Annotated in this window: 43 protein-coding genes, 1 tRNA gene and 7 pseudogenes; 15 read left to right on the forward strand and 36 right to left on the reverse strand. The window is 69.6% G+C overall.

Features of this window, described 5'->3' with window-relative positions; translation table 11 throughout:
• Nucleotides 1–62: 62 nt before the first annotated feature.
• The 4 genes and pseudogenes from AOZ13_RS15630 to AOZ13_RS04675 all read right to left on the reverse strand — a co-directional run.
• Nucleotides 63–808 (reverse strand): annotated as a pseudogene (locus AOZ13_RS15630) (FAD-dependent oxidoreductase); the annotation flags it as partial.
• Nucleotides 805–1,917: a quinolinate synthase NadA gene (nadA, locus tag AOZ13_RS04665; RefSeq protein WP_021779952.1), complete on the reverse strand. Its 1,113-nt coding sequence runs from the start codon at nt 1,915–1,917 to the stop codon at nt 805–807. The pseudogene AOZ13_RS15630 and the gene nadA, both read right to left, overlap by 4 nt.
• Before the next feature lie 178 nt (nt 1,918–2,095).
• Entirely contained in the window at nt 2,096–3,154 is a 1,059-nt protein-coding gene (locus AOZ13_RS04670; RefSeq protein ID WP_021779953.1) for an amidohydrolase family protein, read from the reverse strand.
• Between the two features lie 50 nt (nt 3,155–3,204).
• Entirely contained in the window at nt 3,205–3,576 is a 372-nt protein-coding gene (locus AOZ13_RS04675; RefSeq protein ID WP_021779954.1) for a hypothetical protein, read from the reverse strand.
• Between the two features lie 72 nt (nt 3,577–3,648).
• On the opposite strand from AOZ13_RS04675, the gene hmgA reads away from it, so the two are divergent.
• A complete protein-coding gene (gene hmgA, locus AOZ13_RS04680; RefSeq protein WP_021779955.1) occupies nt 3,649–4,881 on the forward strand; it encodes a hydroxymethylglutaryl-CoA reductase (NADPH) in 1,233 nt (410 codons plus the stop codon).
• A gap of 11 nt (nt 4,882–4,892) precedes the next feature.
• Here hmgA and AOZ13_RS04685 read toward each other — a convergent pair whose 3' ends face one another.
• The 3 genes and pseudogenes from AOZ13_RS04685 to AOZ13_RS04695 form a co-directional block, all read right to left on the reverse strand.
• Complete coding sequence (locus tag AOZ13_RS04685) at nt 4,893–5,237, reverse strand: hypothetical protein (protein ID WP_020221639.1); 345 nt, start codon at nt 5,235–5,237, stop codon at nt 4,893–4,895.
• Between the two features lie 47 nt (nt 5,238–5,284).
• A complete protein-coding gene (locus tag AOZ13_RS04690; RefSeq protein WP_020221638.1) occupies nt 5,285–5,806 on the reverse strand; it encodes a DUF5817 domain-containing protein in 522 nt (173 codons plus the stop codon).
• A gap of 299 nt (nt 5,807–6,105) precedes the next feature.
• Nucleotides 6,106–6,758 (reverse strand): annotated as a pseudogene (locus AOZ13_RS04695) (bifunctional 4-hydroxy-2-oxoglutarate aldolase/2-dehydro-3-deoxy-phosphogluconate aldolase).
• 137 nt (nt 6,759–6,895) lie between these two features.
• On the opposite strand from AOZ13_RS04695, the gene AOZ13_RS04700 reads away from it, so the two are divergent.
• The gene (locus AOZ13_RS04700; RefSeq protein ID WP_020221636.1) at nt 6,896–7,924 is read left to right on the forward strand and encodes a phosphoribosylaminoimidazolesuccinocarboxamide synthase; all 1,029 of its coding nucleotides are present in this window, start codon (nt 6,896–6,898) and stop codon (nt 7,922–7,924) included.
• Here the strand turns inward: AOZ13_RS04700 and AOZ13_RS04705 are convergent.
• Nucleotides 7,921–8,151: a hypothetical protein gene (locus AOZ13_RS04705; protein ID WP_020221635.1), complete on the reverse strand. Its 231-nt coding sequence runs from the start codon at nt 8,149–8,151 to the stop codon at nt 7,921–7,923. The genes AOZ13_RS04700 and AOZ13_RS04705 overlap by 4 nt on opposite strands.
• Nucleotides 8,152–8,260: 109 nt before the next feature.
• Here AOZ13_RS04705 and AOZ13_RS04710 point away from each other — a divergent pair, with 109 nt between their 5' ends.
• A complete protein-coding gene (locus AOZ13_RS04710; RefSeq protein WP_020221634.1) occupies nt 8,261–9,079 on the forward strand; it encodes a DUF3891 family protein in 819 nt (272 codons plus the stop codon).
• 94 nt (nt 9,080–9,173) lie between these two features.
• Here AOZ13_RS04710 and AOZ13_RS04715 read toward each other — a convergent pair whose 3' ends face one another.
• Nucleotides 9,174–10,139: a formyltetrahydrofolate deformylase gene (locus tag AOZ13_RS04715; protein WP_049933849.1), complete on the reverse strand. Its 966-nt coding sequence runs from the start codon at nt 10,137–10,139 to the stop codon at nt 9,174–9,176.
• Between the two features lie 160 nt (nt 10,140–10,299).
• Here AOZ13_RS04715 and purS point away from each other — a divergent pair, with 160 nt between their 5' ends.
• The gene (purS, locus tag AOZ13_RS04720) at nt 10,300–10,554 is read left to right on the forward strand and encodes a phosphoribosylformylglycinamidine synthase subunit PurS (protein ID WP_020221632.1); all 255 of its coding nucleotides are present in this window, start codon (nt 10,300–10,302) and stop codon (nt 10,552–10,554) included.
• Nucleotides 10,551–11,222: a phosphoribosylformylglycinamidine synthase I gene (gene purQ, locus AOZ13_RS04725; protein ID WP_021779958.1), complete on the forward strand. Its 672-nt coding sequence runs from the start codon at nt 10,551–10,553 to the stop codon at nt 11,220–11,222. The genes purS and purQ overlap by 4 nt, the downstream gene beginning before the upstream one ends.
• 123 nt (nt 11,223–11,345) lie before the next feature.
• Here purQ and AOZ13_RS04730 read toward each other — a convergent pair whose 3' ends face one another.
• The 3 genes from AOZ13_RS04730 to AOZ13_RS04740 all read right to left on the reverse strand — a co-directional run bounded on the left by AOZ13_RS04730 (nt 11,346) and on the right by AOZ13_RS04740 (nt 15,183).
• Nucleotides 11,346–12,170 (reverse strand): hypothetical protein, encoded by an 825-nt coding sequence (locus AOZ13_RS04730; protein WP_021779959.1) that lies wholly within the window; start codon nt 12,168–12,170, stop codon nt 11,346–11,348.
• A 356-nt stretch (nt 12,171–12,526) separates the two neighbouring features.
• Nucleotides 12,527–13,777, reverse strand: coding sequence for an RNA-guided endonuclease InsQ/TnpB family protein (locus AOZ13_RS04735; protein WP_044957300.1), 1,251 nt, complete (start codon nt 13,775–13,777; stop codon nt 12,527–12,529).
• Nucleotides 13,778–14,103: 326 nt separating this feature from the next.
• Nucleotides 14,104–15,183: an archaeosine biosynthesis radical SAM protein RaSEA gene (locus AOZ13_RS04740; RefSeq protein ID WP_049933843.1), complete on the reverse strand. Its 1,080-nt coding sequence runs from the start codon at nt 15,181–15,183 to the stop codon at nt 14,104–14,106.
• Nucleotides 15,184–15,287: 104 nt separating this feature from the next.
• Here AOZ13_RS04740 and AOZ13_RS04745 point away from each other — a divergent pair, with 104 nt between their 5' ends.
• A complete protein-coding gene (locus AOZ13_RS04745; RefSeq protein ID WP_021779962.1) occupies nt 15,288–15,872 on the forward strand; it encodes a CoxG family protein in 585 nt (194 codons plus the stop codon).
• Here the strand turns inward: AOZ13_RS04745 and AOZ13_RS04750 are convergent.
• From AOZ13_RS04750 to AOZ13_RS04760, 3 genes and pseudogenes are all read right to left on the reverse strand, one after another.
• Nucleotides 15,850–16,194 (reverse strand): VanZ family protein, encoded by a 345-nt coding sequence (locus tag AOZ13_RS04750; RefSeq protein ID WP_021779963.1) that lies wholly within the window; start codon nt 16,192–16,194, stop codon nt 15,850–15,852. The two genes, AOZ13_RS04745 and AOZ13_RS04750, sit on opposite strands and share 23 nt — an antisense overlap.
• Nucleotides 16,191–16,538, reverse strand: coding sequence for an AzlD domain-containing protein (locus tag AOZ13_RS04755; protein WP_020222989.1), 348 nt, complete (start codon nt 16,536–16,538; stop codon nt 16,191–16,193). Before AOZ13_RS04755 ends, AOZ13_RS04750 begins: the two co-directional genes overlap by 4 nt.
• A pseudogene (locus AOZ13_RS04760) lies at nt 16,535–17,208 on the reverse strand (AzlC family ABC transporter permease). Before AOZ13_RS04760 ends, AOZ13_RS04755 begins: the two are co-directional and overlap by 4 nt.
• A gap of 64 nt (nt 17,209–17,272) precedes the next feature.
• Here AOZ13_RS04760 and AOZ13_RS13840 point away from each other — a divergent pair.
• On the forward strand, nt 17,273–17,461 hold the full coding sequence (locus tag AOZ13_RS13840) for a hypothetical protein (protein WP_148286752.1): 189 nt from the start codon (nt 17,273–17,275) through the stop codon (nt 17,459–17,461).
• On the opposite strand, the gene AOZ13_RS04765 is transcribed toward AOZ13_RS13840, so the two are convergent.
• The 11 genes and pseudogenes from AOZ13_RS04765 to AOZ13_RS04810 all read right to left on the reverse strand — a co-directional run bounded on the left by AOZ13_RS04765 (nt 17,462) and on the right by AOZ13_RS04810 (nt 27,363).
• Entirely contained in the window at nt 17,462–17,815 is a 354-nt protein-coding gene (locus tag AOZ13_RS04765) for a hypothetical protein (protein ID WP_020222131.1), read from the reverse strand.
• A complete protein-coding gene (gene arcS, locus AOZ13_RS04770; RefSeq protein ID WP_020222132.1) occupies nt 17,812–19,572 on the reverse strand; it encodes an archaeosine synthase subunit alpha in 1,761 nt (586 codons plus the stop codon). Before arcS ends, AOZ13_RS04765 begins: the two co-directional genes overlap by 4 nt.
• 166 nt (nt 19,573–19,738) lie before the next feature.
• On the reverse strand, nt 19,739–21,235 hold the full coding sequence (gene tgtA, locus AOZ13_RS04775; RefSeq protein ID WP_020222133.1) for a tRNA guanosine(15) transglycosylase TgtA: 1,497 nt from the start codon (nt 21,233–21,235) through the stop codon (nt 19,739–19,741).
• A 57-nt stretch (nt 21,236–21,292) separates the two neighbouring features.
• Nucleotides 21,293–22,692 (reverse strand): annotated as a pseudogene (locus AOZ13_RS15635) (GntP family permease).
• Between the two features lie 221 nt (nt 22,693–22,913).
• Nucleotides 22,914–23,495, reverse strand: coding sequence for an NUDIX hydrolase (locus AOZ13_RS04785; RefSeq protein WP_020222103.1), 582 nt, complete (start codon nt 23,493–23,495; stop codon nt 22,914–22,916).
• A gap of 46 nt (nt 23,496–23,541) precedes the next feature.
• Nucleotides 23,542–24,282, reverse strand: coding sequence for a hypothetical protein (locus AOZ13_RS04790; protein WP_020222102.1), 741 nt, complete (start codon nt 24,280–24,282; stop codon nt 23,542–23,544).
• A gap of 420 nt (nt 24,283–24,702) precedes the next feature.
• Complete coding sequence (locus AOZ13_RS14830; protein WP_021779968.1) at nt 24,703–25,077, reverse strand: type IV pilin; 375 nt, start codon at nt 25,075–25,077, stop codon at nt 24,703–24,705.
• A 344-nt stretch (nt 25,078–25,421) separates the two neighbouring features.
• Nucleotides 25,422–25,523 (reverse strand): annotated as a pseudogene (locus AOZ13_RS15640) (type II toxin-antitoxin system RelE family toxin); the annotation flags it as partial.
• 89 nt (nt 25,524–25,612) lie between these two features.
• Nucleotides 25,613–25,685, reverse strand: a tRNA-Pro gene (locus tag AOZ13_RS04800).
• 51 nt (nt 25,686–25,736) lie between these two features.
• Nucleotides 25,737–26,332, reverse strand: a pseudogene (gene trmY / locus AOZ13_RS04805) (tRNA (pseudouridine(54)-N(1))-methyltransferase TrmY).
• A gap of 47 nt (nt 26,333–26,379) precedes the next feature.
• Nucleotides 26,380–27,363, reverse strand: a complete 984-nt coding sequence (locus AOZ13_RS04810; RefSeq protein ID WP_021779970.1) for a DUF7544 domain-containing protein — start codon at nt 27,361–27,363, stop codon at nt 26,380–26,382.
• A gap of 83 nt (nt 27,364–27,446) precedes the next feature.
• On the opposite strand from AOZ13_RS04810, the gene AOZ13_RS04815 reads away from it, so the two are divergent.
• Genes AOZ13_RS04815 through nucS form a run of 3 tightly spaced genes read left to right on the forward strand, consistent with a single transcriptional unit; the run spans nt 27,447 to nt 30,180 of the window.
• Entirely contained in the window at nt 27,447–28,754 is a 1,308-nt protein-coding gene (locus AOZ13_RS04815; RefSeq protein WP_020220883.1) for a tRNA pseudouridine(54/55) synthase Pus10, read from the forward strand.
• Complete coding sequence (gene rnhB, locus AOZ13_RS04820; protein WP_021779971.1) at nt 28,751–29,389, forward strand: ribonuclease HII; 639 nt, start codon at nt 28,751–28,753, stop codon at nt 29,387–29,389. The genes AOZ13_RS04815 and rnhB overlap by 4 nt, the downstream gene beginning before the upstream one ends.
• 35 nt (nt 29,390–29,424) lie before the next feature.
• Nucleotides 29,425–30,180 carry an endonuclease NucS gene (gene nucS, locus AOZ13_RS04825; protein ID WP_020220885.1) on the forward strand — a complete coding sequence of 252 codons (756 nt, stop codon included), beginning with the start codon at nt 29,425–29,427 and terminating at the stop codon, nt 30,178–30,180.
• Here nucS and AOZ13_RS04830 read toward each other — a convergent pair.
• The 5 genes from AOZ13_RS04830 to AOZ13_RS04850 form a co-directional block, all read right to left on the reverse strand.
• Entirely contained in the window at nt 30,173–30,415 is a 243-nt protein-coding gene (locus AOZ13_RS04830; protein ID WP_020220886.1) for a hypothetical protein, read from the reverse strand. The genes nucS and AOZ13_RS04830 overlap by 8 nt on opposite strands.
• 42 nt (nt 30,416–30,457) lie before the next feature.
• Nucleotides 30,458–32,044, reverse strand: a complete 1,587-nt coding sequence (locus AOZ13_RS04835) for a preprotein translocase subunit SecD (RefSeq protein WP_021779972.1) — start codon at nt 32,042–32,044, stop codon at nt 30,458–30,460.
• The gene (gene secF / locus AOZ13_RS04840) at nt 32,045–32,920 is read right to left on the reverse strand and encodes a protein translocase subunit SecF (protein WP_020220888.1); all 876 of its coding nucleotides are present in this window, start codon (nt 32,918–32,920) and stop codon (nt 32,045–32,047) included. It abuts the gene before it with no gap.
• Between the two features lie 76 nt (nt 32,921–32,996).
• A complete protein-coding gene (locus AOZ13_RS04845; protein WP_020220889.1) occupies nt 32,997–33,608 on the reverse strand; it encodes a metal-dependent hydrolase in 612 nt (203 codons plus the stop codon).
• A 50-nt stretch (nt 33,609–33,658) separates the two neighbouring features.
• Entirely contained in the window at nt 33,659–34,129 is a 471-nt protein-coding gene (locus AOZ13_RS04850; RefSeq protein WP_020220890.1) for a DUF5812 family protein, read from the reverse strand.
• A gap of 100 nt (nt 34,130–34,229) precedes the next feature.
• Here AOZ13_RS04850 and AOZ13_RS04855 point away from each other — a divergent pair, with 100 nt between their 5' ends.
• From AOZ13_RS04855 to AOZ13_RS04865, 3 genes are read left to right on the forward strand one after another with little or no spacing between them, the layout of a single operon-like run.
• On the forward strand, nt 34,230–35,513 hold the full coding sequence (locus AOZ13_RS04855) for a glucose-6-phosphate isomerase (RefSeq protein WP_020220891.1): 1,284 nt from the start codon (nt 34,230–34,232) through the stop codon (nt 35,511–35,513).
• Nucleotides 35,510–35,968, forward strand: coding sequence for a hypothetical protein (locus tag AOZ13_RS14170; RefSeq protein ID WP_049933845.1), 459 nt, complete (start codon nt 35,510–35,512; stop codon nt 35,966–35,968). The genes AOZ13_RS04855 and AOZ13_RS14170 overlap by 4 nt, the downstream gene beginning before the upstream one ends.
• Entirely contained in the window at nt 35,923–36,243 is a 321-nt protein-coding gene (locus tag AOZ13_RS04865; protein ID WP_049933846.1) for a CPBP family intramembrane glutamic endopeptidase, read from the forward strand. The genes AOZ13_RS14170 and AOZ13_RS04865 overlap by 46 nt, the downstream gene beginning before the upstream one ends.
• Here AOZ13_RS04865 and AOZ13_RS04870 read toward each other — a convergent pair.
• Both AOZ13_RS04870 and AOZ13_RS04875 read right to left on the reverse strand, forming a co-directional pair.
• Complete coding sequence (locus AOZ13_RS04870) at nt 36,240–36,698, reverse strand: NOB1 family endonuclease (protein WP_020220893.1); 459 nt, start codon at nt 36,696–36,698, stop codon at nt 36,240–36,242. The two genes, AOZ13_RS04865 and AOZ13_RS04870, sit on opposite strands and share 4 nt — an antisense overlap.
• Nucleotides 36,698–36,943 (reverse strand): PRC-barrel domain-containing protein, encoded by a 246-nt coding sequence (locus AOZ13_RS04875; RefSeq protein WP_020220894.1) that lies wholly within the window; start codon nt 36,941–36,943, stop codon nt 36,698–36,700. The genes AOZ13_RS04870 and AOZ13_RS04875 overlap by 1 nt, the downstream gene beginning before the upstream one ends.
• A gap of 152 nt (nt 36,944–37,095) precedes the next feature.
• Between AOZ13_RS04875 and infB the strand changes: the two genes are divergently transcribed.
• Both infB and AOZ13_RS04885 read left to right on the forward strand, forming a co-directional pair.
• A complete protein-coding gene (gene infB, locus AOZ13_RS04880; protein WP_020220895.1) occupies nt 37,096–38,889 on the forward strand; it encodes a translation initiation factor IF-2 in 1,794 nt (597 codons plus the stop codon).
• Between the two features lie 61 nt (nt 38,890–38,950).
• Nucleotides 38,951–39,208, forward strand: a complete 258-nt coding sequence (locus AOZ13_RS04885) for a hypothetical protein (RefSeq protein WP_020220896.1) — start codon at nt 38,951–38,953, stop codon at nt 39,206–39,208.
• 1 nt (nt 39,209) lies between these two features.
• On the opposite strand, the gene AOZ13_RS04890 is transcribed toward AOZ13_RS04885, so the two are convergent.
• From AOZ13_RS04890 to AOZ13_RS04900, 3 genes and pseudogenes are all read right to left on the reverse strand, one after another.
• Nucleotides 39,210–39,590: a DUF5811 family protein gene (locus tag AOZ13_RS04890; RefSeq protein WP_020220897.1), complete on the reverse strand. Its 381-nt coding sequence runs from the start codon at nt 39,588–39,590 to the stop codon at nt 39,210–39,212.
• Between the two features lie 43 nt (nt 39,591–39,633).
• A complete protein-coding gene (locus AOZ13_RS04895) occupies nt 39,634–40,110 on the reverse strand; it encodes a pyruvoyl-dependent arginine decarboxylase (protein WP_020220898.1) in 477 nt (158 codons plus the stop codon).
• Between the two features lie 52 nt (nt 40,111–40,162).
• Nucleotides 40,163–40,498 (reverse strand): annotated as a pseudogene (locus AOZ13_RS04900) (peptidase); the annotation flags it as partial.

The raw sequence follows: 40,498 nt of genomic DNA on the forward strand, positions 1-40,498 counted from the left end.
GCGCGCGCGACGACGTCGCGCGGCGCGAGTTCGGCGTCGTCGTGGACGTCGGGCATGAAGCGCTCGCCGTCGGCAGTGCGCAACACGGCACCGGCACCGCGCACCGCCTCGCTGACGAGCAGGGGGTCCTCGCCGACCGTCGCCGTCGGGTGGAACTGGACGTACGCGAGGTCGTCGAGGTCCGCGCCGGCGCGCGCCGCCATCGCGAGGCCGTCGCCCGTCGCGGTGTCCGGATTCGTCGAGCGCGGGAAGCACGCGCCGACGCCGCCCGTCGCGAGCACCGTGGCGTCCGCGACAACGGCCTCCCCCGTCCCGTCGGGCCGGTCGAGGAGCGCGCCGCGAACGCGGCCCTCCTCCGTCAGCAATTCGAGCGCCGCGGTGTCCTCCAGCATCGTCACGTCCGGGTGGTCGTCGAGGTGCGCGAGGAACGGCGCGAGGACGTGCTTGCCGGTCTCCGCGCCGACGTGCCGGATGCGCGCCTCGGAGTGGGCGCCTCGCGGCCGTAGTCGTCGGCGAACGGCACGTCGAGCGTCTCGACGAGCACTTCGCGCACGGCGTCGTCGGCGTTCCGGACGAGGACGTCGACGGCGTGCGCGTCACACCGGCCGTCGCCCGCCTCGACGACGTCCGCGGCGAACGCCTCGGGGTCGTCGCGCGAGACGGCGACGCCGCCCTGCGCCCAGTGCGTCGTCGTCTCCTCCGGCCGGGTGGCTTTCGTCGCGAGCACCACGTCGGCGCCCGTCTCGGCGGCGGCGAGCGCCGCGCTACACCCCGCGATGCCGCTCCCGAGGACGAGGACGCGCGTCATAGGTCGAGCATCCTGTCGAGGGCGGTTTCGGCGCTCGCGGCGACGTCCGGGTCGACGCTGACGACGTTGTGCTCGCGGCCGGCGGCGAGCTCCTCCAGTATCCACGTGAGGTAGTTCGGGTCGACCTGCCGCATCGCGTTGCAGTCCATGCAGGCGTCGCCGCAGAGCGCGACGACGTCCGTCTCGTGCCACCTATCGAGGTGCTCGACGAGGTGGATTTCGGTGCCGACGACCACCGTCTCGTCGTCGGCGGCGTCCTCGACGGTCTCGGTGATGGTCGCCGTGCTCCCCGTCTCGTCGGCGGCGGCGACGACCTCGGGCCGGCACTCGGGGTGGACGACCACCGTCGCGTCCGGGTGGGCGTCGCGGGCGTCCGCGACGTGGTCGGCCGTGAATCGCTCGTGGACCTGACAGTATCCGTCCCAGAGGACGACGTCCGCGTCGCCGACGTCGCCGCTCGACTCCTCGGCCCACGGGTCGAACTCGACGGAGGCGCCGCCGAGACCCATCGCGTTCGCGGTGTTCCGCCCGAGGTGCTTGTCCGGGAGGAACACCACCGTCTCGCCCCGATTGAGCGCCCACTCGAAGGCGTCGTCGGCGTTCGAGGACGTGCAGACGAGACCGCCGTGCTCCGCGCAGAACGCCTTCAGGTCCGCGTAGGAGTTCATGTAGGTGACGGGAATCACGTCGCCCTCGGTGGCGTCCGTGATGCGCTCCCACGCCGCGTCCACCTGAAGGGCTTCGGCCATCCCCGCCATCGGGCAGGACGCCTCCATCGACGGCAGATAGACCGTCTGCTCCGCGTCCGTGAGGAGGTCCGCGCTCTCCGCCATGAACGTCACGCCGCAGAAGACGACGTGTTCGGCGTCGCTCGCGGCGGCGTGCTCGCTCAATTGGTAGGAGTCTCCGATGTGGTCGGCGTGCTCGACGATTTCGCGGCGCTGGTAGTTGTGCCCGAGGACGAGGACGTCGTCGCCGAGCGTCTCGCGCGCCGCCGCGATGCGCTGTGTGCGTTCTTCCTCTGAGAGTCCGCGGTAGTCGGACGGGAGCGCTTCGAGGCCCCCGTATTTGAACAGACTCAGTTCGCTATCGACCTCTGTCGTCTCCATCTGGACCATATGTGATTACTGTCCTACTATCGTCATACAGATGTGTCTGTGAAAAACTTTTGTCTTCAAAATCTGAATGCGAGAGCCGCACCTCTCACGGGGGCGGGTTCGGAGAACTCGGATTCGACTGCCGTCTATCCGACTCGTCGTTCCGCTCGACGGCGGGTGAGGGCGGCGTTCAGCGCGCGTCGTACGCGACGTCCCCGCCGACGACCGTCATCGCGACGTCGACGTCGGCGATCGAGTCGGCGTCCCACGGCGAGCGATCGAGCGCGACGAAGTCGGCCGCGCGACCGGTCGCGAGCGTCCCGAATCGCCCCTCGTCGCCGCCCGCGTACGCGCCGCCGGCCGTCGCCGTCCGGAGCGCCGCCGTCGTCGAGACACCGTCTTCGACCGCCGCGTTCACGGCCGCGAGCGGATCGAACACCCCTCCATCCCCACCGCCGCCGAACGCGACGCGCGCGCCGGCATTGAGGAGCGTCGCCGCCGCGTCACCGTCGGCCGTCACCGCGACGACACCGAGATCCGCGAGCCGCGACGCCACCGCGGACGTCACCTCGCGCACGTCGATGACGCGGTGTCGCGACGCGCCCGGATCCGCCGTCACGCCCCCGTAGTCGTCGAGGAGGCCCCGGATCGCATCGGGACGCGTGGCCCGCGCGGCGATCCGGAGACCCGCGTCGTCCGCTCGCCGGCAGACGTCGCGCCGCACGGCCGGCGTGATCGCGTCGCCGTCGTCCCCCGTCTCGTCGACGGCCGGAACGGAGAGCGCGCCCGTCCGCACGCGCTCGCTCCCGTGATCCGTGCGCGCGCCGAGCGTCTCCAGCGCGTCGAGCGCCGCGTGCCCGTGGACGAGGGCGACGCGGAGCGAGAGCGCGCCGTCGGCCGCCAGATCGCGATAGGCACCTGCGACGTCGGGACGCACGACGGCGTCGTGGACGGCCGTGACGCCCCGCTCGTTCGCGCGCTCCGCGGCCGCGCGGAGAGACGCGCGCGTCGCCTCCGCTCCGTCGTCGTCCGCGAGGGTGGCGGCGGAATCGACGAACCCCGGCAGGACGGTGCGCCCGTCGAGGTCGATCACGTCCGTCTCGACGCCGACGCTGAACTCGATCTCGTAGTCGCTGTCGAGTCGCACGATTCGGCCGTCGCGCACCGCGACGGCGTCGTACGTCTCGTCCGGTTCCCCGAGCGTGTAGACCTCGCCGCCGACGAAGACGACGTCCGCGTCCGCGTGCATACGCGAATAGGGGGGTCGGCGGCGGGAAGAACGTTCGGGAACCCCCCGCGCTACGTCATCGACGACCGGAGCGCGACGGCGTACGCGACGAGCGCACCGATCGCGAGCGCCGCGTAGCCCGCCCACGGGCCGCGTATCCAGCCGACCGTCGCGCTCGCGACCGTCTGGATCGCGACGAGCGCCGCGAACGTCGCGATGTAGAGGGCGACGAGCGCACGCGCGAGCCGGCGGGGCGCGATCGCGCGCCGGACGGCCCAGAGCGCACCACCGAGACCGACGAGCGCCGCGGCCGGCAGACCGTACGCGATCGATCCGGCGGGGCCCGGCGGGGCGAGCGGTGCGATCAGCGCGTAGCCGACCGGCGCGGCGACGAAACAGCCGAGCACCGCGCGGAAGACGGTCGTCGCGTCGAGACGAGCCATACGCCGCCCTACCGACGGGCGGGGGAAGTACGCACCGATACGCATAGGGGGGTGGCTCGCAGACCGTGTGCCATGACCGACACGGACGCCGACGCCGACGCCGAGGCGCTCGCCGAGCGAGTGCGGGAGGGGGACCTCCGGCTCTACGAACTCGACGACCACGCGGACGCCGCGACCGCCGCCGCCGCCCGCCGTCGCCTCCTCGAACGCGAGACCGGCGCCGCCCTCGACGTCACCGGCGACTACGCCTTCGACCCCGAGTCGGCGGCGGACGCGAACGTCGAGAACCTCGTCGGCGGGACGCAACTCCCGCTCGGCGTCGCCGGCCCGCTCGCCGTCGACGGCGACGCCGCCTCCGACTCCTACCACCTCCCGCTCGCGACGACGGAGGGCGCGCTCGTCGCCTCGATCAACCGCGGCTGTTCGGCGATCACGGCCGCGGGCGGCGCGAACGCCCGCGTGACGAAGCGCGGCATGACGCGCGCGCCCGTCTTCCGCGTCGCCGACGTCACCGAGGGCGCGGAGGTCGCGCGCTGGGTGGACGAGAACGTCGAGGAACTCCGCGAGACCGCCGAGGCGACGACGAGCCACGGCACGCTGGAGGACGTCACCCACTACGTCGTCGGCGACAACGTCTACCTCCGCTTCGCCTACGACACCGCGGACGCGATGGGGATGAACATGGCGACGATCGCGACCCGCGCCGCCTGCGAGGTCGTCGAGGCCGAAACGCCCGCGAGCCTCGTCGCGCTCTCGGGCAACCTCTGTGCGGACAAGAAGCCCGCCGCGATCAACGCCGTCGAGGGGCGCGGCCGGACCGTCACCGCGGACGTCCGCGTCCCCCGCGACGTCGTCGAGGAGCGCTTCGGCGTCGCGCCCGAGGCCGTCGCCGAGGTGAACACCCGGAAGAACCTCGTGGGGAGCGCGAAGGCGGGAAGCCTCGGTTTCAACGCCCACGCCGCGAACGTCGTCGCCGCGGTCTTCCTCGCGACGGGGCAGGACGCCGCGCAGGTCGTGGAAGGGGCGAACTGCATCACGACCGTCGAGGCGAGGGAGGGCGAGCTGTACGCCTCCGTCAACCTCGCGAGCCTCGAAGTCGGCACCGTCGGCGGCGGGACGACGCTCCCGACGCAGGCCGAGGCCCTCGACGTGTTGGGCGTTCGCGGCGGCGGCGACCCCGCCGGGAGCAACGCGGACGAACTCGCCGAAGTCATCGCCGCGGGCGCGCTCGCGGGCGAACTCTCCCTCCTCGCCGCGCTCGCCTCCCGGCACCTCTCCAGCGCGCACGAGGAACTCGGGCGCTGAGGAACCCGAAGTCAGACGCGCCGCGCGCGCTCGACGACGTCCACGCCGAGACCGAGCAGGAGGACGTAGGCCCCCGCGAGGAGACCGACGGCGATTCCCACCCACGAGAGCGCGGGGACGCCGACGACGTCACCGATCGCGAACGCCGCGTACCCGACCGTCACGACGGCCATGCCCGCCCCGCGGCGACGCTCGCCCGCGAGGACGTCCGCGGCGGTGTACCCGAGGAACACGACAATGAGGAGCGCCCCGAGCGGGGCGCCGCCGAAGTCGAGCGCCGCCGACGCGACGAGACCGACGAGGAGAACGAGCACCGAAGCGGCCCGCACGTAGACGTGTATCGGCCGTTCGCTCATACGTCGCCGTATCGAACCCATCACCGTAAGCCTTCCCGCTCGATCGCTCAGAGCAGGCGATAGACGCCGCCGTCGGCCGTGGCCTCGCCGCGCCGCGCGAGTCGGTCGAGAGCCTCACGGGCGTACGACTCGCTCACGCCGTGCTCCTCGCAGTACGCGGCGACGTCGTCCGCCGTGGGCGAGTCGAGTTCGCGGACCGCCTCGACCACGCGCTCCCGTCGAGAGATGGAGCCACCAGCCGACGATACCCGCTCGTTCGCGTCGCGCGCCTCGTCGGCGTCCACGCCCGCCGCGTCGAGGTACTCGTCGTCGCTCACCACGTCCTCGTCCGCGCGCTCGCCCATCTCGGCGTAGGAGTCGAGTGCCGCGAACGCCTCGCCGTGCCCCGAGCGGTTCGCCAGCATCGACGCGCGCACCTCGGCCGCGTGCGCGCGGTCCTCCGTCGTCACGAACTTCTTGCGTTTCGCGTGGGCCTTCGACGTCCCGCAGCGCGGGCACTCCGTCCGCTCCGGGCGCCCCTCGACCACCCAGAGCATCGAGCAGTCGCTACACCCGACGACGGCGTACATGCCACACGCTCCGGCGCTCTCGGACATAAGTCCGACGCCGGACGACGCGGTGTTCGTGACCCCGCTCCCCGTTCGCGTTTCCGTCGTTCGGAGGAGTGAGCGTGAGCGAACGACGAGGAACGACGCCTGCTCACGCCTCGCTACCGCTCAGCGTTCGCTTCGCCGCGATTCTCGCTCGCTGTCGCTCACTCCGAATCGCGTCCTTCTTCCACGGCCGCGACGAGCTCCTCCGAACGACGCCTGCTCACGCCTCGCTACCGCTCAGCGTTCGCTTCGTCGCGATTCTCGCTCGCTGTCGCTCACTCCGAATCGCGTCCTTCTTCCACGGCCGCGACGAGCTCCTCCGCGTTCTCGGTGATGACCTCGAAGTCGCCGGCCGCGATGGCGTCCTCGTCGATGAGCGACCCGCCGGCGCCGACCGCGACGCGCCCGCCTCGATATATTCCTGTGCGTTCGACGGGCCGACGCCGCCCGTCGGGACGATGTCGAGCTGGCCGAGCGGGCCTTTGAGCGCGCCGACGTGCGCCGGACCGACGGACTTCGCGGGGAAGACCTTCACCGCGCTCGCGCCGGCCTCGATGGCCGAGACGGCCTCCGTCGGCGTCATGATCCCCGGGAAGGAGGCGACGCCGTAGCGATTGCAGGTCTCGATGACCGCCTCGTGGAGCGACGGCGAGACGACGAACTCCGAGCCGGCGCGGAGGGCGGCGTTCGCCGTCTCCTCGTCGATGACCGTGCCCGCGCCGACGTGCACCTCGGTGCCCTCGAAGTGGTCGGCGAGCGCGTCGATACCGTCGATCGCGCCGGGCGAGTCCGCGGTGACCTCGATGGTCGTGACGCCGCCCTCGCGGAGGGCCTCGCCGGTCTCGATCAGCGTCTCGGGTTCGAGGCCGCGCATGACGGCGACGACGCCGCACTCCGTGAGTTCCGCCAGCGTCGGATCTGCTACCATACCCGTCGGTGGCGCGCGTGAGAGCATAAAGGCCGGTGGAACGATCGAAGCACAGACGTGCATATCTCAGCGCGAATCGAAGTCGCGGTGGGCACGTCGATGGAAACCCCTTAGTCGTCGGGCGACGCAGGGGTGGTATGACGAGCGTCAAGGACCTCCGGGTCGATGAAGCCCCGACCCGGGAGGCGCCCGGCCGCGGTCGGTTCGCGTTCACCGACGATTACAGCGTCTTCGACTGGGGAAAGATGCCCGATACGATCCCCGAGAAGGGCGCGGCGCTCTGCACGATGGGCGCGTACAACTTCGAGTTGCTCGAAGCCGCGGGCGTCCCGACGCACTACCGCGGTGTGGTCGGCGCCGGCGACGCCGACCGCATCGTCGATCTCGACGCCGCGGGCGCGGCGCCGACGGAGATGGCCATCGACCTCGTGCAGGTGCCGGACCTCCCCTTCGCGGACGGCGACTACGACTACGACGCCTTCCACGACGAGGCGGGATCGAACTACGTCGTCCCCCTCGAAATCGTCTTCCGGAACACCGTCCCGGTCGGCTCCAGCCTGCGCTCGCGCGGGTCGCCCGCGGACTACGGTCTCGATCTCGCCGAGTGGCCGGCCGAACCCGTCGCGCTCGCCGACCCCGTCGTCGAGTTCTCCACGAAGTACGAGGAGCAGGACCGCTACGTCGGTCTCGAAGAGGCGGATCGGATCGCGGGCGACGCCGCCGTCGCCGACCTCGAATCGCTCGCCCGACGCGTCAACGACGTCGTCACCGAGCGCGCCGAGGAGGCGGGATTCGAGCATCAGGACGGGAAGATCGAGTGCGCGTACGTGGACGGCGAAGTCGTCGTCGCGGACGTCGTCGGGACGTTCGACGAGAACCGCTTCGCCTACCGGGACCAACAGGTCTCGAAGGAGGTCGTCCGGCAGTTCTACAGGTCGTTCGATCCGACGTGGGTCGAGGCCGTGAGCGACGCGAAGGCCGAGGCGAACGAGCGCGGTATCGCCGACTGGCGCGAACTCTGCGGGACGTCGCCCGATCACCTCCCCGCGGACGTGATCGAGACCGTCGCCGACCTGTACCGGGCGGGCACGAACGCCTACACGGGAACGCAGTGGTTCGACGCGCCCGGGATCGATGCCGCCGTGGACGCCGTTCGCGACCTCTAGTTCCCCTCCGTCATCGTCACCGGTTCGTCCACGTCGACGGCGTCGGCGTCGTCGCGACCCACCAGCACGAGGAACGCGTACACCGCGGCGCCGAAGACTCCGGTGAGCGCGACGGCGAGGAACCAGAACGGGCCGTTGCGCTCGTGCGTCGCCGCGTGCGCCCCCGCGGCGATGCCGAGCACGCCCCAGAGGAGGGAGACGAGGACGACGGGATCGTCGGCGGCCATGCCAAGGGGTGTGATCGGCGTCCGGGTAGCCGTTTCGGCCGCGCGACGGGTGCGTCCACGCTCGCCGACCGCGGGCCACCTCTTTGTGCGCGGCGCACCAACGGCCGCCATGATCGTCACCGAGGCCGGTGGGCGCTACCGATTCGTCACCCAGACCGACCACGCGGCGCTCTCCGGACGCTTCGCGCGCCACTGGGGTGCCGGTGAGTGCGCCGTTCCGTCACCGCGCGTGCCGCTGCTCGTCGCCGCCGAATCCCACGATCAGGGGTGGAGCGATCACGACTGTCGCCCGCGCGTCGACGACGACGGCGAGCCGGTGGATTTCGTGGCCGTCGACGGCGACGACTGGACGGACTTCTACACGCGCGGCGTCGAGGTCGTCGCGGACATCGATCGCTACGCCGGCCTGCTCGTCTCGCTGCACGCCGCGGGCCTGCGACGCGGCGGCTACGGCGTTCGCACCGAGATCCTCGACCTGAGCGATCGGGACCCGTACGGCGTGTTCGTCGACCGCCAAGAGGCCTATCAGGACGAGCTCGCGGCGTCGCTCGACCTCCCGGAGCGCGAGCGCGACCTGCTCGACGACCTCCACGCGGACGGGAGCGCGCCGGCGGGCGCGATCCGGAGCGACCTCTGGAAGGGGTATCTCCTCCTGCAGGTGCTCGACTCCCTCTCGCTCTACGTCTGTCACAACGCCCGCTTCGAGCGCGCGGAGATCGGTCCCGTCCCCGTCGCGGGCGACGAGACCGCGACCATCGACGTGACGCCCGTCGGACCGGCGACGCTCCGCCTCGATCCCTACCCGTTCGACGTCGCGTCGCTCTCCGCGACCGTCCCGCGACGCGTCGTCCCCGCGGACGCCGACGACCTCGCGGACGCCTTCTACGACGCGGACGTCCGGCGCTTCGAAGTGACGTTCGTTTCGTGAAAACGCCGGCGAGCACTCTGTACTCGCGGTGGGGACGTCGCCGCGACCGCACCGGTTCGAGTACCGGGCGCGCGGTCAAAAAGCGGCGTCTGGATCAGTCGTCGGTGTTCGGTTCGACGGGTTCGGGGCGCTCCGTCTCCAGCGACTCGTCCGTCGGCTCGCGCGGGTTCGCCTCGCGCGCGGCGGGCGAGAGACCGAGTTGGTAGTCGGATTCGTCGCCGCGGAACTCGACCGCTCCGCGGTGGATGGCGACGTCGTCGTTGAGGTGGAGGCGCAGGCTCTCGAAGAGCACTTCGGCCTCTAAGGGTTGCCCGCGGGCTTTCAGGTCGGTGCGGTCGGCGTCCGAGGGGACGTCGAAGGCGCGCTGGGCGATGATGGGTCCCTGATCGAGGTCCGTGGTGACGTAGTGGCCGGTGACGCCCGCGATGCGGACGCCGGCGTCGAGCGCCTGCCGGTACGGCTCCGCGCCGGGGAAGGCCGGGAGGAGGCTCGGGTGGACGTTGATGATCCGACCCTCGTAGCGGAAGACGACGTCCGGGCTGAGGATGCGCATGTAGCGCGCGAGCGCGATGCAGTCGGCGTCGTGCTCGTCGAGGAGGTCGAGCATCCGGTCCTCGTCGGGTTTGCCCGACTCCGTGCCGACGTCGTAGAAGGGGACGTCGTGTTCGGCGGCGATCGGTTCGAGGTCGTCGTGGTTGCCGATGACGACGCGGATCTCGGCGTCGAGTTCGTCGCGGCGCTCCAAGATGTACTCGACGGGGTGAGACTCCTTCGTGACGAGGAGCGCGATCCCGCGCGCGACGTCCTCGTCGGGGAAGCGGACGGTGACGTCGACGCCGAGGTCGGCGGCGATGTCGTCGAGGGTGTCCCGGAGGGTGTCGCGAGTGCACACCATCTCGGAGATGTCGGCGTGCAGCGTCATCCGGAAGACGCCGTCGCGGACCGCCTGATCGATGTCCTCGATGTTGATTCCGCGCTCGAACAGCGAGGAGGTGACGTTCGCGACGATTCCCGTCTTGTCTCCTCCGACGACGGTGATCTCGGCGAACTCGCTCGTCATCGCGACCACCTCCGATCGGTGTCGAACGCAGACATACAGCGTGTGGGACGTGACGCGCGGTGAAAAGGACCCCGTCTTCGAATCGACGGGGAGCCACACGAACGTGTAACACCTCGTCGTTTCAGAAGCCTTTTTGACCACGGTCACGCACTCACGGGCGATGAGCGCCTACACCGCGACGGTGACCGTCCGACTCAAGCGCGGCGTCCTCGATCCCGAGGCCGAGACCACGAAGCACGCGCTCGAACGCCTCGGCTTCGAACTGGAGGCGCTGCGATCGACGGACCGCTTCGAGCTCGACCTCGACGCCGCGGACGCCGAGCGCGCGGCGGAGCGCGCCGAGGGGATGGCCGAGCGCCTGCTCGCGAACCCGACGATCCACGACTACGACGTGGACGTCACGGAACGCGAATGATCGCCGTCGTTCGCTTCGGCGGGTCGAACTGCGATCGCGACGCCGTCCGCGCGCTCGAAGCGGTCGGTCTCGACGCCGAGATCGTCTGGCACGAGGACGGTCTCCCCGCGGACGCCGACGGCGTCGTCCTCCCCGGCGGTTTCTCCTACGGCGACTACCTCCGCGCGGGCGCGATGGCCGCGCGCTCGCCCATCATGGACGACGTGCGCGACGCCGCGAACGACGGGGTTCCGGTCCTCGGCGTCTGCAACGGCGCGCAGATCGGCTGCGAGGCGGGATTGACGCCGGGCGCGTTCACGACGAACGCCTCCGCGCGCTTCCAGTGCGAGCACGTCCACCTCCGCGTCGAGAACGCCGAAACGCCGTGGACGCGCGCCTATGAGGAGGGCGACGTCGTCGAGTTCCCCATCGCGCACGGCGAGGGGCGCTTCGAGATCCCGGACGCGGAGTTGGCGGAGTTAGAGAACGACGACCGCGTGCTCTTCCGTTACTGCGACGCCGAGGGAAACATTACTGAAAAAGCGAATCCGAACGGCTCGACGGGCAACGTCGCGGGGATCGTCGGCGAGTCGGCGACGGTCGCGGTCATGATGCCCCACCCCGAACGCGCCGCGCTGCCGCTGCTCGGCGGGACGGACGGACAGGGCGTGTTGGAGGGGTTCGCGTAACTGGCAGAGCCAGTTACGCGAGCACGGCAGACTCCGTCTACCCCAGTTCGCGTGAGCGCTAGCGAACGCGAGCAAGTCGGAGTTCGCTCCGACCCAGTTTTCCCGGACCACCCCTCTGAGTGGCTACGACGGCGTCCCGAAACGACGGCCGACGACCGCGCGCAGTTCTCGCAGGGCGATGGCGACGGCCGCCGCGAGCGTCCCGAGGGCGAGCGCGGTGGTGAGCGCGGGGACGAGGAGACCGGGGTCGGCGACGTAGTCGAGGTCGGCGCGGACGAGCGCGATCGCGGCGGCGTGTCCGAAGACGACCGCGGCGTCGCTCAGCCACGCGAGCGCGAGCGCGCGCCAGCGGGAGTAGACGAGCGCCGCGACCGGGACGCCGAACACGGCGTACGCGAGGGGCTGGTAGGTCGGGTAGGTGGCGTACGACCAGAGCGTGAACGCGGCCGCGGGGACGGCGGCGGCGACGATGACGGCGAGCGCTCGGCGGCGGCTTTCGGGTGGCCCGAAGAACCGCACCGACGGGGGACGCTCGCTCGGTGGCGTCCATCGGCGGAGCGCGGTCCCGGCGACGACGGCGGCGAGACCGACGCCGATGCCGAGACCGACGACAGTCGGGAGGGACGTGAGGAGGAACTCCCGGCGTGCGCCGCCAACGGCCGACCACGTACCGAGCGCCGCGCGCGCGAGCAGCGACGCGACCGGCGAGACGAGCGCCGCCGCGAGCGTGGAGAGGACACTGTTCCCGTAGTAGTGGACGGCGACGGCGAACAGCGGCGCGACGATGAGGACCGCCCCGCCCATGGTGTTCGCGCCCACCGTGTAGGCCGCGCTCGACCGCCAGTAGGCGACGGAGGCGAAAAACGAGACGGCGAACGCGACGGCAACTGTGACCGCGAGACGGTATTGCACGTCGCGCTCACCGAGAAGGGCGTGACGGGCGTCCATCGGGCGGTGCGACTCGCGGGCCGAGTATACGGCTTGGGGCCGCCACACGGTGCGCTCTCACGGTCGCTCCCGCTCGGGAGTTCGAGATCCCGAAGAAATCGCGTTATCAGTAGTTGCCAATAGGTTTCTTCATTCAGATCAGGGGATGAAACAGCCGATCAGCACCGTATCTGTACTGACCGATAGGCGCGTCCGCGATATTATGGACGGGAGCAAATATCACCCAGAGAACTGGTACCGATTTTCGACAGACTTGACGAAGTCGAATGCCTTGACGAGTTGAACCGGGCCCTCGTGACATCCTCCCCAGCGTAAACGCCGGGGCTTCCCGTGCCGCAGGTGGGATATTTGCCGGTTCACGACACGACCTGTTCTCTCGATTGGAATGTCCCGCTCTCGCGGTCGAACAAGTATGTCGATGGCTGTGACACACAGCCGTTACTCCTATCCTCGCCGTGAGGACTCGGAGTTATCTTCTGGCGCATATTCTCCGCTCCGTTACAATCCGCGTTCCCGACCAACGCACACGACGAGCAGACGTACAAGCCACGGTGCTTGCGGTTCGTCTTCGTATCATCGCCACACCGCGAGCAGGTCTTCGAGGTGTCCCACTCGTTTTCCTTCAGTACCTCGACACCGCGTTCTTCGCCTTTGTAGTCGAGGTACTGGTAGATACGGTCGAATGCCCACGAGTGCAGTTTCTTGTTCCCCGTTTTGCCCCAGTCAGAGTCACGAACGTCTTCTGGCCAACTCACCGCGAGTGTTCCAACATCGCGTTCGACACACTCGGTGATGATGGCGTCCGTGAGAACGTGGTAGAAGTGCGTCTCCCGCTCTGTGAGTTTCCTACGTGCCCACATCGACTTCTTCGAGGGGCCGTTCTCACCCTCGGTGTCATACTCTGCTCGGGTGAAGTAGTGTTTGTCCTGCTTGAGCGAGTTGCCGGGGTAGAGGACGTACTCGGCAGGGAACGCGACCGTGGCGATGTTCGTGATGCCGAGGTCAATGCCTGCCACTCCGCCGCCTACGGAGTCGTTCGTTTCAAGTTCGACCTTGCAGACGAAGTGCAGTTCCCACTCATCGCCGTTCCAGACGGCGCGAACGTTCTGTACCTGATTGACTTCTCCAAGGTCAACGTCCGGGCGGGTCTGATACTTGCAGAGCAGGAAGTCCGACCAATACTCTTTGAGGTTCGACCCCTTGCTGAGTCGGACGCGGTTGTTCTCGGGGTCGTGTTTGAACCCATCTTCTTTGAACGTGATTGTACTCTTAGGGCGTGTGTCGCCGTGTTTGCGGTAGCCGGGTGGATTCGCCGTGTCGTCCTTCTGCCGCAGGTCGAACCACGACTGGAAAGCGTCGGAAAGTTCTTCAATGGCTTTCTGACTGGATTGTGCGTTCAAGTCTTTCCAGCACGACTGGTTCTTCATATACGATTTGAGCGACCCTTCGTCTGGGATTTTGCCTGTTGCGTTCCAGATACGGTCGGCTGTCCATCGTGCGACGTTCCAGATTTTCGAGGCGGAGTCTCCGAGCGAGTCGAGGCCATCGCAGACCTGCCGGTGGTTCCGAATGGAACCAACGTAAGTCCGTGTGACCCCAACCGCCATACATAGCCTCTGTAACTACTGCTATTTAATGGCTCGATTGGCGTAGAATATCCGACTTGCTATCGACGATGGATTATCTCGGAGGTGTCGGATTCACACCCGGCCTGAAGGCCGGGATTCTCTCCTCGAAGAAAGATAGCCGTCCCTCGGTCCTGCGGGCGACTCATGTGTCGCCCGCAGACAACGGGAGGCTCGCAGGCTTTTGGTCGAGCGTTTCCCAGCGAGCCGAAGGCGAGCGCAGGAAAAGGTCGCACACCTACGTACCGCTTCAGCCCCTCCATTTTTAAGAGAAGATCAGAATGAAGAAACCGTGCGAACGACTGCGCTTACTCCGCCAGCGGGAGGTTGTAGCTCGCCTCGCGCTCGACGACGGCCTCGTGGGTCGCCTCGCACTCGCACTCGACCTCACCGAAGACGCTCGGGTCCTGCCGGAGGTCGAAGTCCTTGATGGCCTCGTAGACGAGGTCGTCGCACTCCCCGCAGTTGTGCGGGCCGCGATCGGAGCCGTTGCCGACGGGATCGGAGACGACGATGACGTCCGCCTCGGCGGTGTCCTCCAAGACCTCCGCGACGGACCAGAGCCACGGCGGGCGATACCCCCCGCGGAAGTGGAGTTGGTCGACCATCGTGTAGCGCTGGACGTTCGTCGGATTCATCGAGACGGTGTGGACGCCCTCGACGGCGGCGCAGCGTTCGATGGATCGCTTCATGTCGTCGATGGCCTCGGCCTCCGAGAGGAAGGGCGGCTTCATCAGGAGGTAGGCCTTGACGCCCGCGTCGACGGAGCGCGCTTCGGCGGCGGCGTCCTCGAAGTCCGCGAAGTCGAAGTACTTGTTCACGCAGTCGTGGCGCACGCGGTCCGTCGCGGTCTCCAAGCCGACCGCGACGTCGGTCTCCAAGCCGACGTCCGTGAAGTCGGAGACGCGTTCGGCCTCGACGAAGTCGGGGAGGCTCTCGACGACGATGCGCTCGCGGTCGGCGAACGTGTCGGCGATGGCCCGCCGGGTCTCGGCGGGCACCTCGCGCTCGTCGAGGAACGACCCCGAGGTGTAGATCTTCACGAGGCCGGATTCTTCGTCGGCCTCCTCGGCCTCGTGGTCGAGGCAGGCGTCGATCTGGTCCATCAGGGCGTCGTGGCCGACGCTCCCGCCCTCGACGGACTCGGCGACGTAGCCGCACATCGTGCAGCCGCCGGCGCGCGCCCAGCGACAGCCGCCGGTGTTGAGGATGATGGTGAGGCTCTGATAGACGCCGTCGGGCGTGTTGTCCTCGTCGAGCCACACCCGCGTCGGCTCGTGGGGATCGTACTCCTTGGTGCCTTTCTCCGCGCGGAGTTCGCGCATCACCTGATTGTGCGCGTCCATCCCGCGCCCCTGCTCGTACACGTCGGGGGAGGGCTTGCTCATTACCACGTAGAAGCCCGGGCGCGCGTAAAACCCCCGCGGTCCCCGCGATCGACCCCGACGCGGCGGCGATAACGCTTACGCGGGCGGCGCGAGTCACCCCGCGCATGTCCGAGTCGCTGTCGACCGCCGTCACGGTCGAGCACGAGTTCGCGGCCACCCCGAAGGCCGTCTGGGTCACTCTCTCCGATCCGGTGACGACCCGCGACGAACTCCCGGAGTGCACGGGACTCGAACCGGCCGACGGGCGCGATCTCCCGGTGGGGTCGCTCGCCCGCCTGCTCGCGGCCGACGAGGCGACGCGCGACGCGCGCACCGTCTCGCTCGGCGAGGAGTACGACGCGACGGTCGGCGCGAGCGTGCGGAACGTCGGCGTCGAGATCGACGTCGGCGTCACCGTCACCGAGCGCGACTACCCCGACATGGCGATCGAGGGCGATATCGGCGGGGACGACGCGGAGGCGTCGATGGAGGCGACGCTCACCGTCGACGAGCGCGACGATGAGGGCTGTCGCGTCACGTGGCGCGCGGCGGCGGACGTCGGCGGCCCGCTCGCGACGTACGGTCGGCGCCCCGTCGAGTCGGCGGTCGCGCGCGTCGCGAACGACTTCTTCGCCGCCGTCGATGCCCGATTGGCCGCATGCGACGGTCCCGAGAGCGAGCGGGCAGTCACGGATCCGGACTGGCCGTGAGGGCGCCGAGCGCGCCGAGAGACGCGCCGGCGGCATCGGCGAGGAAGTCGAGGACGGCGGGATCACGCGAGGGGACGAGCGCCTGCGCGAGTTCGAGACCGCCGCCGTAGAGCGCCGCGGCGAGAGCGAGGACGGCGAGCGCCCGGGCATCGTCGCGGCGGAGCGCCCACGCGCCGGCGAGGACGAGCGCGGCGCCGCCCGCGGCGTGCAGGAGTTTGTCCCACGGGAATCCACCGGCCGTCGGCGCGCTCGCGCCGGGGAGGAGCGTGGCGACGGCGACGAAGAGGGCGAGGGCGAGCACGAGGAGGTGCCGCCGGGTCACGCGAGGAGCGGGAGACCGAAGCGGATCGCCCAGAGGACGGCCATCCCGACGACGATGGTGGCGAGGACGTCCTCGGTGTAGTAGGCGACGCCGACGGCGACGACGGCCGCGACGATCTTCGCGTGCCCGAACGTGCCGACGAGCGTCGGCTGGAGCGTCACGACCTTCGGGACGACGAGCGCGGCGAGGACGGCGGCGGGGACGAACGCGAGGACGCGCTCCGCCCAGTCGGGGAGTTCGCCGACGCGGCCCAGCAGGCCGATGAACGAGAAGCGCACGAGGAACGTCGGGACGGCGATGGCGGCGACGAGCGCCCACGTCGTGAGCGCGTCGTAGGTCGTCACCGGTATCGCGCCCCCGTGAGCAGGCCGGCGACGATCCCGCAGACGGCGCCGGCGAGCAGGCCGAGGTTGAGCGGCCAGCCGGCGCCGTAGACGGCGACGACCGCGGCGACGACGGCCGCGACGGCGCGCGGGCGGTCCTCGATCATCGGGACGAGGAGTGCGAGGAAGATCAGCGGGACGGAGAAGCTCAGCCCCCACGACGACGGGACGCTCGCGCCGACGACGATGCCGACGGCGGTGGCGACCTGCCAGACCGCCCAGAGGGTCGCCGCGACGCCGAGGTAGTACCAGCGGCGATCGACGTCGGAGTCCCGATAGGCCGAGAGCGCGAGCGCGAAGGCTGATCGACGAGGAGGTACGACATGATCGCGCGCCAGCGCGCCGCGTACTCCCGGAAGTAGGGGGCGAGGGTCGCAGAGTACATCCCCATGCGGAGGTTGACGATGACCGCGGTCGCGGCGGCGACGAGGAAGGGCGCGCCGCTCTTGACGAGCGAGAGCGCGGCGAGCTGCGACGCGCCCGCGAAGACGAAGACGGAGAGTCCCATCGCCTGCGCGACGGAGAGTCCTGCGTCGGTCGCCGCGACTCCCGAAACGAGGCCGAACGGGACGATGCCGAGGAGGATCGGGAGCGAATCCCGGACTCCGCGGACGAGCGCATCGCGTTCCATGGCGGACGTTCGATTCGGGGCACGGTGAAGGTCACGGAGTCGCGTCGAGGTGCGGGGCGAGGCGGTGGGGCAGGGCGGAGCGGTGGGGCAGGGCGGTGGGGCGCGGAACGGATCGGTGCGATGCGACGCCGGCGGGAGGGTTCTTGCCGGCGTCGGTCGTCCGGGCGGTATGGTCCCATGGAGTCGAGTGCCGGGCGTCGGCACGCTCGCCATCGCCCACGAGGGCATGCTGGCGTCGCGCCTCACCGGGTAGTCAGCGCCCGAGGACGACCGCGGTCCGCACGTCCAGCGCCGTCTCGAACTCCGCGCGCCGGTCCTCGCGGTCGCCGGCGAGCAGGAGGGTGGTCTCGTGGGCGCGCTGCACCGCCGCCGTCTCCGCGTCCGTGAATCCGAGCGCATCTCCCGCCCGGTCCCAGAAGTCCACGTCGGCGAACAGGACCACGCCGTCCGAGGCGTCGAGCGCGCGCTCGTACTGCCGACCGAGGGCGCGCTCTTTCCCTCGGAAGTAGTCCGCGATGCGCGCGAGGAGCGCGTTGATCGCTTCGAACGGGAGGGGGATTCGTCGGCACGCGGCGTCCGGAATCGGGTGCAGATCGGCCGAGGTCACCGCTCCTCGCTGTGTCGAACGTCCACGACGACGCCGCGCGTCGCGTCCGCCATCGCCGACCCGTGGACGGTCGCGCGCCCGACCGCGAACGCCTCCGGGCCCTCGACGACGACCTCGTCGCCCGGTCTGATCGAGTCGTCAGCGGACACGACGCCCGGCGCGAGGACGTTCCCGCGCGGGACGAACGCGTCGATCTCCACGCGCTTCGTCGGCACGTCGCTGGCGTCCCACGCCCGCGCGCCCGCGAGCGAGAGCGAGAGCGTGCCGTACTGCGGGACGAGCGCCGCGAGTTGCTCGCCGTCGCCGTCGAGCGCCTGCAACTTGGGGTAGCGCCCCTGAAGCTCGAAGTCGTCCGCGGGGAACAGCCGATCCCCGGCGCCGTCGCCGAACTGGTAGTCCGCGACGGCGCGCAGCGTCGCGGCCTCCCGCTCCTGCACCCAGATCTGGTCCTCGCCCTGCAGGGCGGCGTTCAGCTCGCCGAGCGACTCGTCCGTCGTCGGGTGGTCCTCGACGGTGTACGTGACAGAGATGTCGCGCTCCGCGGTCGCGCGCTCGACGATCTCGCGATACCCCTCGGTCGGGACGTGCGCGACGATCCGCGGGTAGTCCGCCCGGTCGAGGTAGCGTCCCAGTACTTCGGAGACGAACTCGATCTCGGTCGCCGACCAGTCGCCCGTCACGACCGAGTCGTAGTGCTGGGCGGGGTAGGTGAGTTCGAGTTCGGTCGGGACGACGCCGATCGGCGACGTCATCGAGACGACGTGGCCCCGATAGCTCGCCGCGTCCTGAAACTGCCGGTGGCTCTGCGAGTCGGAGTAGGGTTTGCGCGCCGAACACGGCACGAGGAGGAGCGGGTAGTCGTCGAGACGCGGCGTGTACCGGGAGGTCACGCGCTCGGCGAAGCGCTGGATCTCGACGCGTCGCAGGGTGTCCTCGCTGGCCGACAACAGGAGCGAGTCGCGCTCGACCGGCGTGCGCTCCTCCACGTACCCCCACTGCTGGTCGAACTCGCGGAACGCCGCGGTCGTCCACGCCTCGTGGCGGGCCTGCCCCTCGACGTAGTCGCGCAGGCGGCCGTCGCGGACGCGCCCGCGAACGCGTGCGAGCTCGGCTTCGAGGGCGTTCACGTTGTGCGCGACGCAGTCCTCGCGGTCGAACTCGGCGATCGGTTGCCGGCAGGCCGGACAGGCACACGGCAGTTCGTCGAGGTCGGCGAGGTCGTGTTCGCCCTCGGTCGTGAGGTAGCGCCCCTGCGTCCCGCGGACGACCGCCCGGTCGCCGTCGACGAGGTCGACGCCGGCGTAGACGAGCGTCGCGACGTTCGACGGCGTTGCGACGCCCGAGAGGTAGAGCGCGGTGTCGTCGGGGACGGCGTCGCGGACGTCGAGGACGGCGTCGCGGAACGAACTCGCGTGGCCGACGAACCCCGGCGCGCCCGAGACGACGTAGACGTCCGCGCCGTGATCGGCCGCCGTGTCGGGCGAGACGACGACGCCGCTCGGGTAGTCGACGTCGGGGTGCTCGACCGCGAAGGACTCCTGTACTTCGGCGGCGGTGCCGCGCGGGAAGCCCCGGTGGGGGAGGATCGTCACCCGCGACTCGTCGCCCTCGGGCACCTCGCGCTCGGCGTTCCAGAGGCTCCCCGCGTCCGTCACGACGTCGTCCGCGAGACACGGCGTCGTCACGGAGTCGGCGAGGCGCAGCTCGCCGATGCGGGCCGCGGCGTCCCGCTCGTGGACCTCGAAGTAGTCGGTCATTGGCGACTGTGGGGGGCGAGAAAGGAAGGGTCTTGCCTTAGCGCGTCGCGTTTCGCGCCGCCGCGTTGCGCGTCCCCGTCTGCTCGTCTCGCACGGATCGCGCTCGGTCGGTCGGCTCTACGAGGCGATCCGCTCACGGCTCCGCCGTTCGCTCGTCCGACCGAGCCTACTCGGTCTGCTCCTCGGGACCGGTCAGCAGGTCCTCGGCGAGGTCGACCGTCGCGACGCGCGGCGGCACGTAGTCGAGGGCGTCCGCGGGCCACGACTCGTGCGCGAGCGTGAAGTCGGCGTCCGAGTGTTCGCCCGCGAGGCGCGCGACGCCCTTCGCGGCCGCCTCGTACCCCTCGCGGTCCATGTTCGTCGGGGTCTCGGCGGTGAGCGGGTAGACCTCGGAGAGGTCGCGCGGATACGGCCCGAACGGCGGCTTCACGTACCAGCACTCATCAAATCCGTCGTGTCGCGGTCCTTCGGTGAGGAGGACGTGCCCTTCGGGGGAGAGTCGTTCGAGGCGCTCGCGGTGTCGGAGCACTTCGGGGCGACGCGCGGACTCCGCGGAGGCGTAGAAGAAGGTGTCCTTGCTCGCGGGATCGCTCGCCCCGTACTGGCGGGCGTGATCGAGGAAGGCCCGGTAGCCGTCGAGGGTACGCGGGTGGGCGTGCGCGCGCGCCTCGACGAGTTCGAGCAGGTCGCCGTCCCGGATCGCCTGCTTCACTCGCCGCAACTCGGTGAAGGAGACGTGGAGGTTGTGCTCGGCGAGCAGTTCCTCGCGGGCGGCGTCCGGCATCCGGCGCACCTCCTCGGGGGTGTGCTCGGTGCAGATCGGACACGCGCAGGGGAAGTGACGGAGGTCGGACAGCTGTTCGGTGCCGTGGACGGTGAGGTAGCGGTCGTCGCGGGCGTAGAGGGCGTAGGCCGCGGAGTCGAAGAGGTCGCAGCCGAGCGCGACGGCGAGCGCGAACATCATCGGGTGGCCCGCGCCGAAGAGGTGGACGGGGGCGTCACTCCCCAAGCCGCGTTTCGCGCCCGCGACGGCGCGCGCGACGTCGTCGTACCGGTAGTCGTTCATCATCGGGACCGCCGCGCCGACCGGGAAGACGTCGAGATCCGTGCCGTACGCGTGCTCGCCGGCCTCCTCGCGGAGGTCGGGGTACGTCGATCCCTGCACGGGCGCGTTGACGAGCATGTCGCCGACGTCCACCGTCTCCGCGAGTTCGAGGCGCTCCTGCGTCGTGCGCAGTTCCTCCTCGGCGCGCTCGCGATCGACGTCCGGCGGCGTCGGGATGTCCACGGGCGTCCCGACGTCGCTCCCGATGTCGCGCTGGAAGCGCAGGATCTCCTCGGTGTCCGTGTCGATCTCGCCGTACTCGGAGAGCTGGAACGACCCCGAGTCCGTCATGATCGCGCCGTCGAAGCCGAGCAGGTCGTGAAGACCCTCCTCGCGGGCGCGCGACGCGAGCGCCTCGTCGCGCTTGATGATGTAGGAGTTCGTGATGAGCATCTGGGCGCCGAACTCGGCGAAGCGCGCGGGGTCGACCGTGATGACGTTCGGGTTGACGACGGGGAGGAGCGCGGGCGTCTCGACGGTCACGCCCGCCCGCGGGACGTGCAGGTCGCCGACGCGGCCGCCGGCGTCCTGCGCCCGGATCTCGAAGACGTCTCTCATTGGGCGGGCTTCGCGCGGAGAACGGCTAAGGGTTGTGTTGTGCGCCGGCGTCCGCGACTACGCGAGCGGGAAGAGCGTCGAGTAGACGAGGACGGCGACGAGACCGGAGACGGAGATGATGGTGGTGAGCGCCGTCCACGTCTTGATGGTCTCGGCCTGCGTGAGACCGCCGATCTCCTTCACGAGCCAGAAGCCGGAGTCGTTGTACCACGAGCAGATGTTCCCGCCGGCACCGATGGCCATGACGAGATAGGCGGGATGAACGGTGAGCTGGGGGACGAGGGGCGCCATGATGCCGGCGGTGGTGAGCATCGCGACGGTGGCCGAACCCTGCGCGATGCGGACGATGGCGGCGATGAGCCACGCGGTGATGAGCAGCCCGATGCCGATGTCCGCGAGCTGATTGGCGAGGAAGGTCCCGATGCCGGACGCCGCGAGCATCGCGCCGAACGCGCCGCCCGCGCAGGTGATCGCCGCGATATTGCCGCCGTTCTGCAGGGCGTCGGTGAGTTCGTCCTGCCAGACCTGTCGGGGGAAGTCGTCCATCCGCAGGTAGGTGAGCGCGGCGAGGAGGGCGGCGACGGTCAGCGCGAAGTTCGCGTCGCCGACGAAGGAGGTGAGCGGCGCGTAGTTCTGCAGGACGGGATAGCGTCGCCGAAGGAGCTGACGATGGTGTTGGAGGCGACGAGGACGATGGCGGCGGCGATGGGGAGACCGGACTCGGCGAAACTGGGAAGCGCGTCGGATTCGCGCTGCGCGCGCTCCTCGAGTTCCTCGGCGGAGGTGCCCATCGCGTCGCGCAGCGGGATGTCGATGCGTGCGTTGAGGAAGCGCCCGTAGACGATGCCGGCGACGAGCGCGGACGGAATCGCGGTGGCGAGACCGACGACGATGGTCGTGCCGAGGATCGATTGGCCGCCCTGACTGAGCTGATCGGCGACGGCGAGCGGGCCGGGCGTCGGCGGCACGAAGACGTGCGTGGTCGCCGCACCGGCACCGACGACGACGAGGTAGAGCGCGTAGTTCTTCCCGATGCGCGCGCGCATCGAGCGGGCGAGCGGCGCCATCAGGTAGAAGACGTTGTCGAAGAACACCGGAATCGCGAGGAAGGAGGAACTCCCCCAGAGCGCGAAGTCGACGTTCTCATCCGAGAGGGTGGAACGGAACGAGCGGACGATGCGGTCGGCGGCGCCCGACTCCAGCATCGACTTCCCGATGATGGCGGCCATCAGGATGGGGATACCGATGCCGGCCATGTTGTTCCCGAACGCCGTCGCGACGTTACCGGGGACGTTCCCGAACGCGACGTCCGGGAGGAAGTAGGCGTTTGTCGTACCGACGAGCAGGGCCGCGATGACGAGGCCGACGAACGCCGGGAGGTCCCAGACGACGAGCAGCAGGACGACGACGGCGACGCCGACGGCGAACGCGGTTATCGGTGGGAGTGCTGCAACCATGTGCGTGTCACCGACTCACTCTCACCCGAATAAATATCTATTGAAATGATCTACAATATTTCAATTATAGATCCAGATATACGCAAAATAATTGGAGATAGTTCTCGATGAGTTCTCAGAAATGCCATATGATCGCGAGAGGGGTGCCGCGGACGCGACGACGCCGTCGCTCACCGGCCGCGATGGATCACGGGAGAACGAGAACGGCTATCGGCGCGCGGTCACGAGCGGGCGGTCTCGGACGCGGGACCGAGCGTCTCGTAGTAGAGCACGGCGAGCGCGGTGCGCGCGTCCCGGCAATCGCCGTCGCGCACCGACTCGTACAGCGCGTCGTACGGCGTCGTCCCCACGTCGATCGCCTCGTCGAAATCGAGGTCCTGACTCGCCGTCGGCGTACACCCCTCGGCGGCGAAGTAGTGGTGGACGGTGTTCGTGACGCCGTTCGACGGTTCGAGCGCCGTCAGGGCGGTGAGATCGTCGGCCTCGTAGCCCGTCTCCTCGCGGAGTTCGCGGCGCGCCGCGCGCTCGAAGTCGGCGTCGTCGGGTTCGACGCTTCCGGCGGGAAGCCCGCGATTCACCCGGCCGACCGCCTGTCGCCACTCCTCGATGACGACGACGTCGCCGTCGGGCGTGAACGGCAGGATCACGACCGCGGGGGGTTCGTCGAGGTGATCGTAGTCGCTCTCGGTGCCGTCCGGCAGGACGACGCGCTCGTGGACGACGTCGAACCCCGGGCAGGAGTAGGCGACGTCGCTATCGATCGACTCCCACGCGAGATCCGCGCCGTCGGACTCGTCGCTCATGCTCGCGAGATCGGTCGCCGCCCCCCTCGCCGTTACGGTTCGCCGATCAGAGTTCGACGCCGTCGAGCGCGTCGCCGAGTTCGCGCACCTCCGCGTTATAGGTCTCGACGAACCCGCGGAACGCAGACGCGTACGCGCGGACGTCGCCGGGCGACGGCGGGGCGTACTGCGAGACGAGGTAGACGCCGCCCTCGCCGCCCGCGCGGACGTACGTCGCCCGATCGGCCTCGCGCTTGAGTTCCCAGCGCGTCCCCTCGACCGTCGCCGCGAACGTCCCGTACTCCGTCGGTTCGACGCGGTGGAGTTCGGCGGCCATCCGATCGGCGGCGTCGCGCATCCGGGCGACGATCCGGTCCCGCTCCGCGGCCACCTCGCCCGTCGAGGCGACGTCCGGGACGGCGATCGAAACGCCGTCGAGGACGCCGCGCAGCGACTCCACGTAGTCGACGAACGCCGCGACGAACGCGTCGTAGTGTGCCATCGCGCTCGCGAGATCGCGCACGTCCGGATCGGTCTTCGTCGAGACGACGTAGACGTCGAGACCCGAGCGCCCCTCGAATCGCAGGAAGTCGAGGTCGCCGGCCTCGTACTTCAGCGTCCACTCACCGCCCTCGACGCGGAAGGTCCGACGGCCGTAGTCGCCGCCCTTCAGGCGAGCGAGTTCGCGCGCCAATCGCCCGGCGTGCTCGCGGACGGCGGCGACGACGCGATCGCGCTCCGCGACGGTGGCGTCCGCGGTCGGCACCGGAACCGTCAGCTCCGCCTCGACGTCGTCGCTCGCGGTCATACGCCCGGGAGGTGACGAACGCGGATACGTCTCGCGTTCCGCTCAGAGGTGTCGCGCGATGGACGTCGCGACGTCGTCGACGAGGAGGGCGACGTCGCGCGTGCCCCCTCGATTCGGGCGAGGAACCGCTCGATCGGCATTCGCGGACGCTTGGCGCGGCGGGCGAAAAAGCGTTCGCGTCAGCGACCGCGACGCGATCTCGCGGTCCACTCCCATCCGAGAGTCCGTGCCGTCTCCGCAGGAGATAGCGCATCGACACCCACCGGCATTCTCATCCACTGCGCGACCCGGGAAACGCAGTCGACTTCCGGCGATGAGACACCGAGCGATTCGTCTCCCGTATCTGTACGAGATTCTGCGTCGGTTGTCCCGTCGCCCGTTTCAAGAGAAATGATGACGGTTCGCTAGTGAGAGCGCGCTTCAGGCGGTGACGTTAGTCCGGATCGTGCTATTGGAGACTCCATCGCCGGACGCAACGATATTGCTCCCTTCGTTACATAGAATTGAAGCGCCAATAGTGGAGGTGCTGTTCACCCAGTCCCCATTGTGTATACATGCAACACTATCAGTATCCGGCCCGAACGATGTCGGGGTGACAGATACATAACCAGTAGAATTTCCGGAATCCACCGAAACTCCTGCTTGCGCGTTCTGCTGGAGATTCCCACCGAGTCCGAGGACGAACGTACCGATCACGGCCGCGAGGATCACAGTGATCGCGACCATGAGGATGACCCCGATGACGGGTGAGACGGCACGGTCGTCCGACACGAGCTTCGTGATGCTTTCTTTCATGGGTTGGTCCGCCGAACGTGGCCGCAGAAGTGATATAGGAGTCTCACGACTCTTGACGTGTAGGCCGGAAGGCGGGGGCCTCGATGCCTACACGGATCCTTTCTGCTGGCGTGATCGGCGTCTAGATGGAGTGTCGCCGTCAGGAAACTTAAAGTAGATGGCCGAAGTCGGGGAGTGACTTCCGCGAAAGCTTTGTTACGGTGTACGAGAGACACGCGCGCCACAGAGACGGCTCAGTGACATCTCTGCGGTCGAGTCCGACAGGGACCGACGCGATCCGACCCCGACGAACCCGGACTCCCCGGGGAGCGAGACCGGTTCGAGTCCGCGACGCGACAATCGGATCACGAAGGCGGCAAACGTCGGCCGGAGACGTTCCGCCGGTGGCCGACCGCCTCGACGAGGAGGGCGACGTCGCGATCCCACGTGATGATCGCGCGATCGTCTCGCTGGCTCGAATCCGCTTGGCGACACGACGTCCCCCACTCGGAACGCCTCGCTGTCGCTCGGCGTTCGTTGAGTGCGGGAAAGGTAGTGGGCCGGCGCGAATTCGAATCGCGGTTACGGCCACCCGAAGGCCGAAGGATACCAAGCTACCCCACCGGCCCGCACTCGAATGGTGGGTCGCGTCGCCTTTAACGCTTCCGAAAGGGCGGGGGTCAGTAGTTCGTGTAGCCGTCCGTGTCGAGGTAGTTGTGCGCGACCGTGATGGTGTGGTCGGCGTGGAGCACTTCGGGACCGACGCGGACGCGTTCGTCGCTCGCGTCCGCGAGGAGCGCGCGCTCGGCGTCCGTGAAGTCGCGGTGGTCGGAGAGGACGAACACCGGATCCGTCGGGGGTTCGACGTCCGCGAGCGGGTCGCCGTCCTCGTGGAGTTGAACGACGGTGCCGTCGCGCGCGGCGGCCTCCACGGTCGGCTCGAAGCCGCGCTTGGAGACGTGGACGCCGGGCGAGGGTTCGGCCTCGCGGTGGCCGATGGCCCGTGATTTGGCGTCGATGGCCTTGCGGAGCATCCCCGCGATGTTGCGCTCGTCGGGGTTGAGATAGCGCAGGTCGCTCCCCTCGAAGCGGACGGTGAGTGCGTCGGCGAGGACGAGCGAGACGCGGACGCCTCGCGGATGCCGTGCGAGAGGAACACCGCGGCGTTGACGCACCGGCAGAGGACGTCGAGGCGACCCGCGCCGCCGGCGAGATCGGCGAGGTCGAAGTCGGCCGTCGTGGGGGCGTCGTGGCCGTGGACGACGAAGTGGCGCATAGAGGGGAGAACGGCCCGTCGGGCTTGAACTCGCGACACGCCGCCGGTCAGTCGTCGCGCGCGGCGGCGCGACGCTCGGGGATCAGATCGAGGGCGGGGGCGGTATCGCCGAGCAGGAGGAGGGCGTAGTACCGCAGCGCGGCCTGCACGGGCGCGGTGACGAGACCGATCGCGAGGAGGAACGCGACGCCGCCGAGCAGGAGACCGACGACGAGCCACGTCCACGCGAGGACGCCGCTCGCGCCCCCGAGGACGAACGGCAAGCCGAAGAGGAGACCGAACGGGATGCCGACGACGAGCACGGCGACGAGCGCCCCGATGCCGACGATCACGCCGGCGACGAGCGTGAAGACGAAGTTCAGCACGACGAACACGCCGTACTCGCTCGGGTTCGCGCGGACGACGCCGAGGAGGCGACGCCACGCGGCGACGACCCCGACGTCGGCGTGGGACATGATCGGGACGACGAACGCGCGGGTGAAGCCGACGGCGACGGACGCGAGGAGCGCGAGGAGGCCGACGACGGGCAACAGGAGCAAGAAGAGGACACCCACAGGTAGTCCGACGAGGAGGGGGCCGACGGCGAGCGCGAGCGCCGCGAGGACGACGAGGCCGACGGCGACCTCGAAGGCGAGGACGCGGACGCCGTCGCGCCAGTGCGTCGCGAACGGCCGGCGGATCGCGACGTCGCCGGTGACGAGCGCGTCGACGAAGACGAACTGGAACGTCGCCGAGATGGCGCCGGCGACGAGCGCGAGGACGACGAGACCGGCGACCGCCGCGATAATCGTGGCAGCGTCGATCGACGGGAGGCCAGCCGTCCCCATCGGGCCCATTCCCGGGCCGCCCGTCGGTCCCGCGCCGGGCCCGCCGACGTCGGTCGAGCCCGTGAGCGGGGAGGTGGCGGCGGTGCCACCGGAGAGCAGCGCGATGAGGGCGAGTTTCGGCCAGTCGCGCGGCGCGAGGCCGCGACAGAAGGCGGCCGTGACGGAGATCGCGTCGTCGATGTCGTCGAGCGCGTGGAGGGACACGGGCGGACGGTCGCGGGCCGGCGAGGTAACGGTTTCCCCGCGAAACCGAAGGGTTCCTCCCGGCGCGCGACGATACGCCGGGTATGAGCATCCTCGCGGACGCCCGGGCCGTCGTCGAGAACGGCCCGGTCTGCGACGCCTGTCTCGGTCGGCAGTTCGCCGACCGGAGCTTCGGGCTGACGAACGCCGAGCGGGGCGCGGCCCTGCGGGTGAGCGTCGAACTGGCCGACGACGAGCCACACGAGGACGTCGCCCCCGACGACTGTTGGGTCTGCGAGGGCCTGTGCGCGACGTTCGACGAGTGGGCCGAGCGTGCCGTCACAGCGCTCGATGACGTGGAGTTCGCCACCTATCAGGTGGGGACGCGCGCCCCGCCGCTCGTCGAGGAGAACGAGGCGCTGCTCCGCGAGAGCGCCGACCTCGACGAGGGCGGCGAGCCGTTCAAGTCCGAGTTCAACCGCGAGGTCGGCAAGCGCGTCGGCGAGCGCACCGGCACCGAGGTGGACTTCGAGCGCCCGGACGTCCTCTTCCTCCTCGAGATAGATGCAGAGACCGTGGACGCGCAGGTGAACCCGGCGTTCGTCTACGGCCGCTACCGGAAGCTCTCGCGGGAGATCCCGCAGACCGAGTGGCCGTGTCGGGAGTGCAACGGCACGGGGCGACGCGGCGGCGAGCCCTGCATCCACTGCGACGGCACGGGGTACATGTACGAAGAGTCGGTCGAGCAGTTGGTGTCGCCGCCGATACTGGACGCGATGGACGGCGACGACTCCTCGTTCCACGGCGCGGGGCGCGAGGACATCGACGCGGAGATGCTCGGGACCGGCCGGCCGTTCGTCGTCGAGGTGAAACACCCCGAGAAGCGCTTCCCGGACGTCGACGCGCTCGAAGCCGAGATCAACGAATACGGCGACGGGAAAGTCGAGGTCGAGGGCCTGCGTCTCGCCACGTACGACATGGTCGAGCGCGTGAAGGAACTCGACGCGTCGAAGACGTATCGCGCGCGCGTCGCGTTCGACGGGCCGGTCGAGGCGGACGCTTTCGAGGCGGCGCTCGACGAACTCGACGGCGCGACGATCGAGCAGGACACGCCGGAGCGCGTCTCGCACCGCCGCGCGGCGAAGACGCGCGTCCGCGAGGCCTACGCGGTCTCGGGCGAACTCGAAGACGAGACCCACGCGGTCGTCGAGATCTACGGCGAGGGCGGTCTCTACATCAAGGAACTCGTCTCCAGCGACGAGGGGCGGACGACGCCGTCGCTCGCGGGACTCCTCGGTACGTCGTGTCACGTCACCGAACTCGACGTGCTCGCCGTCGAGGGCGAGGACGAGGACTTCGAGGACCCCGATTTCTTCCTCGACGCGCCCGAGGGCGGGGTAGAGCACGAGTGACGCGGCGTTTCGGCGTCGACGAGGCGGGGAAGGGACCGGTGCTCGGGTCGATGTTCGCGGCCGCGGTCGCCTGCGATCCCGACGATCTGCCCGACGGGATACGGGACTCGAAGCGGCTGTCGCCCGCGCGCCGCGAGGCGCTGGACGCCGAGATCCGCGCGGTCGCGGACGTCGGCGTCGCCGAGATCGGCGTCGAGGAGATCGACGACCCGGGGACGGACATGAACACGCTCACGGTCGCGGCGCACGCGCGGGCGCTCGCGTGCGTCGCCGTCGACGGCCTCGCGGGCGTCGTTGACGGCGGCGACGTCGATGCGGAACGGTTCGGCCGGCGAGTGGCCGAGCGCCTCGACGCCGACGTCGACCTCGCTTCGGAACACGGCGCGGACGAGCAGCATGAAATCGTCGGCGCGGCGAGCATCGTCGCGAAGGTCGCGCGCGACGAACACGTCGGGAGGCTGGCCGCGGAGTACGGCGACGTCGGGAGCGGCTACCCGAGCGACGAACGAACGCGCGAGTTCCTCCGCGAACACGTCCGCGAGCACGGAACGCTCCCGGACTGTGCGCGCGCCTCGTGGCAGACGTGCGACGACGTCCTCGCGGCGGCCGCGCAGTCCGCGCTCGGCGACTTTTAACGGTTTTACGCCTCGGCCGCGTCCTCTCGCGGCGAATGGGAACCGAACGCTACGCAACGCCGGACGCGGAGACGGTGGCGGCCGTCGTCGGCGAGGCGCTCCACGAGGGCGCGATCGTCACCGCGGAGGTGCGCTGTGAGGTCGAGTACGACGGCCGGACGAGCGGCTATCTCGGGCCGGGCGATCGGCTGCTCGTCGCGAAACCCGACGGCACCTTCCTCGTCCACAAGCCGGCGAACCACAAGCCCGTGAACTGGATGCCCTCGGGGGGCACCGTGACGGCGGACGTCGCGGCGGCGTCGGGAGAGCCAGTGATCGTCGCGCGGCGCTCGAACCCCCGCGAGCGCCTCGAAGTGCGCGTCCACGAGACGTACGGCCTGACGCGCTTCGACGCCGCGGACGGGGTCGAGTACGAGGAGTCGGGCACGGAGGCGGAGATGCACGACTACATCGAGGCGCACCCCGAAGAACTGGAGGAGGGCCTGCGCGTCGTCGAGCACGAGCGCGAGACGAAGTACGGCTACGTGGACTTCTACGCGAGCGACGCGTCGGGGACGCCCGTCGTGATCGAGGTGAAGCGCGTGCAGGCGACGCTGACGCACTTCGACCAGCTGAAGCGGTACGTCTCGCTGTACGACGACACCGGCGACGTCCGCGGGATGCTCGTCGCGCCCGCGGCGTCCGAGCGCGTGAAGCGCGCGTGTCGCGACGCCGGTCTCGAGTTCGTCGCGCTCCCCGACTTCGAGACGGAGGCGGACGGAACGAACGCGTCGCTCGCGGACTTCAGCTGAACGGCCAGACGCGCCAGAGGCGACAGACGCCGCCGACGCACGCGACGAACGCGAGGCCGCCGAGGGCGGAGAGGAGGAGGCCGCCCGGGCGGGAGCTCAACGACCCGTAGATCGCGACGTAGAGCGCGACGAGCGCGACGAGGAGCGCGAACAGCGTCGCTGCGACGTCGAGGACGGTGTCGCGGAGGACGTCGCGGCTCGCGCGGTACGTCTCGTCATAGCGCTCGGAGGGCATACCGCGGAGAACAGCGGAGAGCGAGAAGAGCGTTGGGTCGCCTCAGTTCTCGTCGGTGAGCAGGTAGCGCAGGATGTCACCGTAGGCGGGCCGCGTGAGCAGCACGCCGACGAGGACGCCGAGGATGGTGACGATGGCGAACCCGCGGAGGTCGCCGAGCGAGAGGACGGCGAGCGGGCTCATCGCGACGATGGTGGTGGCGGCCGCGCCCCCGATGATCCAGAAGGCCTTGCGGAAGCGGCTCTGGAACACCCGATCCGAGGAGACGGCTTCGGTCGTCACCTCGTCGGCGATGATGACGAGGTCGTCCACCCCCGTCCCGATCACGGCGATGAACCCGGCGATGTGCGAGAGGTTCAGCGAGAGGCCGGAGACGGCGCTGAATCCGAGGAGGATGACGACCTCGCTCAGCGCGGTGACGAGCATCGGCGCGGCGATCTTCACGCGCCCGTAGCGGGCGTAGACGACGAGGCTGACCGCGATGGCGGCGATGAGTCCCGTGAGGAAGCTGAGGGGCTTGAAGCGCTGGGCGAGCGACGCGTCGATGTGGTAGACGTCACCCTGCTGGAGGTTGAGCGACGCCGGGAGCGCGCCCGCGCGGAGGTCGACCGCGATCTGTCGCGCCTGACTCATCGAGTTCGTCTGGAGGACGAACGAGTTCGTCTTCTGGAAGTCGCCGCGGTTCATCGTGTCCGCGAGGCTCTGGCCCATGCCGTACGAGCCGACGACTTCGTTGTCGCGGGTGGTGATGAGGCAGTACTCGTCACCCGGCGTTCCGTTCGGATACTGGCAGTTGCTGACGCCGGCGCTGCTGGTGTAGCCGTACTGCTGCATCGCGTTCGAGAACGTCTGCCCGCCGGACGCCGTGAGGGTGATCGGGACGACCGGCACCGAGCCGAACGAACCCTGTTGCATCTGGGCGTCGCTGACGCGCCGGATGTCCTCGTTCGTGAGGACGGTGTCGTTCACCTGCGCGCTGTCGTTCGCCGGATGGGACGCGACGACGCGGACCTGCCCGCGGCTGCTCACGAGCTGCCGGACCTCCGCGAGGTCGGCGTTCGGCACCTCGACGACGATGTAGTGGGCGCCCCCGCCGACCGAGGACTGCACGGAGACCTGTGCGCCCGAGAACCCGAGCGAGTTCACCTTATTGGAGAGCGTGTCGACGATGTCGCTCCGCGTGGCGGCGGTGACGCCGTCACGGACGGTGAGCGCGCTCGTGTCGAGTCCGGCCGCGCCGAGCGCGTCGCGGAACTGCGCGTGCGTGACGTTCGCGAACACCTCGACGGTGTCGCCGTCACTCGACGTGCGCAGGCGGACGTCGCTCGAGGAGACGTTGCCGAGGTTCGCGGCGATCGACTGGGTGATCGTCTCCTGCTGGGACCCGTTCGACGGCAGGGAGGCGTTCTCCGCGGTCACGCCGACGACGGGGGCGCGGACGCGCGTCCCGCCGGAGAGCTGGAGACCGTACTGGAGGTTCGTCGGGCCGCCGCCGGTCGTGGATGCGTTCCCCGTTGCGGACCCGCCGACGACCGGCGCGGCGCCGGGGACGAGGAGCGCGCCGAGGCTCCCGATGAGGAGGATGGCGAGGACGATGACGCGCCAGTTCGAGCGGAGGTCAGGGGCCATCTATCGACCCACCCCCTCGTACTTGTACCAGCGAAGCAGGCTGAGGTTGAGCATGTACGTGTTCATCAGGTCTGTCGCGAGGCCGAAGACGAGCACGAGACCGATGCTCGTCAGCAGTTCGATCCCGAACGCGTACGCGACGACGGCCATGACGGCCATCGCGGCGAGCGACGTGACGGTCATCGTCACACCGGTCTTCATCGCCCGATCGACGCTCTCGTAGAAGCTCCCCGAACGCCTGAGGACGTGGTTCGTGAGGAGGATGTCGGAGTCGACCGAATACCCGATGAGCATCAACAGCGCGGCGACCGTCCCGAGCGAGAGCTTGATGCCGAAGATGTTCATGAGCGCGAGCGGGATGACGATGTCACCGAACGCGGAGAGGACGACGGCGCCGCTCGGGACGAACGACCGGAAGAGGACGAAGACGATGATCGCCATTCCGACGAAGGATCCGAGCAGGCCGAGGAGGGCGAAGCGCTGCGACTGCGCGCCGAAGGTCGCGGACGTGCTGGTCGTCGAAACGACCTCGTAGCCCGCGGCCTGCGCCTGATTCTGGAGGGCGGTCGCGTTCGTTCCCGACCCGAAGGTCGCGACGTACGTGCTGGCGCGCGAGGGGATGGCCTGCACGGAGGAGGCGGGCGTCGAGAACGCCTGCCGGACCGCGCCCTGTGAGGCCGCCTGTGCGGACGTAGCGTGTAACGTGAGTTCCGTCCCGCCCGTGAACTCGAGACCGAGCGAGACCGGCGTACCGTTGAGGACGTACCACGCGGCGAGCACCAGCAACGCGAGGGCGAGCACGGCGAGTGGCACGCCCGCGAGCTGCCGGTTCGAGTACCGGGTGTAGTCCACCTCCGGAACGTCGAACGAGGGCATATGCGTTCGAGTAGCGGCGGCGGTTCGGATAAGACTTCGCTTATGCCGTCGGTCGGACGGTCTCGTTACCCAAAGATCACTGGACGTCGCCGACGAACCGCTCGGGCACGTGATCGAGGACCGCGTCCGGCGTCGCCGCGACGAGACGCTCAGCGAGCGCCACCATCGGCTTTCGAATCGCCGCGTAGCCGACGGAGACGGCGACGCCCGCGACGACGAGCGTCCGGAGCGTTCCGCTCGCCGCGAGGTAGCCCGGCACCGCGAGGGCGAGACCGACCAGCGCGTCCTCGGGCGCGCCGTCGTAGCGGATCAGCCGCCGCGGGCGCCACCACCTGCCGTGGAAGTGGTCGTACACCGCCCGCTCGCTCGTCCCCTCCCACGGCCGGAGTTCGAGACCACCCCCTAACGCGTCGCTCGCCGCGTGCAACGCGGCCGCGAGGAGGAAGACGACGGCCGCGAGCGCGATCGTGGTGCCGATCACGGCGTACGCGAGGGCGCCGAGCACGGCGAGCATGACGCCGTACACCGGGAAGTGCAGCGTCTTCCGGTGGCCGGCGTAGAGGTCGAAGTCGGGGAACAGCCCGCCGAACGCGCCGGCCGCGAGCACGAGCGGCGCCGCGTCACCGGTCAGCGCGCTCGCGCCCGCTCCAACGAGCAGGCCCGCGAGCGCGTGCGTCGTCGCCATCATACAGCGTCGCCTAGGCGAGGTCAGAACAAAAGGCCGTCGCCGACCCCCCGCTAGGGGAGGTAGCGGACGTTGATCAGGCCGGGTTCGAAACGGACCTCGACGCGTCTCGCGCCGACGCGGGCGGCGCGCTCGACGGTGGCCTGATCGTCCACGACGTCCGCGACGGCGTCCTCGGTATCGGACTCCGGCACCGCGAGGACGTGAATCTCGCCATCGCCGGCGCGCTCCGCCGTCGCGAGGTCGCCCTCGGGGAGACCCTCGGCCATCTCGCGCGCCTGCTTCGTGGGCGCTTCCTCGCTCGCGAACACCTCGACCGTGTAGCGCGCGTCGACCTCGACGACGGAGTACGTGACCTCCATCGGCGGATCGGGCGCGACGGTCGCCTCCACGACCTCGCCGGCCTCGACGCCGGGGTTATCCGAGAGAGTGTAGACCTGCCCGCCGTGGACGTCTGTGAGCATCGCCGATCCCTCCTCGGCGTGCGTCACGAGGAACGTGCTCGACGTCTCCTGCTCGCTCATACCGGTCTTACTCCGTTCGGCCTTTTCCGGGTTTCGCCGCGCGAGAGGATCACACGCGCCGATTGGCAACTCTCTTGGTCGCGGCGGCGCGTGAGACGGTATGGACGTCGACATCGGCAACGCGCTCGCTTCGGCCGCCTCGCCCGGGGTGCCCCGGTCGTATCTCGATCGGTTGGACGCGCGCGTCGCCGACGCGCACGAGCGGATCGAACGCGGCATGGCCGACGGCGAGTTCGGCTACGCGGCACTGAACCTCCCCGAACGCGTCGATACCGGCGCGATCCGCGACGCCGTCGCCCCGCTCGACGGCGCGGAGGCCGTGCTCACCGTCGGCATCGGCGGGAGCGCGCTCGGCGCCGCGACGCTGACGGACGCGCTCGACACCGAGGGCGAGGCGTACTACCTCGACAACGTCGATCCCGCGCAGGTGTCGGATCTCCTCGACGATCTCGACCTCGAATCGACCGCCGTGAACGTCGTCTCCCGGTCCGGGACGACCGCCGAGACGCTCGCGAACTTCCTCGTCGTCCGCGACGCCTACGAGGCGCGGGACGTCGATTGGACCGAGCGCACCCTCGTCACGACGGGCGAGTCGGGCAACCTCCGCGACCTCGCCGACGAACACGACCTCCCCGTGCTCCCCGTACCCGAGGGCGTACCGGGGCGCTTCTCCGCCCTCTCGACCGTCGGTCTCGCGCCCGCCGCGATCCTCGGCGTCGACGTCGAGACCGTCGTCGAGGGCGCGCGGCGCGAGCGCGAGTCGCTCGCCGGCTCGCTCTACGAGACGCCCGCGTACGCCTACGGCGCGATCGCGTACGCGCTCGACGCGCGCGGTGCGAACGCGAACGTCGCGATGCCCTACCACGAGTCGCTCGAAACGTACGCGGAGTGGTACGCCCAACTCCACGCGGAGAGCCTCGGGAAGGACGGTCTCGGCCAGACGCCGGTGCGCGCGCTCGGCGCGACCGACCAGCACAGCCAGCTCCAACTCTATCGCGCCGGCCCGAACGACAAGCTCGTCACGTTCGTCCGCGCCCGCGACGGCCCGGACGTCCCGATCCCCGAGGCCGACCTCGACGGCCTCGACTACCTCGCGGACTCGACGCTCGGAGGGCTACGCGACGCCGAGTTCGAGGCGACGGAGGCCAGCCTCGCCGACGTCGGCCTTCCGAACGTCCGCGTCACGATCGATCGCGTCGACGCCGCGTCCGTCGGCGGGTTGCTCTACGGCATGGAGGCCGCGGTCGTCCTCGCCGGCGAACTCTACGACGTCGAGACGTTCACCCAGCCCGCCGTCGAGTGGGGGAAGGAGGTCGCCCGCGACCTCCTGCGCGGCGCCGACGCCCTCGACGAGAAGGAGACGCTCCGCGTCACCCGAGAGTGAGTCGGATTCCCGCGAACGCCGGTCTCGTCGGCCGCGCGTGGGCGGTCGGCGTCGTCGCGTTCGTCGCCGTCGTCGGCCTGCTCGCGGGCACGCTCGTCCAGCTCGTCGTCACGTCCGTCGCGAGCGCGTTCGACCCGCCGACCGCCCTCCGGCTCGCCGTCGCGCAGGCCGGGTTCGCGCTCGCCCTCGCGTTCACCGCGCTCGGCTACGTCGTCGTCACGCGCCGCCCGCTGACCTACTTCGCGTCCGCCTCGACCGGCGGGACGCGCTCTGGGCCGCGGGCGGTCTCCTCGCGACGTTCGTCGTCCTCGCCGTCACGGGCGCGCTCGCGAGCGCGCTCGGCGTCGGCGGTGCGATGCACAGCAGCGTCGCGGAGATCCGAGCGACGCCGTGGCTCGGTCTCTGGCTCGTGCCGGTCTCGCTCCTCCTCGTCGGGCCGGGCGAAGAGCTGTTGATGCGCAACGTCGTCCAGAAACGCCTCTACCGCGCCTTCTCGCGACGCGGCGCGGTCGTCGTCGGCGGGCTCGTCTTCGCGCTCGTCCACCTGCCCGCGTACGCGACTGGTGGGGCGGACGCGGCGGCGCTCGCCGTCACGCTCGCGCGGCTCTGCTGCGTCTCGCTCGTGCTCGGCGTCGTCTACGAGCGAACCGACAGCGTCGTCGCGAGCGCGCTCGCCCACGGCGCGTACGACGCGATCCAGTTCGGCGCGCTGTTCGCCCTCGCGTCCTAGTTCGGGTTCTTCCGCGCGAGATCGGAGCCACAGACGGGACAGCGCTCGCGGTTCTCGTCGAACTCGCGACCACACCCCTGACACTGGAAATTCCAGTCGCGGCGCTCCGTGATCCCCTCCTTCGCGATGACGTCCGTGTCGAGATCGAGGGCGTCCGCGACGTTCTGCATCGCGTAGTCGTCCGTGACGAGCACGGCGTCGAGTTCGAGCGCCGCGGCGAGCACGCGCACGTCCGTCTCGGAGACGACGTCCGCGTCGCCGGTGCGCGTCGCGGCGTCCCGCACGCGTCGGATCGCGGCCTCATCGGGGACGTGGACGCGCATCCCGGAGCCTTCCATCGCGTCGAAGCGGTAGCCCGCGGCGTCCTTGAGTTCCTCGCGGACGGACGGGACCGTCGCCGACGGACCCTCGACGTCGTACTCGTCGATGAACGCCGACGAATCGAGGACGTGCACTAGCGACCGACGACGATGTAGTCCTTGACGGCCTCCACGCGCCCGACGGGGATGCGATAGCGTCCGTAGTCGTCCGTCGGGAAGTCGAGGGATATCTGGTTCGTCTCCTCGGTCTGCTCGACGAGCAGGTCCGCGAGCGACCCGCTCTTGAGATCCATCGTGATGTTGTAGAGCAACCCGAGTTCGGTGCCGTCCGATCCCATGACTGCCTTCCCGGAGAGGTTCTCGGCGAGGATGTCGGCCATACTCGTCCTGTATTCCGCATCCCACTTAAACGGTCGGCTCGCGTCGACGCGCCCGGATCGCGCTCCCCGCCACTCCCGGAGAGACGGATTCGGGGGGTTTACCTGTCGCTACCGTCTGAGTTTGGACAACAGCCGTTCTGGCGTGAGTTTCAATGTCTGAAGAGACACAACACGGGGGACTCAGAACCCCCATCGTCGCAGTCCTCGGTCACGTCGACCACGGGAAGACCAGTCTGTTGGACAAGATACGGGGTTCGACCGTCATCGAGGGCGAAGCGGGCGCGATCACCCAGCACATCGGCGCGACCGCGGTGCCCCTCGACGTCGTCGGTGAGGTCGCGGGCAGCCTCGTCGATCCCTCGGAGTTCGACCTCCCCGGCCTGCTCTTCATCGACACGCCGGGCCACCACTCGTTCACGACGCTGCGCTCCCGGGGCGGGGCGCTCGCCGACATCGCCATCCTCGTCGTCGACGTGAACGACGGCTTCCAGCCCCAAACCGAGGAAGCGATCAAGATCCTCGCGGACTCCCAAACGCCGTTCGTCGTCGCCGCGAACAAGGTCGACACCATCCCGGGATGGCAGGTCCACGAGGACACACCGATCCAGCAGACCCTCGACGCCCAGAGCGACCGCGTCGAACAGCAGTTCAACGAGAAACTCTACGAGATCATCGGCGAACTCTCCGACGCGGGCTTCACCTCCGACTTCTACTGGCGCGTGCAGGACTTCCGCTCGAACGTCGGCGTCGTCCCCGTCTCCGCGATGACGGGCGAGGGCGTCCCGGACCTGCTCGCCGTCCTCATGGGTCTCGCCCAGCGCTACATGAAAGAGGACATGGCGATCGACGTGCAGGGTCCGGGCGCGGGGACCGTCCTCGAAGTCAAAGAGGAACGGGGCTTCGGGACGACGCTCGACGTCATCCTCTACGACGGCACGGTGCGCGCGGACGACACCATCGTCGTCGGCGGGGTCAACGGCCCGATCGTGACGGACGTCCGCGCGCTCCTCAAGCCGCGGCCGCTCGCGGAGATCCGCACCGAGAGCCGCTTCGAGAAGGTCGACGAGATCGCGGCCGCGGCCGGCGTGAAGATCGCCGCGCCCGACCTCGACGACGCGATCGCGGGCGCGCCCGTCCGGGCCGTCCGCGGGCGCGACCTCGACGACGTCATCGCCGACGTGCAGGAGGAACTCGCGGAGGTCGCCGTCGACACCGGCGAGGAGGGCGTCGTCGTGAAGGCCGACACCCTCGGGAGTCTCGAGGCGATGGCGAACGCGATGGAGGAGGCCGAGATCCCGATCATGCGCGCCGAGGTCGGCGACATCGCGCCCCGCGACGTCGCGATGGCGACGACGGTCGACGAGGAGGAGTACCGCGCCATCCTCGGCTTCAACGTCGACACGCTCGGCGACGCCGACGATCGCGCCGAGCAGGACGACGTGCAGGTCTTCCGCAGCGACGTCATCTACCAGCTCGTCGAGGAGTACGAGGGGTTCGTCGAGGACATCGAGCGGCGACAGAAGGAGGCCGTCTTCGAGAACGTGATGCGTCCCGCCCGCTTCCGCATCCTCACGGACCACGTCTTCCGCCAGTCCGACCCCGCGGTCGTCGGCGTCGAAGTGCTCTCCGGCACGCTCAAGCGCAACACGCCGGTCGGCTACTTCGAGGGCAACGAACTCGAACGCGTCGGCGTCGTGAAGGGCATTCAGGATCAGGGCGAGGACGTCGACGAAGTTCGGGCCGGCAACGAAGTCGCGGTCAGCATCGACGGCCCGACCGTCGGACGCGGCATCGACGAGGGCGACGAACTCTGGGTCGACCTCCCCGAGAAACACGCGAAGGTCCTCGAACAGGAACTCTTAGAGGAGATCCCGACGGACGAACGCGAAGCGCTCCACCAGTACCTCGAAACGCAGCGCAAACGCGACCCCTTCTGGGGGAAGTAGTTCCGACCGCTCCGCCGCAACGTTTTCGAGCGCGGCGCCCCCACGATCACCTGATGTCGATATGCCGAGCGACGACCGGCCCACTGACGAACCGGCCCGCGTCGAACGCATCGCGAGCGAACCGATGCCGACGCGCGACGACCTCGTGCTCGTCGCGATCCCGCTCGCGCTCCTCGCGGGCGGGATCGTCGGACTCGTCACCGGACTCGGTCTCCGAACGGGCGTGACGATCGGCAGCGTCGTCGCGCTCTGTGCGCTCGGCTACGCGATCTTCGGTGACCCGCCGATCGAACGGAACGGTGGGAGAAACGTCAGCTGAATTACTTCGCGATCGGGTCGTCCGAGCGCTGCTGGAACACCTGTTTGACTTGGAGCGCGGCGGACGCCGCGAGACCCTGTGCGACCTCGGCGCGCTCCTCCGCGGGCACGAGGTCGGTATCGCCCTCGTCGAACTCCGGAGTGAACCCCGCGCTGACCGGGTTGCCGGCAGGGGGGCGGACCGCGACCGTCGCCTGCGTCCCGTGTTGGCCCTCACCGATTTCGGCGCCGACGACGTACTCGTCGGGCAGGTACTCGCGGGTCTCCGCGGCGATCCGCGCGAGGCTGTCGCGGAGCGCGCGACGCTGCTCCGGCGTCAACGCCGCCTCGTCGTCCTCCGTCGGATTCCCGGCCGGTCCGGCGTACGGCGTGTTGCCGTTCATACGCACACGTAGAGGCTACGCGGTTGAAATGCCTTCCCCCGGCCTAGAGGATCGGCTCGCTCTCGCCGTAGCACGCGACGACGACCGCCGCGGCGTACTCGCCCGGGGCGGCCTCGACCGTCGTCGTCTCGACGTGCTCGTCCGCGAAATCCCAGTCGCGCAGATCGCGGCCCGCGTCGAGTCCGGCGCGGACGCGCTCGGCGACGTCCGCGGGATCGGTCTCGTCCGCGACCTCGTAGAACAGTCCGGGACCGTCGGGATCGCGCGTCCAGCCGAGACCGGCGGAGACGTGTCGCGGTCCCGCGGCGTTCGCGTGCGCCTCCACGACCGTCAGGCGCTCGCCGGCCGGCCCGAGGTCGGACGCGGTTCCGACGGTCTCGACCGTCGCGTCCGCCGGAATCACCGACGAGACCGCGACGAGGTTGTAGTTGTGGACGTTCGCGTCCGCGAGCGCCGCGTCGTACGCGGACATCGCCGTGGGGGCCGTTCCGGTCCCCCAGACGACGCTGATCGTGTCCATGGCGTCGCTTGTCCCCGATGCCGTGAAGGGGTGTCGGTTCGGCGCGGAGTCGCTACTGGACGTACGCGGCGTAGCCCGGCGTGCCGTTCTCTTCCTCGCGCTGGATCTTCGCGAGGGCGTCCTCGAAGTCGGCCATCGTGACCTCGGTGCGATCGTCGCGGATGGCGAACATCCCCGCCTCGGTGCTGAGCGATTCGAGTTCGGCGCCGCTGAACCCTTCGGTGTCGCGAGCGAGCGTCTCGTAATCGACGGTCTCGGCGAGATTCATCCCGCGCGTGTGGATGTCGAGGATGCGCTCGCGGGCCGCCTGATCCGGCTCGGGCACCTCGATGAGGCGATCGAAGCGGCCCGGGCGCAGGATGGCGGAGTCGAGCATGTCGAAGCGGTT

The sequence above is a fragment of the Halarchaeum acidiphilum MH1-52-1 genome, assembly GCF_000474235.1.
Lineage (GTDB): Archaea > Halobacteriota > Halobacteria > Halobacteriales > Halobacteriaceae > Halarchaeum > Halarchaeum acidiphilum.

Excerpts from the sequence above, each read along its gene's own strand:
- nadA (WP_021779952.1), bottom strand. The coding sequence starts at position 1,917 with ATGGAGACGACAGAGGTCGATAGCGAACTGAGTCTGTTCAAATACGGG.
- AOZ13_RS04670 (WP_021779953.1), bottom strand. The coding sequence starts at position 3,154 with ATGCACGCGGACGCGGACGTCGTCTTCGTCGGCGGCGAGGTCTACACG.
- AOZ13_RS04675 (WP_021779954.1), bottom strand. The coding sequence starts at position 3,576 with ATGGCTCGTCTCGACGCGACGACCGTCTTCCGCGCGGTGCTCGGCTGT.
- hmgA (WP_021779955.1), top strand. The coding sequence starts at position 3,649 with ATGACCGACACGGACGCCGACGCCGACGCCGAGGCGCTCGCCGAGCGA.
- AOZ13_RS04685 (WP_020221639.1), bottom strand. The coding sequence starts at position 5,237 with ATGAGCGAACGGCCGATACACGTCTACGTGCGGGCCGCTTCGGTGCTC.
- AOZ13_RS04690 (WP_020221638.1), bottom strand. The coding sequence starts at position 5,806 with ATGTACGCCGTCGTCGGGTGTAGCGACTGCTCGATGCTCTGGGTGGTC.
- AOZ13_RS04700 (WP_020221636.1), top strand. The coding sequence starts at position 6,896 with ATGACGAGCGTCAAGGACCTCCGGGTCGATGAAGCCCCGACCCGGGAG.
- AOZ13_RS04705 (WP_020221635.1), bottom strand. The coding sequence starts at position 8,151 with ATGGCCGCCGACGATCCCGTCGTCCTCGTCTCCCTCCTCTGGGGCGTG.
- AOZ13_RS04710 (WP_020221634.1), top strand. The coding sequence starts at position 8,261 with ATGATCGTCACCGAGGCCGGTGGGCGCTACCGATTCGTCACCCAGACC.
- AOZ13_RS04715 (WP_049933849.1), bottom strand. The coding sequence starts at position 10,139 with ATGACGAGCGAGTTCGCCGAGATCACCGTCGTCGGAGGAGACAAGACG.
- purS (WP_020221632.1), top strand. The coding sequence starts at position 10,300 with ATGAGCGCCTACACCGCGACGGTGACCGTCCGACTCAAGCGCGGCGTC.
- purQ (WP_021779958.1), top strand. The coding sequence starts at position 10,551 with ATGATCGCCGTCGTTCGCTTCGGCGGGTCGAACTGCGATCGCGACGCC.
- AOZ13_RS04730 (WP_021779959.1), bottom strand. The coding sequence starts at position 12,170 with ATGGACGCCCGTCACGCCCTTCTCGGTGAGCGCGACGTGCAATACCGT.
- AOZ13_RS04735 (WP_044957300.1), bottom strand. The coding sequence starts at position 13,777 with ATGGCGGTTGGGGTCACACGGACTTACGTTGGTTCCATTCGGAACCAC.
- AOZ13_RS04740 (WP_049933843.1), bottom strand. The coding sequence starts at position 15,183 with ATGAGCAAGCCCTCCCCCGACGTGTACGAGCAGGGGCGCGGGATGGAC.
- AOZ13_RS04745 (WP_021779962.1), top strand. The coding sequence starts at position 15,288 with ATGTCCGAGTCGCTGTCGACCGCCGTCACGGTCGAGCACGAGTTCGCG.
- arcS (WP_020222132.1), bottom strand. The coding sequence starts at position 19,572 with ATGACCGACTACTTCGAGGTCCACGAGCGGGACGCCGCGGCCCGCATC.
- tgtA (WP_020222133.1), bottom strand. The coding sequence starts at position 21,235 with ATGAGAGACGTCTTCGAGATCCGGGCGCAGGACGCCGGCGGCCGCGTC.
- AOZ13_RS04785 (WP_020222103.1), bottom strand. The coding sequence starts at position 23,495 with ATGAGCGACGAGTCCGACGGCGCGGATCTCGCGTGGGAGTCGATCGAT.
- AOZ13_RS04790 (WP_020222102.1), bottom strand. The coding sequence starts at position 24,282 with ATGACCGCGAGCGACGACGTCGAGGCGGAGCTGACGGTTCCGGTGCCG.
- AOZ13_RS14830 (WP_021779968.1), bottom strand. The coding sequence starts at position 25,077 with ATGAAAGAAAGCATCACGAAGCTCGTGTCGGACGACCGTGCCGTCTCA.
- AOZ13_RS04815 (WP_020220883.1), top strand. The coding sequence starts at position 27,447 with ATGAGCATCCTCGCGGACGCCCGGGCCGTCGTCGAGAACGGCCCGGTC.
- nucS (WP_020220885.1), top strand. The coding sequence starts at position 29,425 with ATGGGAACCGAACGCTACGCAACGCCGGACGCGGAGACGGTGGCGGCC.
- AOZ13_RS04830 (WP_020220886.1), bottom strand. The coding sequence starts at position 30,415 with ATGCCCTCCGAGCGCTATGACGAGACGTACCGCGCGAGCCGCGACGTC.
- AOZ13_RS04835 (WP_021779972.1), bottom strand. The coding sequence starts at position 32,044 with ATGGCCCCTGACCTCCGCTCGAACTGGCGCGTCATCGTCCTCGCCATC.
- secF (WP_020220888.1), bottom strand. The coding sequence starts at position 32,920 with ATGCCCTCGTTCGACGTTCCGGAGGTGGACTACACCCGGTACTCGAAC.
- AOZ13_RS04845 (WP_020220889.1), bottom strand. The coding sequence starts at position 33,608 with ATGATGGCGACGACGCACGCGCTCGCGGGCCTGCTCGTTGGAGCGGGC.
- AOZ13_RS04850 (WP_020220890.1), bottom strand. The coding sequence starts at position 34,129 with ATGAGCGAGCAGGAGACGTCGAGCACGTTCCTCGTGACGCACGCCGAG.
- AOZ13_RS04855 (WP_020220891.1), top strand. The coding sequence starts at position 34,230 with ATGGACGTCGACATCGGCAACGCGCTCGCTTCGGCCGCCTCGCCCGGG.
- AOZ13_RS04875 (WP_020220894.1), bottom strand. The coding sequence starts at position 36,943 with ATGGCCGACATCCTCGCCGAGAACCTCTCCGGGAAGGCAGTCATGGGA.
- infB (WP_020220895.1), top strand. The coding sequence starts at position 37,096 with ATGTCTGAAGAGACACAACACGGGGGACTCAGAACCCCCATCGTCGCA.
- AOZ13_RS04885 (WP_020220896.1), top strand. The coding sequence starts at position 38,951 with ATGCCGAGCGACGACCGGCCCACTGACGAACCGGCCCGCGTCGAACGC.
- AOZ13_RS04890 (WP_020220897.1), bottom strand. The coding sequence starts at position 39,590 with ATGAACGGCAACACGCCGTACGCCGGACCGGCCGGGAATCCGACGGAG.
- AOZ13_RS04895 (WP_020220898.1), bottom strand. The coding sequence starts at position 40,110 with ATGGACACGATCAGCGTCGTCTGGGGGACCGGAACGGCCCCCACGGCG.